The following is a 55,882-nucleotide window of genomic DNA, read 5'->3' on the forward strand; positions in this document are numbered from 1 at the left end:
GCTCCCCCGTGTGGTGTTCCCCCTGGGGGAGCGCTGTCCGGAGTGGTCGGGTGGGTGCTGAAGGGTGGGGTGCACGGCAGGTGCAGGCGGGAGTCGTCGGGGCGGTTGCGGGCGGGGTGGAGGGGGACAAGAACGGGTGGAGAGGTGACCGGGGCTGTGTAGCCGGTGAACGCTGGGGGGCGACCGTGGTCGGGGTCTGTGCCGGCAGGGGCGTTGCGCTGGTTCGTGCAGTGCGGCCGCCGGTGATGCACAAGTCCGGTCGGTGCACCGTTGCGGGCCGTTCGTCGAGGGGCTGTGGTCGTGAGGTCGGCGTCGCGGTTCGGTGAGCGCCGGTGGGGACAGCTCGAGTGGTGCGGCCGTCGTGTTGCATCGTCGACGGTCGGTGTTGCGGGTGCATGGGTGGTCACGTCGTCACGGGCCGTTGCGTGATGGCCGGAGCGAGGAAGGCGCACGGCGGTGTCGGCAACGGTTGCTCGCCGTGCATCGAGCAGTGCCGGCGGATGTTGCGGGACTGTGGTGGCCCCAGCCCGATCGTGTGGGCGCAACGGTCCGGTGCAAAGGCGCAACGGTCCGGTGGGTTGATGCGTCGATGCGTTGCGTTGCTCCGTGCGCGTGAGGCGGTGTTCCGGAGCGATAGCCGCAACGCCGTAGGGATGGCAGCCGGATGGAACCGGGCGGCGGCACGCAACGGCCGGTGTCGATGACTGACGCGGCTGTGCAACGGGTGGCGGCGATGTGTGACGCGGCTGTGCAATGGCTCTTGCGTCGGCGGGTGGGGATGACGGCGTGGGGGCCTCGGTGTGTTGCGTTCCTGGGGGCTTCGGTCACCGCTCGGTGGTGGGCCGGTGGGGTCGGCGCCGGAGCATCGCGGTGAAGGGACTCGCGGCCCTGTCCATCGCCGCGTCGGAGCTGGTTGTCGGAGCTGGGTGGGCGGAGTTTGCCGGTGGAGTCGTCGACTGTCGATGACTGGGCGAGCTGCGGGGCTCTGCGCTGCGCTCTGCGGGCCGGCGGGTGAGGCTGCGAGAGGCGAGGTGATCGGGTCGTCACGGTGTGGGGTTGCACTGCGGCCCGCAATGGGCGCGTCGAGGGGGTGCTGCAACGCGCCGTCCGGAAGCAACGATGCAGGTCAGCGGTGATGCAACGGGTCATTGCGGTGGTCGCGGCCGCCCCGGGTAGCGCAAAGTGATCAGCGTGCGCGGGCACCTGGGGGATGGATGGTGCAACGCGTCGAGGCGATGCTCATGCATGCACCGGCAGGCCCGGTAGCGATGCCGAACGGTGTCGGCAACGGCTGGGCTCTGCGCGGTCATCGGCTCGCAATGAGGCGCCGTGGGCAACGGGCACAGGTGGCATCGCTCGAGGCGGCGCAACGGTTCGTGCTCTCGTCAAGAGCGAAGGGCGCAACGCGACGGGGCACCCGAGGTCACCGGTGGCGGTGTTCGTTGTCTGCGCTTCCCGTCAGGGGGACACGATCAGGAGGGGTGAGGGTCGTTGCGTGCGCCGCCCCGCAATGCGGTTGTTGCCTCGGTTCGGGGGACAGCTCTCGGCGGTGAGCGCGGGTGCGGCCGTTGCCGTGTTGCGTGCACCGTGGATGTCTGCGGTCGGCGTCTGCAGCGCAGCGTTGCTCGTCACGGGCAGGTGCGTTGCGGTCGAGGGTGTCATGGCCCGCGTTCTCCCCCGGGGAGAGCGCTGTCCGTTGCCGGGGGGTGTTGGTGGCGACGCCGGATTCGGGGGTCAGCGGTACTCGCAATCGCGGCACCGTTGCGCCGCACGCCGGTCGATCACGGCGCCGGCGTTGGTGGTCAGCACTTCCCCATTTCCCAGTCGAGACCAGGCGTTGGGAACATCGCGGATCTCACCCCATCGGCTCGGATCGCTTTCGTCGTTGTGGGGACAGCCTGGAAGGTGCGCGACGTTCTGCGGGCTGACCAGAATGCGGGCGTGATCCGGCCGCCTGACCTGTGGCGGCCGACGGGTGTGTTCACACTGCCCCACTGGCAGCTCGCATCGCTCGCACCGTTGCACTGTCATGCCTTCTGCATCGATCACTGGCGAGGAGATGTTTCCTGCCCGTCGCCTCCCGCTCGGCCGTGCAACGCGGTGGTCCCCCACTCCCCCAGGGGGAGCGCTGTCCGGCGGGGGGTGGCGGGGCGGTGGTTCACCCGAACGACGGATGCCATGGTGCACCTGCACCCTGCGCTTGCTTTCGCTGCAGCCGGGGACATTCGCGCCAACCTAAGGAGGGTGACGGTACGTGGAGCAGATCCGCACCGATCCGATCGCGCACGCGCGTGGTGCCGCTGAAACCGTGTTGCGGGATGCGGCACGACGGGAGCGCAAGCAACGGGAGCGACTCAGTGAAGCCATCGACGTCTCCGCTGCCGCCATCGTCAATGCCCGCGAAGCGGGCGTTGCGTGGGAGGTCATCCGGTCTGCGTTCGGCGGAGTGACCCGCCAGTCCCTCGTCGAGCGGGTCCGCCGGTATGAAGACCGACAGGCCGGTGCTCGCAGCGCTTCCTGGGAAGGCACCCGGATCGACGTCCCCGACGACGGCGGTGCAACCGGGGCGTGGCAGTTCCTCGCCGTCCGTAGGGCGGCGACGGAAGGCGCCGAACTGGTCGCGGCCGCGGTCCGGCGCGCGCAGCTCGCCGACGGCGTCGAACCCCGATCGGTGATGGCCGCCGTGCGTGACGCCGGGCGAGCAGCGCTGGCGGCCGGTCGAGCGGCGGTGGAAGCAGAGGAACAGTCATGGGGGACACGATTGACGCCGGAGGAAGCGGTGACGATTGCGCGTACTGCGGCCGCCGGGTATCTGCCGCCGACCCCATGTAGGGACTGGACCGCAGCGCGGGAGTGAACCACTCCCCCTTGTGGGGCTGCCGGTGGGCGGTCGGCTTGTTGCGGCCGAGTCAGTGCTGGCCGGGTAGATCGACCTCGTCCACCGACTTGTCCGAACGCAGACCGCGCCAGCTTGGATGGCGCAGACTTCCGCCGGCGTATTCCCGGTACTCGACCTCGCCGACGAGGATCGCCTCGACCCAATGCGCGGCGTGGCTTTCGCGTCTGGGCGGAGCGACGTCCAGCGGGCTGGTGGGCCGTTCCAGTGGACGCAGCTGGGACAGCAATTCACGCCGCGTCGTTGCTGTGAAACCTGTGCCGACGCGACCTATGAACACCAGTTGGCCCTCGTTGTTGTGCGCTCCGAGCAACAAGGAGCCGATCCCGCCGGCGGCCCGGCCCGCTCCGGGAATCCAACCGACGACTACCCCCTCGGTGTTGCGGCGCAGTGGAGTCTTGATCCAGCTCGGCGCACGCGTACCCGGAAGATAGGGGCTGTTGGGGTCCTTGGCGACGATGCCTTCGAGGCCGTTCTCCCGAGCCACCTCGAGCATGGTCGAGCCGTCGACGTCGCTCCAGAAAGGCGACAGTTGCACCTGCGCACCGGGGGTGATCAAGTCGTCGAGCACGGCTCGTCGTTCGAGATACGGCAGGTCGATGGTGGAGTTGCCGTCGACAGCGAGGACGTCGAACAGGTACATCATGACCGGGATGTCGGAGCGCAACTGCTCGGTAGGACGCTGGACGTGCATGCGTCTTTGCAGGCGGGCGAAGGACGGTTTCCCCTTGGAGTCGAGGGCGACGATCTCGCCGTCGACGATGCAGTCCCGACGCCCGAGCGCTGAGATCAGCGGCTCTGCGAGTTCGGGGAACGTGCGAGTGATGTCGTTGCCTGCGCGGCTGGTCAACCGGCACTGTCCGTCCTCGATGGTGACGAGGGCGCGTTGGCCGTCGAACTTCATCTCGAACACCCAATTGCCGCTCGGGGGTTGGTCGAGGGTTGCCAGCATCGGGGACAACGGAGGGGACGAGGTGGCCACGTTCCGAGTCTGCTGCACCAGATCTGTTCGGGTTCGCTGAACTGCGCAGGGTTCGTGCGGCAGTGAGAGTCACGCGGGTGACGACGTTCGGTGCGTGTTGCGACGGTGAAGGTGGGCTGTCTGTGGGGTGACGACTCGTTGTCGCTGGAACGCAGGTTGTTAGCGTGGCGCTGGCTGTGAGCACGCACCCAGGACGGGTGTTGCTCTTCGCAATCGAGCGGAAAATCAGGAGCCCATGAGCGAGCCCACCCCCGACGTCCCCGAGTCTGCGCAGCAACCGCACGCCCTCGGTCACGGTGTGGAGCAGTCCTATCCGGCCCAGCCGCAACAGCCGTACGCGCATCAGCAGCCGTACGGGGTTGCCCCACCCGCGTGGGGTGCGGCCCCTCCGACTGTGGTGACGCCGCCGAATACGTCGGGGACAACGTTGGCCTACTCGCTTATCGGTGGGCTCATCGGTGGGTTCCTCGGCGTGCTTGCGTGTGGGGCACTGGTGGCGGTCGCGGTCAACGATGCCGGGGGTTCGTGGGATTACATCAACGAGGACCGCGTCGTCATGATGATGGTCTTTTTCGGTGTCGGTGGGGCGTTCGCCTGTGGGCTGCTCGGTTTGTTGATCGGCTCGTCGAAAGCTGCCGCCGAACGCCGCCGGTTCCAGGCTCGGTACAGCCTCCAGCCGGTGTGGCTGCCGGCGGGTGGCTACGGCCCTGCAGGCCAGTACCCGGGCAGTGCGCCGCACCCGACCACTGCGGCAGGTTCCGAGGAGGGGTAGCAGGAGTCCCGTGGGGGACTGGATTGCGTGTGTGTCCGGGGCGGGGGCCTGCGCTGATACCGCGTCGGCCGGAACCGGTGGAGAAGGTCGGTGCTCTCCCCTACCGGCTACAGACGAGGACACCATGACCATGACCATTGACGCCCAGGTCGAGCAGCGTCGACAGGAACGACGCGCAGCAGCGAAGGCCCGCGCCACACACGCGATCACCCGCGCCCACAGAGGCACCGAAGACGACAACGGACGGGGGATACAACACGGCTTCACCGTCACCACACTCGACGGAACACCCACCGATTTCGTGCCCGTACACCAGCGGGTGGCCTACACCGAAGAAGTCGCTGCGCTGCGCGCTCACGGCTACGAGCCCCTCGGGTTCGGGTATGTCCAACGGCCTTAACCTTCCGCTTCCCTCCCCGCAGGGTGGAGAAGCGTGTTTCTACGGTCGGCGGGCCGATCAGGGTGGACTCCCTGATCGGCCCGCCGCAGCATCTGCGTCTGCGGCGGCCACTTCGACCGAAAGGGCTGATCGATGTCCGCGATCGCACTTGGAATTCTGTTCGCCACCGGGACCGGGCTGTCCCGCATCCTGGTGCTGGGAATCCGGGACCGGGAAGAGTTCGATGCCCGGAGCGCAGCAGCGCAAGAACCGTTCGTCTACACCAGCCAGTGGGCCATCGGGAAGGTGTACTCACAGCGCGCCGCGGATGTGGTGGCCACCGCTGTGGTCACCGGTGTGGCCATCGGTGTGCTCGACTGGTTGCTCTCGCGCTGAGGTTCTGTCCGTTGCGGGTGTTCGGTTGTGCCGCACCCGCGGCGGACTCCTCACATTGTCGATGGGTCCACACGTTCCCTTCGACACGGGAGGATCCCCGATGATCGAATTGCTGTCTCAGCGGCTGCGTGCCGCCCGCACCAAGAACGATCTGGTGGCGCTGCGCGACGCGGTGGCCGCCGAGTTGAACAGCGGCAGCCCTGCGGGTGTCTCGGATGACGATGTGGCCCGCGCCGGTGCGCAGGGCTCGGATGCGCTCAGCAGCATCGTCGCTGAGTCCGCGGCTTGGCGTGCCATGTCGGCGTTGCCTGCGCTGTTGCCCTATCTCGACGGTGAGAGCGCCGACGACTTCGAATCGGCTCTGGCCGATCTGTTCGCTGACCTGCGTCATCTCGCTGACCTGCTCGGCGTCGACTGGGGTGAGGCCGAGTATCGAGGGCAGGGATACCACGGTGAGGAAGCTGTCGCTTCCCGCTGACTCGGTTGGTGCGGGACCCGGGGTGGAGCCTCCACCTCAGGTCCCACTCCCCCAGGGAGAACGCTGTCCGGCTAATCCGATCGTGGCCTGGGCCGAATCAAGTGGAGGGTCTGCCGTCCTGACATCAAAGAAGTGCCTGGGCTCGGTGGAGGAGCCGTTACTTGTCGCCCATGAACTGTCTTGCTTGAAACTGTGACAGCCCTAATTCCTTGAGCAGGACCTCGTGATCCAGGCGGTCGGCCTCGTTGTTCCTTCCCCTGGCTCGGGACTGCTGTGCACGGTCTCGAAGGGACTCCAGTTCCTTTTCGGCTTCCTTCTCGATTTCTCGTGCGGCCCGGTCAGCGCCGGCACGGAACCGCTCGTGTTCTCGCCGGGCACGCTCACGTTGCGCGAGTCGCGACAACCGTTCGAGGTCGCTGAAGAGTCCCATCGCCGTCCTTGCCTCTACCCATCGGTGGTTTCCGAAACCAGCGTGGTCACCTACTGATTCGCGGACGACAGGATAGGTCGCTGCCCAAACGCCCACCACATGCACCCATGTACTGCCACATTCACCAGCGACTGCCTCTTCGTTGTCGCCCATGCCTGTCCAGATCCGTTGCCTGTCCAGATCCGTTGCCGGCGACCTGCGGCAGGGCCGGGGGTGCTTCGTGTTCGGTGCCGCGCTCGAAAAGTGCCGGGAACAAGCTGATCTCGTCATCAACGGACACGAGCCCTGGAGGCAGACATGCAGGCACTTCGGATTTCGACGGACGCGAACGTTTCTCGTATCGACCTGGTGGAGGGTGGCCGCAAGATCAGCGACGGTCTGCGCGCGGAGATTGGCTGCCAGTTCTTCGATGTGGTGTCGTTGCCGGACGGCAACGGTGGGCGCATCGATATGTGGCTCGACGACGAAGGTATGTACGGCGTGGGAGTCAACCCCGCTGCCAGCTTCGTCGCCCGCCGTTTGGCCCCGGCGGTGCAGCCGTTCTTCTTCGGCAATGTGGTGTTCGCATCGTCCGACGACGAGGGCGAGACCATCGCACTGTCGGACCGCCAGGTCCACACGATCCTCGAGGCGCTCGCTGTGGCTGCCTGCCCCGATCCGGAGCAGCGCGCCGACTGGGTGGCTGTGGCGGCTCGCCGGTTCGGGGTTGCCTCCCCCACCCGGGTCTGACCCGCGGTTCCTCGTTGTTCTCCGCGTCCGGCTTCCCCCTGGGTGCGGAGAACAACGGGGGTGTTTGTTCGACGTAGGTGCCGTGTGCGGCGCTGTCCGCCAGCTTTCTGTCGTGTCCGTTGACGTCATCGAAAGAGCTGGTGGCAGCGCTGTTCACGGTGCCGCGCCCGTGGGTGCCTCAGACGAGGGTTAGTGGCGTATCCACTGTTCGACGATGAGGGGTTACCCATGAATCTCACGGATCTGCCGCACATGACCTGGACCGAGTTCTCGCGCACCGCGCTGCCGAAGTTGAAGGCTGGGGCGCGCGAGGACAGCCCCCAGTACGTGTTGTGCCCGTACGACAGCATGGAGAAGTTTTATCGGCGCGTTGTGGTGGTCACCGACACGGTGAGCGTGCCGACGGTGGTGCGTGCCCCGCGTGCACGGTCGAATCGGAAGCCGGCCGCGGTGGCGTTGCCGGACCTCGCCGCGCTGACCTTGCCTCTGGCGCAGTCGATTGTGCGTGTGGGCACCGACTACATCGTGCTTCGGCAGCTGTTCACCGATGCGCTGGTGCGGGACCGGTTTCCCGGCGGTGAAGAGTCTGTGCGGGGCGTGGCGGCGGCCTGATCGCTGCTCGCGCTGCGTGTTCGGGGCAAACGATCGTTGCTAGTGTGTCGTTATCGGTGTTTGCCTCACCGGATCGGAACGGCNCGGCCGTTTCTTGTGTCGGAAGGGATGCCCATGACTGGGACTCAGAGCGGGCTCGAAGAATGCTGGTGGTCTACGGCTGGAGCCACAGGTAGCCGCTGGTTCCCCAGCTGGGTCCGCCGTTGAGATAGGTGTTGGCGGTTGTTGTCAGCAGGCTCAGGCCCTGTCCGGGAGTGACCACGGTGGTGGTGCGGCCGTCGGCGATGGTGACCGGGTGGGTGTGGGTGAACGGGACGATGCCGTTGATCCAGGTGATGTTGGTGGGCACTTCGCAACCGGGGATCGATCCGTAGGTGCCGTTCGGGGTGAAAATCACCTCGGCCTGGTCGGGGCGGCCGGGGACATGCTCGAATGCGACGTCGATGCTGCCGTGGCACTGCCCGGACGGGATCGGCACGATGGCGGTGCCCGTGACCTGCAGGGTCGGTACCGGAGCAGCTGCCGAGGTTCCGGTGGTGACCAGTGCTGCGCCGGCGGCGACAGCGAGGGTGGAGGCAGCGAGGGCCGCTGCGCGGGTGATGCGTCGGCGAATCGACATGAACGAGGTCCTTTCGATGGGTGGTCGGAAGGTCACCGTACTGACGGCGGTTCTGCTCTTCGGTGCGCTTATCGGCTCCGCAGCGGGGGTGGGCCTGTCCACCGGCGTGGTCCGTGCCGGCATGAACGGCGATGGATCCGCCTGCGTGAGTGCGCAGGCCCGGTGCGTGTGTCGTGCAGGTGCGGGCTCCGTGGGTGCCGCGCTGTGTCTGGCTTCGGGAGAGAACTGGTGCGTACCGGTTGTCTCGAGGAAGGGAGTTCAGCGATGAAGGAGATCAGCCGACGTGGGGATGCGCTGCAGGCCGTTGCGAACGTGGCGGCACGTCTCGAGGCGCTGCAGCCGTTTCTCAGCTACGGCCCGAATTTTCGGCCGCGGGTGGCCGACGAGCTCGCTCGCGCGCACCGTGCCTGGCACATCGAGGCGGCGGGGTCGTTCTTGGTGACCGCTGAGATCGCGGCGGGGCTGCGGCCGGAAGCGGATTACCGTGACCGCTGCGCGCCGGAGGTGTTCGACAGGTCTCCGCAGGTCCTGGCTGCTGTGGTCTGAGCGAGGGGAAGGGCACCGGTGGGTGCGGGGTGAGCAACTCCTCTGCACCCACCGGACGCACGGCGACTGTGTTCGTGGGGACAGGATCTGCTCAGTTGCACCGACCAGTAATGCTGTGTCAGGCACAGTATCTGTGTGGTCGGTGTAGGCAATACACCACATATGCGATGAGCTGCGTAAATAGTCCCCGATTCGTCTCTGTTCTTCGTCTTCCGGGCCGAACGCGGTGGAACGGTCGGGGTATTGTCCCGAGGGGACATGCGGCGGGTGCGCGCGGGAGCGGTGAGCCCGGGTGTGACGGTCGGGTCTGCTACCTTCACGATCAGAGCCACGTTGCATGGCTGACCCCGACGTTGCCGACCGGTGCCCGCATCACCACTTCGGCCGCGCCTGAGGGCGAGGTCCCCCGGATCTGCAACCCTTGCTGACCGTCACATCCGTCCGTGGTGGATGCGGGACGCCGCGACGGCCATGTGATCGGAGCCCGCCATGACCAAGAACTCGGCCCGTAAGAAGGCTGCTCGCGCCTATCAGGCCGCGCATCCCGGTACGACCTTTCCGGAGGCCATGCGCGCGGTGGCTCGCGGCGAGGACCCGACCTCTGCTGCTGACAGTGCCGCGCAACCACAACCCTTCCGGGCAGGTGTCGACCCTCAGGTTCGGGACCAGGTGATCGCCGCTTTGACCGCACTGGCGCGCAGTACCCGCGAAGACGGCAGCGCAATCGATTTCGCTGACGAACTCGCCCGCATCCTTGCCAGCGTCACTGCGAATGTCGGTTCGGTCGAGAAGCTCCTCATCGGACGCCCAGGCTCGTGGGAGGCCGGCCTCGTCGCTCAACTCGTCAACGGCACGGTGATGGAGGAGGACTTGCCACGGTGGCGAACTGTGCCTGTCCGGGTGGTGCTGGACCTCGACGATTACTGGTACTACGCGGGGCTCGAGCAGGTCTACGACGAGGACATCGACGCCCTTGAACGGCTCCGCGGCGAAGACGTCGGCGACCCCGCTCGGGATCAGGCGTTGGTGGACGAGATCGAGGCGATCGACGAACTCGTCGATCAGGACCGTCGGTCCTATATCGAGGCGTGGACCGGGCATGCGCGAGAGGCCGCACTCGAACTCGGTATCGAGGTGCCGATCACGGTTGTCGTTGGGGAGGACACGCGTTCGTACGAGGATCTTGATTCGGTCACCGACCACATCGAACGACGGGCCCGTGAGCGAACCCCGCATCCGGTGGTACCCGAACTCGGAGAGTTGGTGAGGCGGAGGAATCATCCGCCGGAGGATCTTGCGGGGCGTATCCGGGCAGCGGGGAGGAGCTATCGCGAGCGGGTCGCTGAGCGGTAGAGCAGGGCTGTGGGGTGGGGGCTGTCGTCGAGTTGCTGTCCTCGTCGCGGTGCGCCCCCGCCATGGTGATACAATTTCGTATAACACCAGGTGAGGAGATGGTTCCTGTGTCACTTGCATACGAACCGGAGATCGGACGCCGACTACGAGCGGTGCCCGCCCGCAACGAACTGGCCAAGATCCTCAAACTCCGCGCCGTCCACGACGCCGTGCAGGCCGGCTGGACTCAGCGCCGCATCGCCGAGGAGCTCGGCGTCGAACAACCCGAGGTCAGCCGCCTGGCCAAAACAGCACGGCTCACCCCGCACGTCTGCGAGCGCAGCCCCCGTGAGGTGCTGCTCGAACACGCCGCCGGAGTAATCGACCACGCGGCGATGATGCGTGAACTCGAGAACTGGAACTACACCTTCGGCACCACCGACCCCACCGGAGAGACCTACCTACCCGGCACCTGGGATCAGATCGAACGCGCCGGAGATCTGTTGTCCGACGAGGACTACCAGCACCTACTGAAGATCACCGCCGCCCGACGCAACGCCGCAGGGCGCGCGTAGTGGCGGACCTGCGCGCAGCCACAGCTGCAGTCCTCGAGCGCATGTGCGCGGCCGGTGGCACCCTCGACCGAGGCGGTGCCACCGCCTCACACCGGCTCTACGCCAGCGACCCGCATCGGCGTCGCACCGTCGACCGGATCATCGAGCGCTACCTCGCCGAACAGCACAACGTGGTCCTCGAAGGCCAGTTCTGCGCCATCGCCACCGCCGGGGTACCCGGCGCCGGGAAATCCACCAGCATCAAACGCCACGGCCTCGCCGGGCAAGGCTGGCGCGTTCTCGACGCCGACCGCGTCAAAGACCACCTCATCCGCGACGCCCTCGACACCGGCATCTACCGGAGCATCCTCGAGATCGAACTGCCCGACGGCGGGACCATCATGCCCCGCGAGCTGGCCACCCTCGTGCACACCGAATCGACGAAGGTCCTCGACGCCCTGCAAGAGGTGTGCATGCAGCGCGGGGAGAACATCGTCATCGAAGGCACCTTCAGCTGGCCCGGACTCGGCGAACGCCTGCTGCGGCAACTCGGCGCCGCCGGCTACGAACGCTTCACCATCATGGACGTCGAAGTCCCCCGCGAACGCGCCCAACAGCAAGCCCTGCAACGCTGGTGGGACGGCCGCCAGCACTCCGAGGACGGTCTCGGAGGCCGGTTCACTCCCGCCGCGGTCATCGCCGCGCTGTATCCAGGCGACGGCACCGGCACGATCTGCGCCGCCAACGCCCGTGCCGCCTTCGACCACCCCCTGACCGCCGAGATCCACTCGGTCGAACTGCTCGTCGACGACTACACCAGTGGCGAGCTGATCCAACGAGTCGCCACCCGCTGCGACGGCATCCTCAGCTACGAATCGGCCACCGAACACTCCGACACCTGAGAACAACCGCCCGTCCGCGGAAATCACCGCAGTCATCTGCGTCGGGAACCGCGCTGGCCGCATCGTCGTTGTGCGTATGCACTGCCCACCGATTCCAGGAGAAACACTTTGACCGAACCCGACACGTTGTGGCACTACACCGACGCAGGTGGTCTGCTCGGCATCCTCGGTAGCAACCCGGAGCCGCGAGAACCCGGCGTCGTGGGTCCGCAGAAGTGCCAGCCGTCGTTTCGCGCAACAGCGGTCGAGTACCTCAACGACAGTCGGGAATTGATCCACGGCCTGGGAATCATCAAGAAGCAGGTGCTTATTCCCCGTGCCGAACAACTGGAGGCGACCGACTACCAGCCGGATGAGCCTCATCTGGTCGCCAACCCGAAGGAAAAGGCCGACTTCCTGCGCAAGCTCTGCGAGACGATCGACAGGGTGGAGCAGCGCACCTACAGCAACCACATCCACTGCTACGTCACCTCGTTCTCCGAACACAACGATGTGCTCAGCCAGTGGCGCGCCTACTGCGGTGGACTCGACGGATTCGCCATCGGCATCCGCAGGGATGCGCTCCCCAACCACCAGGAGGCGAAGGCCAAGAAGGTGCTGTACGACGACAACCCCACGTCGTGGACAACAGTGACCGACTACGTGCAGAGATGGGTGGATAGGCGTCTCCACCGCACAGAAGCCCCCGAGACCAGTCCCGGAATGCTCGACCACTGCATCCGGGAGTTGTCCCGCTATGCAACGCAGTTCAAGCACAACGGCTTCCGCGAGGAAGGGGAATGGCGAGTCATTCACCTCGGCATGAGCGAGGGACCGACCTACCGCAACCGCGGAGCGAAGCTCATCCCATACGTCACCTGGTCACTGCCCGCCGACGCCGTCGTCGCTGTCCGGGTCGGCCCCGGACCGAATCAGCACGAGAACTACCTGGCAGCCCAGGGAGCTCTGCACGCGTTCAGCTACACCACGGCCGCAAAGAACCTGACCGTCTCCCCCACCCCGTACCGATAACCGCCGTCGACCAGGCGACGTACCGAGCCGCACGAGTTCGGTTCAGGCGTCGCCGGCCGCGGAGCCATTGAGCACTGGGTATTCGCCGCTGAGGACTGCGGCGATCCGGGCGGCGAGCTCGTCGGCCTCGCGTTCGACCTCATCGAGTGCATCACCCACCCCGCTGAGCAACGTCTGCGCATCCGCGCGAGCCCGCAACCCGGATCGCACATCCCACTCCCCCAGCTCGGGTTCGGGGACGCTGTCCACCATCGGGTCGTCGTCGACATTCCAGTCCGGTTCGTCGTCCCAGCGGCGTCGGCGCCGGCTCCCGGTGCCGTCGAGTCGGGCCGTGAGGATCTCGGCGATGGTGGTGGCGCGTAACCCGCGGGGCTGGCCTGCGTGCTGCAGGGAGCCCATACCGAGACCGCCCCAGCGATCGATCGGCAACAGCAGTGGTCCGTCGTCGCGGATCGGCGGCAGCGGGGCGTAGGACTCGACCGACGTGTCGGTGAGGGGCCGGGCTTTGATCAACGCTTCTTCCAATGCGTCGTTGATCAACCATTTGTCCATGAACGCCAGCAACCGTGCCCATCGCAGAAACACCGCGGCCGGGCAATACCGGGGATCGTCTTCCGGGGCGGCGCTGATCCATATGCCCCCGACCTTGATCTGCAAGGCTGCGTCGATGACACGGGCATCGCTGCGCTGGAGTCGTTCCATCTGCCGGTAGGAGATGCCCATCGCCTCGGACAGCACGATCAGTAGTGCGTCTCGGCGGCCGAACAAACCCGACGGCCAACCCACTGTCGGCAACGCCGCGACCACCGCTGCAGCAGGGTTGTCTGCCCACGGCAACGGCGGGGACATGACAGATGCCGAGGTGGTGGTCTTCGCGGGTATCGCAGCGGCGGCACGGGCGTGAGCTGCGCGCACTGCTGCGAGGCGTTTGCGTTGCGTCTGGGCCGCGGCGGGATTGGCGCGCAGGAACCCGATCAAGGTGTCTCGGGTGGCGGGTATCGCCGGAACTCCCATTCCGGCGCACCAGTCCGCGTAGAGCGCGTACTGCGATCGCAGATGTGCAGGGAGTGCCCCTTCGAGCCTGTCCGTCTCCGCGCGTGCCGGCATGGCCAAACGATAGCCACTACCTGCGACTCTTCTGGTCGGGGCCGGCAGATGTCAACGATGTGTGCCGTACACCCGAACGGCGTTTGGCACAGTTGTTCTTGTCAGCGCGAACACCATCGCGTTGACAGAAGGAGAAGTGTTTCCGACATGCCGATCTGCGATCCTCCCCCCTTCGCAGTTCGGCGGCGCCGCCCCGCAAGTTATCCCCCCGATTGCGGGTCGGCGCACCGGCCGGAGCTGTACCCCTGACACAGTTCCGGTCCGCCCGTCCTTTTCTGCACCTCCCCGCAGAGAAGGACGGGAACTCCCGCAAGACGCCGGGGTGCTGTGCCCTCCCCCCTGCACAGCATCCCGGCGTCCCCGCCCCCTCGCAGCGACTCCCCGGCTGCGAGGGGCGGATCCGTTTTAGGGCATCGACAGGTCAGAAACCGAGTTGGGTGACGGCGTTGTTCTGCGCCGGAGTGCGTTCACGTGCATAGATCTCCACAGTCGCCGCAGACTTGTGGCCGGTCTGGCGCATGATCGCGTGCGCGCTCGCACCGGCGGTGAGTGAGTCGGTGACGAACCCCGCCCGCGGTGAGTGCCCCCCGAGCTGTCGTACTTCGTCCTCGGTGAACCCCGCGCTGCGGGCGCGCGAACGGATCACCTCATGGATCGCGGCCCCCGACAACCGGGTATCTCCCACGTTGCCGTGCTTGTCGATCTTCCGGAACACCGGTGCCTGCCCATCGGCCGGCGCCACCCGCTGATCTCGGCAGACGTGCTGCGTGAACGGTGCGGCGTTGGCCAGGACCCGGATCACGGCGGCTCGGCCACCGTCGTCGAACGCGGTCACCACCTGCAGCCACCGCTGGTAGGCGCACACCGGGCACCGGTGATGGTCCGTCCCGAACGGTGCAACCTTGACCTGTCCACCGCCGTCCTGGTCGGTCTTCGACACGCGCACCGTGAGGTGCAGACCGTCGACGGGGTGCCTGCGCACATCGGTGAACCGCAATTCGGACAGCTCCGAACGGCGGAACGCGCCGGCGAACGCCAGCCACAGCAACGCCGAGTCGCGACGTTCGCGCAGGTGCTCGGGCCAGGTGGTGGCTGACGCGCGCGCTGCGGTCACCATCGCTTCGATGTCGGTCATGCCGAGGGCTTCTCGGCGGCGCGATGTGCGTCGGGGGTCTCGGGCTGCGGCGCGTTGGAGTCCGGACAGTGTCGATGCGACGAGCTGGCTGGCCCCGGGCGGCGGTTCGTTCGCGGCCCGGTGGAAGTAGTTGATGGAGGCGACCCACCGACGCAGGGTGCTCGGTGCGGACGGTTTCGCATGGAGGGTCGGATCAGCGGCTTCGGTCAGGTATGCGGCGACGGTCTCCGGTGCTGCCGGCAGCGCGGGCACCGAGTTCGCGGCGCACCACCGGGCAAACCGGTTCCAGTCCGATCGGTAGGCGCGGGTGGTGGCCGACGACTGGGACTGCTCGATTGCCGCGACGACGCGGGCTTTGGCGTCGTCGCCTCCGCGACCCCACACGCCGACCTGTCCGCCCTCGGGTGCGACGGTCGATACAGCAGTGATGCTCGTCAGCGGTGGCACGTCCATGTCCGAAACCGTATCGGGGCCTGCCGACTCCGCCCGCTACCGCGACGGGTGGAGTGTCGGCAGGCCACAGCATCGGCAGGTCACAGCATCGGCAGCACCCCGAAGGCCACGAGATTCCAGATCAGGTGGGCGCTGACGGCAGGCCAGATCGAGCGGGTGGCCAGCACCAGCGGGTAGATCACCGCACCGAACAGCCCGGCCATGATGACGTTGAGCCAGCTGTAGTCGGAATGGATCATGCCGAACGCGACGGTCGACAGCAGCCAGCCGCCGCCGACGGCCACGGCTGTCAGAGCCGTGCGGGAGCGGCCGGTCACCGCGTCGCGAAGCTGCCAGCACACCAAACCGGGGCTACGGAAGACGAGTTCTTCCCAGAGCACCCCGAGGCCAACAGCAACGATGATCAGGCCGACGGGCATGCCTGCGTACCAGCTGCTTCGAGGATCGGCGGTGTGCGTCGGCAGCACGCCGGGAAGCTGGGCGAGGAGTGGAGCGAGAACATGCACCTGCGTATAGATCCAGGCTGCCGGGACGGCGAGAACGAACACCACGGCCTGTAATGCCCGATACCGAGTTCCTATGCGAGGCAGCTCAAACCCCGAGTACTTCAGGGCGTGCGCCAGGTAGAGCCGCCATTGTCTGAACCATTCGCGTGGCTGGACCGACGGCAGCACCATCACGAGTGGGGGTATGGCGCCGGCCGTGAAGATCACCGTTGCCAGGAGCGCGACGAGGGTGACCGTCAGATTTGCTTCCGGCCGAAACCAGTCGGCCAGCAGACCACACGTGATGCCCCCCAAACACAGCGCCAGCATGGTGAATGCGGCGATCGAGCCAGTGGGTATCGGGATGGGGCGCACGGGGGTCGGTGTCATAGTGTCGATTTCAGCATCGGCCTCCGACATGCGCGGAAAGTTCCTGATCGAGCCTGAATGAACATAATCGATGCAGGTCAACAGGTCTGTGGTGTACAGCATGCACAGATGCTCTGTGCAGCATTGCTGCTCTGTTGTTCGTGACGAGCCGTGGAGCGACAGGCTCGGTGCCCTGTCCTGGCCGGAGTTGGTCTCGCGGCGGCGTGAAGGAAGGTCGAGCAGCGCCACCCGGGGACATGCCGGATGCCCTGAAAGAGGGCGTCGCGCACGGTCATCACCGGAACGGTGATCGTTACCTTGCCCGGCATGTGCCGATCGATCGAAGAGGGGGGCCGGCGATGCCCCAGCTGTGGGGGGTACGCCGCGGCCGCCCGCGCGAACAGCAACCGGGCCCGCAATCGCAAAGTGCGGTCCCTGGTGGTGGCTCACCTCAAGCAGCAAGGTCTTTTCGACACCGCCGCAGCCGTCCAAGGAGCCGCCCCGAGCATGCTTCCGGAACTGATCGACAAGCTCGGTATCGATGAATCGGCATTCGGCGGCCTCACGTTGCCCAGCACCCACTCGCACCCGCCGTCGGCCGCGGACATCCTGGCGATCGCCGCGGCCGAGCGTGACGCCATGAGCAGCCCGGAACGGGCCGCACTGGAGCAGGCCCGCGCGGAACTCGAGGCAGCCAAGGTCGAACAGCGGGAAGCCAAACGTGCCTACTACCGGGCGCGACGTGCCGCGATGGAAGCCAACCGCAACGGCGACCCCCACGAGATCTCCCTGGCCGAGGCCGAACGCGACAAGCTACGCGCGCTCTACGTCGCTGCGAACGATCGTCTCGGCGAAGCGAAATCGAACCTGCTGATCGCCGAATACGACTACCACGGCACCGTCGACGAACACACCCGCGACGAGTACCTCGCGGAACTGTCCCCCGCCGACCAGGACATCATCGCCGCGGCCGCCACCGCGCAGCACCTGCAGACTGCGGTCGAGACTCTGGTCACCAACAACCCCATCGCCATCTCCGATGTGGACCGCGACACCAGCATCTACACGGCCGGCACCTTCACCGCTGCCCTCAGCAACGGCGACGACACCGTGGAGGGGCGACTGCTCGACGGTGGAACAGCGATCTACCGATCCGGATACGGCGAGTTCCTCGTCCTGCAGGATCCTGGCAACGGCGTGTACGTGCCGGTGGCCACGGCTTTCTCCAAAGCAGACGCGGTTGCGAAGGCCAACCGCGTCCCGATCTTCACCGGCCTGACCAATCCGGGTCCCGATGCGGACCCGCTGGACAAGCAACGAGCGGAAGCCAACAGAGCTGCCGTTCTGGCACTGTCGAAAGCTGCTGCGGTCGACGGCGATCTCAGCGATGCCAGCGCACGCCTCACCGCGCAGCTCGATACCGCTGCCGAGGAGTTCGCCGAGGCACTGGGTGGGGCCCGGGTCCGCAACGAGGTTCATCAGGGAGCGAGCCGGCACCGCACACGACTACGGGAACAAGCTGCCGAGGACGCCGGTGCGGCGGCGCGGGCGGCTGCCCTGGCGGCCGGTGCCAGCGCTGAAGACGCCGAGGTTGCCTACCGGAAGGCTCGCCGCGCCAAGCTCGGCACCCCCACTATCGGTGGCGGCGTCATTCCTCTGTTCGACCACAAGATTCCACCGGAGTCCCTGGGTGATGAGAAGTACGCGAGCTTGACCCGATCGGGGATCCGCGCGTTCGGCAAGGAGACCGCTGGCGACTATGCAGTGATTTCCTCCCGGCTCGGCAACCCCACAGCCTGGGGATTCGCCACTACATCGGGCACCGTACAGACCTCGTCGATGACGCAACTGACCAGCGACTTCGAGCCGTACATGAAAGAACACATCGATTCGAATCAGCGCAGCGCACTGCGGGCATACACCGGGCACTCGTACCGTGCCCTCAATGCAGCGATCACGGGCCGCGACAAGAACCCGTCTCCGACAACCAAGTCCACAGTTGCCACCTTGACTACCACGTTCGAACAGTTCGCTGAGAAGAACACCAACACAACTCCGATGACGGTGATGCGCGGTACCCGAGTGCCCAGTGGCTGGAAAGGTTCCGCCGATCAGTATCTGGATTCGGCGTTCACGGTCGGGGCGAAGATGCAGATGGGCAAGGTCACCAGCGCTACCACCCGCGCGCAGACCGCGGTGTCCTTCGCTCAATCCGAAGGGACGCCCACCCATCCGGCCTATCTGATGGTCATCCGTACCCGTCATGGGATGCCGGTTTCTTCGCTGTCCGCTCATCCTGGTGAGGACGAGGTGATCATCCCTCCAGGATCGGATCTGAGATGTGTGCACGTCGACAAGGCCGGCATCAACGGCGTTCCCACCGTGTATCTGGTCGCCGAGGACATCGTCGCCGAGGCCGACGAGGGAATCACCGTGTGAGTGCCACTCGAACAACGATGTGCCGCACTCGCATTGCCGGGATCTGACACTGGTGGACGTCAATCACCTACTCGCTCCCATCGGAGGCCTCACATGAACTGTTCCAACTGTGGACAACGCATCGAACGCATCCCGTTCGGTGGCTATAAGCACGTCGGCTCCGCCCCCTTCAGCCTGTGCGGCGGCAAGATCGTCGAACCGGTTCGAGCCGACACCGCGACGACCGACACCGGAGTGTCTGCGATGGTGCAGCGCTCGTAGTCGACTGCCGGGGCGGATCTGTCGGACCTAGCGGTGACCATCAATCTCAGTCGGTGACCGCTGCCGGTCGCCGGTGGGGTCACACACCTGGACGGTGTGTGACCCCACACGTGATGAAGAACGGAGAACATCTATGAGCGTGGACGGGTTCGTGTTCGTCGACCTCGAAACAACGGGCACTGTCGCATCCGAGCACGAGATCCTCGAAATCGGGTTCGCGCTGTACTCGGCCGATCTCGAACCGCTCGAACGGCTGGTGCTGCTGCCGATCACTACGGCCACCTCCGCTGTGATCGAACGAATGAGAACCGACCCCACCTTGGAGTACGTGGGCCGGATGCACACTCACAACGGTCTGCTCGCAGAGCTTGAAGCGGCCATCGATGCATCCGATGCGCTACCTGCAGATTTGAGTGGCTACCAAGACGTCATCGTCGACACTCTGCTGCGGTGGGGGGTGGATGGATCTACCCCACTCAGTGGCTGTTCGCACCGGATGGACCGCGAGTTCCTGGCCCGGTGGCTGCCGAAAGTCGACACGATGTTCTCCTACCGGATGATCGATGCGCGGTCGTTCTGCGAAGCAGGATTGATCCTCGACGCCGAACGCACGACCGACCGGCTCAAGCTGGTCGACGAGTACGGGCAGTCGAACCACCGCGTCGCCGAGGACATGCACTATGCAGCGAATCTGTTGCGGGTGTTCCACGACCGAGCCCCGATCCCCTTTGTCGAAGAACATGCTGTTCTGAGCTGACCGCCGAGACGGCACACGCTGGCCCTGCGCTCCGACTGGTTCGGTGGCGCGGGGCCAGCATCACGTTCGGCCCCCAACATGGTGCTGTCCGAAGTCAGGGTCGTCGACGTGCGGCGGTGCTGACACCGGCGCGGGTGGTGCCGCACCGAATCACCCCCAGCGACACCATCGAGCCATGACTGAGAACACCATCGGATCAGCCCCGAGTGCGACCGTGACCGACACTCCGACAACGGTATTCACCGAGCAGCAAATCCTGCACTTCAACCGATTCCTGGACCGCGTCGACCGCGACATCGAGGACCTTCTCGCCGATCAACGGCGCGTTGTCGGATACGGTTTCGCCGCCGCCGTACGGTCCGCTGTTCCCCACGCGACGTCGGCGACTGCGCTGCTCACGCCCGCCGGCCAGATCGGGGTCGTCTACGCGATCAGCGACGGCAACCTCGTGCAGGTGCCCGGACCGGTCATCGGCACCGATCTGCGGCAAGGGCTGCTGTCGGTGATGCGTCGCCTGCCGACGGGCTTGGGAGGCGGGCCGTGGCATCATGGCGGCGGCACGCTGAATCTCGCGTTCACGCCCGAAATCATCGGACAAGCACCGATCCCTTTCACCACGATCCAGGACCTTCTCGTCGATGCTCTCGAGCGGGTCACGAACCGCACCATCCGCAGGATCGTGATCACCACGGAACTGTGGGACAACGGCTACCACTTCGACGACACCCTTGCCGTGGACTTCACCGACGGCGACGGCGACGAGATCTACTACGAGAACCTCTGCGACTACACACCCGAGTTGCGTGAGCACACAGGTGATCTCGGACCGTGCACTGTCGTGACCATCACCCGAACCGCAGACGGCATCACCATCGACTGACCGTTACCCAGCCATGGCCGGGGACTGGATCCCGGTCGCCACATCAGAAAATGAGGAGATTCGATGACCACCACCAGCGCTGCAGCCCGCGTCATCAACCGTAGGGGCACCGAGATCCGCATCGGCCAAACGTGGGCCGACAACAGCCCCACCCGAGACCCGATCCGCCACTTCACCATCACCGACCTCGAAGCCACCTACGGCAACGTCCAGGCCGTCTGCCACATCACTCACGGCATCGACCGCATCACCGGGGAGAAGGTGTCGCTCGACCGCGTAGTCCGCATCGACATCGACCGTATGCACCCCACCCGCACCGGCTACCGTCTGACCACCCCCGACGAATCATGACCATCCCGGACAACGCACAGCACGTGCGAGCACCGTGACCGATCAACCTTCGCTTGTCGAGGCGACGGCCCATGAGGTCGTCGCCTCGACATATCGGCACTACAGGGGCCGGATCGTCGTCACCTCGTCATGCTGGTCGAGACGAAATGCCAGCATGAGCACCCTCGCCACTGCCAGATCCTCCCGACCTCTGTCCACGCCTGGCATGACCGTCACCACGTCGACATCAGCCGACCACCGCTGCCCCGCCCCCGAACCGCCCCCGCCACACTATGGGCGAACCGACGAAGGAGAAAAGACATGGCCGAACACACGGTCGGACAACACACCATCACCGACGAACAGCTCGACATCATCCGCCAGGCAGTCACCGAAGGCCGCACACCCACGGACATCGCGAACTCACTGGCGCGCATCGCCGATCTCGGAGAGAGCACCACAATGTTCCTCGAAGCTGTGGCGTCCACCATCGCAGAAGGCAAGCCGCTTCCCTGGGAACACTCCTGACCGCTACACCCATACCGTCCCGGTTGTGCTGCGAAACTACCTGGGTAGGAGGGTGTTTTCGCAGCACAACCGGGCAATGCTGACGTGGTCGACACCGAGGTGACAACCGCCCTCGTGTCTCGCCCGAATCAGGCTCAGCCTGTCCGCCCCACGCACCTGGCTCCGAGCCGAAAGACCAGGTGGATGCCGGTGCACCCGGTCACGCGCCGGCAGCGTTCCGTGCCGCACGGTTCAGACCTCCCAGCGATGGTGGTTCTCGTCAACGAACGGAACACCGAGGAGAACCCGATGACCATGACCCCCACCGACGAGATCACCGAGGACAACTTCATCGCCACCGCACTGCACAACGCAGTTGCAGACACCGACGGTGTTCTGGTGGTCTTCCACAACGGCAACTTCGCCGGAGGCCCCACCGACCAGATCGATGCCTACGCAGCGGCCCTCGAAGAGGTCTACGGCGAAAACCAGATCGCGCACATCTTCGACGCCGACACTGTTGCAGGCTGGATCGCCGCCGGTGAACAGGCCGGTGACTGGCACGTCGCCATCGAGCACTACCGCCGCGCCATCGCGGCCTAACAGACCCCGGTAGGTCACCACCTCGACTTCCCCAGTGGTGNCCTACCGGTCCACTCCCCCACCGGGCCGCGCCAGATAGCGCGGCCCGAATCGTTTCTCACACCCACCTGTCCGCCCGCCGGACACAGAGAGCGCAACCCTGACCTGTGTCCCCAAAACCGTGTGCCGCGCAGGTCGTGTCCTGCGGCCAGTGTGAAGGCACAGCAGACCCCTATCGACCGACCCGTATCAGGAGATCGCCCATGCCCTTGTCATCCGGCCACACCAACGCTGTCGCGACCCTCACCGTTCGTGTGGCCGACCGCAGACACTCGCCTGTAGGCCTCGCCACCATCCGCACGATCACCATCGCTGCGACGTGCCCCCGCTGCGGCGGCCCTCGGGGCGAGCCCTACCCCCACAACTTCTACGACGACGGGGCTTGGCTGGTGGCCGACTGCTGGGACAACCCCTGCGGCCATGTCGACCTGTACAACGCCGTCCTGGCCGAAGCTGAACGCGGTCCTCGCACATGACCTGCGGTAACAAGGGCCGAGGTCCCGTGTCGTCCGTAGCGTCGTCGGGCCACCACTCCCCTCCCCCACCGCCGCTGCGTCCACTGAACCGTGCCGCACTCGATGACGGAAACCGCGATGGTCCGCCCGTCCCTGTTGCCACTGCGAGTGGGAGAACCATGACCGACCTGACCTACACGCGCTCCGCTTTCCCCGACCGCACGTGCCTCGAGCACCTTGCGGATCTCCTCGATCGCCGGAGCGAGACCAACACCGGAGAGTGCGTCGACCAGGCGTACGAATACGCCGACGCCGCCCGCTTCATCGCCGAGGACTTCGAACAGATCACGGCCACCTGGATCGGCACGACTGCCGAACTCGAGGAACTGAGACAGTTCGCCGCCACACACGGGCACCCGCTTCCGGAGCTGGTGAGCATGCCGCATCTCTCAGGGCAAACCCGCAACGTAGACAACGTCATCATCCCGCAGACCTGCTCGAAGGAGCGTTCATGACCACCACACCCGCCCCCGCCGAGACTTCCGCTGAGCTGTACCCCCTCCAGGTCGAACTGCACGAGCTGTTCAAGGAACAGCGCCAGCTCCAGGAGCGAATCGACGCGGCGGCCATCGGGGCACTGAAGGAATACACAGCGCGGCGCTATCCGACCGCTACGACGCTGATGCTGGACTCGAACGGCAATCCCAACGAATACCTGCCCGTTGCTGTGCACACCGGTGCTGGCGAGGACGTCGTCGACGAAAACGCCGTCGCAGCAGATGAGACGCTTTTCGAGCTCGTCAGGACAGTGCCGATGCAGCTGATCCGCTACGACCGGACCAGCAACCTGTGGAAGATCGCTCTGCGCTGAGCGCACACGATGTGAGATGGCCCCGGCACGACTTGTGCCGGGGCCATCTTCCATAGGTAACGGATCCAGTAGCGAACCCGGTATTGCGTAGGTGAAACGTTTGCGTCTTCTGCCCACCGCTGCTCTGTTCGTCACCCTCGTGCTGTCCGGGTGCGGTGGCAACAGCAACGAACAGTCGGACGCACCGACTACCACGCCGACTACGACGGCATCGACTACGACAGCTGCGACCAGCAGCACCACCACTCCCCCGCCACCGACCACGACGGTCGCGGAGACAACCACCGTCGAACCGATCGCGACGTACACCGAGCTGACCGTTGAGTCCCCGGCCGCAGTCCCGGTTGAGGAGCCGTACATCCTGCACTGCAACCCGGGAGGCTTCGGTCCGATCGAGACGTACTGGTCCGATGGCACCGTGACGGGGTGGTCCGAATACTGCCAGGGGGTCCACGATCAGACCATCGCCGACGAAGTCGCCGCAAACACCCCGGTGTGCGACGGCACCGTCTGCCGGTACCCCTCGGGTGCGACCATGCCGGACCCGGCCGCGCCGAAGACGCCGTCCCCGTGGGTCCAGGACCAGATCGATTGGTTCGACTGCATCGACGCCGGCAACAGCGAGGACTACTGCCGCCAGGCCCTCAACTGAGGAGTCGTCGGGACCGCGGCGGGCGCGTTCGGGGACTCGGTAGTCCCCGGCCACCCGCACCGATGCCTCAGGTGAGCCGATCGGGAGGCTCCCGGCTACCCGATCCAGCCCGAAAACACGGTGAGCAGCACCTTCACGGGTTCAACGGCGGTAATGGAAATTATCGTGGGTGAGCGACCAAACTGTTCAGCCCAACAAGAACAAAGACTCCCGACTCAGAAAAACAGCAGGTCAGGTTGTCGATATGCACCGAAGATGAGCGAGATAGGCGGGGCAGATCAACTGGGCCGACCGCAGCTTATAAGCGCTCTGAGCTGCGGTTTTCCTGGAATGACACCTTGACCGGCGCTCTCGTATCATCGAGCCTCTGTCAATCTGTAGCGGCGTGTCCTGTCAATCTTCACTGCATCGCGACATCTGTCCTTCGAACCAGATGCGGTTGCAGTCACGGTGGGACCCGATCGAGCTCTGAGGCAGACTCCCCCGAGCAGCGATCAGGACTAGTGGCCTCAGGCCCCTGTGACCGACGATGTCCCCCGGTGGCGTGCAACAAACCGCTCCGCAGGTCGTTGCGTGTTGAGGAAGGGACGCACTGAGGCCGGTGCAACGCCCACTCGGACGTTGCACCGACCCCGTCGTGGTCCTCTGGAATCGAGATCAGCTTTGAGGGCTGCAATGCCTACGTGGCACCGATAAGCCCGGCCTCGCGAGGCGCGTTGCTGCCAGCAGAGCCGTCACTGAGGTCCGGCAACGGCGGAACGCTGAACCCGGCAGCCATTGCAGCGGCTTCGGCCTTCCTGTAGCGGCGCATTGCGGTGCTCGCTGCCCGCGCTCCGGTCAACTCGGCCAACTCGGCGAAGGAAACGTCGGGCCGATTGATCTTGAGCTTTGCGGTCTGCTTCACGGCCTCCTCGAGATCAGCGTTCTCGATGAACTGGAGCAACTCCTCGACGGTTCGGTGCTCGTTGCGCGACTCCGCGGTGTCCCCGAAGGCCGGTGCACTGCGCTTGTCGAACTTTGCGGCAATGTCCTCCTCATCGAGTTGCGCAATACGGGAGGCAACACGTTCAGCGAATGGCACGCGGGGTGCGTCCTCGTCGTTGCCCGTTGCGCGGTCATCCTCCGGCGTTGCGGAGAGGGTGCCGTTGCTGTCCGCAACGCCGGTGGCTACGACGTGCTCGGGCATTGCGTCCCCAGCAGCGTCGAGGGCCGTTGCAATCTCTTCGGTGGAGCCGACCGCACGGTCAGGCGTCTCGGGGATGAAAGACGACACCGACTCCTCGGCCGCAATGCGAGTGGTCGCGCTACGGCTGCTTGCCGCTGGGGGCGCGGGGCGGGACGTGGTGTCGACCGTTGCGGCCACGGGTCCGTGGTGATTCAGCGCTGCGGAATTGCCTCGTGCACGGACCGTTGCGTTGTCGTCGGCAGGATCTGGCGTTGCGTTGCTGGCATGAGTCGTCGACATTGCATTGCGCGACTCGTCGGCCTGCGATGCAGCGTTTACACGCTCGGAGAAGCGGGCGTTGCGCATCGGTGTCGTTGCAGCGGTCGTGGGACTGTCCATCGTCCGGTCCGCACTCGGAACGGCTCGTGTTGCGTTGCTGACGGGGGTGGTCGGTGTTGCGTTGCCGGCGGGGGTGGTCGGTGTTGCGTTGCCGGCGGGGGTGGTCGGTGTTGCGTTGCCGACGGGGACGGTCGGTGTTGCGTTGCCGGCAGCCACGGGAGTGACTTCGGTTGCGGCGCTCTCCCCGTCCGCATGCTGGTGCACCATTGCCGTGTACTCGGAGTAGGCGGTGCCAATAGCCTTCACGAGGATGCCGATGCCGTGGGTGAAAAGAAGCATCAGTATCGGAGGGATGACCGCGATTACTGCGGCCCCCATGGGCGCGAGTGGTGCAAAGCCTGGATCAAATCCGTCGGCCATCTCCCCCTGGAGATCGTGGACTGCTTTGTAGGCGTGGAAGGCGTTTCCCACCACGCTGATGCACACCGCTGCAACGAGCAGTGCCACGAAGAAGTTCTTGCCCTTGGAGCTACCGCCGATCTTGTTCAGCACGACTACGGCGATCGTGGCTCCTACGATCGCACCGTCGACGATGGCGGGAAAGATCCACGTCCATCTCTCGCTCACCATGCCCTGAAGCGCCAGGTCTCGGAGGACGTCGAAGGACAGGATGAAGGCCCCGGTCGTAAGGCCGACTGTGATGAGGACACAAAGCAGTAGCGCTGCCATCAGGCCGTATAGCTGGATACGTGCGGCGCGGATCGTCAGATTGGTCATCGACTCGGGGTTCCTTTCGCGGTTTCCCTGTCCTGGAGCGTCCGACGGCCTGTGCCCGGTCGGAACTTTTCGTGCGGGGCATCGGCGTCATTGCCGCGTCGACATGCAAAATCACTGGTAGAAGTGTTGCGCAAGGTCGTGTTCCTAGAGGTTGATGCCTTCAGCTGGAGGCGCGAATGGCTTCCCGGAGTTGTAGTCCCGCTCGATCCGAGAACACAGCTGATCGATGGCCACTCGGATGAACTGCTGCTGACTGGTGATTCCGGTACGGGCCTGCGTGTGCAGGAGGGTTGCAACCATCCGCTCTTTGAGTTCGACGTCGATCGACAACAAGATGTCGGTGGTGGCTGTTTTGCGCTTCTTCGTACGCCGACCTGCTTCCGCGGCTCCCGATTCCCGATCAGTGGCTTCGGAGATGTCTGGTCGGGCCGGGTCGGTTCTGGAGGACTCGAGCGAATCCTGCTGATCCGTCCCCGAAGGCACCAGCGGATCTGGGTAGGCCGGGCGTTTGGGTGCTGGATACGAGGTCATCGGCGCGACACCTTCCCGAGGACGGCGACAAACTGTGTGTGAAGCTGTTCGGCCCATGTGCGCTGAGATGCAGCATCGGAGTACCGCGCGAGCTCGGTTGCGTGACTGAAGGTCGGGACCAGAGCGTTTCGCCCGAGGACATTCTTCGCGGGTCGATGACCAGCGAAAACGTGGTCGTAGCGGCGGAGGATGTTGTCAAGGGCGCTCTTGAGTGCGTAGTGCTCTGCGCAGGCATCAGCTCCAGAGAGGGGGGTTGCGTGCAAGCTTTCGCTGCCCCTCGGAGCGACGCGACCGGGTTGCCGGCTCGTCACGGAGGCGAGGGCTGACCCCCTAGCGGTTGAGCCCGCGCATGCGAGTCCGATCGTTGTGGTCGTCTTCCTCACCTCGTCTTTGGTGTTCGCCCCCGCCGTGATGGCCATGCCCGCTCCCGTCGCTACCCATATGGGCACTAATTGCCCATATTGATCTTGTTAGCTTAGTACCCAAGGTTCCGGGCTCTCGGCGGGATGTCGCGCCCAGGCTCTCACTCCCGGAGGTTGCTGCGGACAACACGATCGGGGCTGACCAACGGGGGTAAGCGGTGGAACAGAGATCCCTATCGTGTGGCTGTCCGCCCCAACCGCACCGCAGGAGTTATTCATGGCCCCCGACGCACATCGCCCGCGCATCGTTGTCACCAAGACTCAGCTGGCCGAGCTCAAGAGGTGGGCCAACATCGTCTTCGGAATCATCACTGCCATAGGAGTGGTGCTGGTTCTCGTGGTCAGCTCGGACACGTGGGCGCTGGCGGTCGCAGCCGTGGGCGTGGCCGGCCTCGCGGGGATACACCTCGTCAGCCGGACTCCCCTGCCGCCGCATGGTGCTGGCGACCGTGCGGACGGTTAGAGCGGACCGACGGTACGCATCGGTGTTGCCGCCTAAGTGACGCTCCCTGCATTCACGGTCCCGTGTGCGAGGGGTCACTCCCTGCTCGACGGTCGGGGCACCCTTTACGCGCGTTCCCGCAGCTCAGCGACGCAATGGCTCTGAAATCAGCTCTCCCGCACGAAACGCGCTTCTGGTAGGTAGTTAGTGCGGAAATGGGTTCAATTGCGTCTGCGTCGCTCCTGGGTGGTGTTACGGCGATTTGGGGTGTTTTAAGGGGGTGAAAAACGGCCCCTCTCCCCCGAGTCGGCGTAAGGCCGCAATTTTGGATGGGCCACCGGTCGTCAGGCGAATCATGACGAGACCGGCCCCTAAAGCAGCGGCGCTCCCGTCGGTCATGGGCAAAATCAGGCACCTCTCCCCCACTCCTGGACTGGTCTAGGAGGGCCGCAATCGATCAGTTTGTGAAGATCTTGGAGAGCGAATCGGGAGTGCGAATCATGCTGTGAGCACGGTGCTCCCGTGTCCGGGATGCGCGTGCAGGATGCCTTTCTTCCGCCGTCAATGAGTCCCGACTGGACCTGTTCGACGAGGCCCCGTAGACCCCCAAGATCATCCGTGAACTGTGGGGCACGTCAGGGGCAGGGGATCCAAATGGGGACTCAAGGGCAGAGCTGTGGCGCCGAAGATGGCACTTCATGCCAGAACGTATGCAGCCGAAATTCGACAGCAAACCACATATCCGGGAGTGAAAACGACCTCGAAGTTGGCTCGAGAGGGCGGTACCACCAGCTCATCTGGACGGGATATTAAGACGTCAGGAATCCGCAAGGGCCAGTTCTCAGGCCTCCTTCGACGCATTAAGTGCGGGTACGAAAATGCCGATAGCGGATCAATTCCGTCGACTGCCAGGCGATGGTGCCGGCCGAATCGGGTGTAGCTCGTCCACTTCACTGATTCTCTTTGGAAGAGTATTCGGGCCGCACCCAGTAGGAGATGTCACCAGATTGCATGCCTAGATGGCTGGCCGACCTCCCCCTCCAATGTGGATAACAGGAGAACGAGAGGGAGATCTGAACGCCTCCACATGCGAACTAGCGCAGTAGTACGCAGGGGGCGCGATTCGTGAAATCGGAGATTTCAGCCGACCGGATCTACAGAATTCCGATCCCACACTGGCGCTCGCTGACGGGTCGTGGGGTGTCCAACGCAGCTCGATCGCGAGGTTCCAGTCATCGCAGTCTAGGTACTTGCGGGACACGAGGATGTGGGCTGAGCTGCCGTTATTAGCATAAAAGTATTGCTAACACAGATCCGATGTGCACAGCATGTCTAGTTGGTAAGACAGACATTTAGTCTGACGTGGATGAGACAGCTTAACGGTGCACTACATGAGATGCAGATGTTCGTTCCTAGACAGATCGACTGTGTTATAGATGTAATGCAGTTCGACTGTAGTGGAAATGTGCTCTGTTCTATCAGTCTCAAACATCTATTGTGTGCGGAACATATAGAACAGAGACAACATCGAAAACATGCACCATTGGTTGAACATTACGCCTGTCTATACAGTGGGATGATTAGAAACATTGCTGTCTGTATGAGACAGTACGTACTGGGTACACACATATTGATGACTCTACATGTGACAAGTGCAATACTTGTACTACTTCTTAAACAGATGACAAGTTCTAAACGTGTAGTCAATGTGAAGCGGAGTATAAATATCGTACGGGTCATCCATGTACCGAATATGCCATGTCATGCACTGCTCATATATTAAGGCAGGAGTGTAAGTCGGATATATGAAGCCAATGCAATATTGTTTTAATGTGTGACACAGGCTGGCTTGCTGGTCAGTGTTCGCAATCAGACACGTGCCACATATGCATGCCTTCATGAACAAGCTAACTGTTCTACACCTCATGCACGAACACGCAGCGTCGTCCTGGCAGCACAGACCCACAGGATGGAACGTTGTGCATTGAGAGTGAGGACCACACGGATGGTGTAGAGAGACCAGACGAGATGCAGTGTCTGTGGCAGCTGATGTCTCCTGCTACAACAGATACTGAAGAGTGCACGCGTGTCGTGGACTGCACAGAAACCACGACTTGTATGCTCTGCCAATACGGATCCTGCCTGCACAGGTGCCTGCCTCACTGAAAAATAGGCATCGTGTGGGCCAGACAGAAAGGGGGTGCGATGGCCAGCCTTGGTGAAAGTCGCGCCAACTACCGCGCCAAGACCGTGGCTACCTTGTGCTCGAAGGGTGGCGTCGGGAAGAGCACGCTGACGGCTCAGATCCTTGACAACGCTGCTCGCTTCGGGCTTCGCGTCGCTGGTGTCGACCTGGACCCCAACGGATCGCTTTCCAGGATGACCGGGACGCTCGCCCCGGTGGGGGAGATTTCGATTCGCGAGGTCCTCGAGGGGTCGATCACACCTCAGGCCGCTACGCGCAAACCACTTCAGTGGCAACCGGAAGTCGTGGCCGATCGAGCCTGGGCGAAGGGCGGCCCGCTCATTCCCGGCGGGGAAGTCCACATCGTTCCAGCGCCCGACCGGGGACTGGATGCAGTGACGTCCCGGTCAGGGACCGAAGCCGAGCACGCACTCTTCGAAGCGATCACCACGTCGGGGTTCGGCGAGTACTACGACATGATCATCGTTGATCCGCCCGCCAGCACGGCGTCCACGTTCCACCTCGCATTGAACGCTGCGCAGCACCTTGTTTTCCCTCTCCAAACAGAGTCGGCGGCATTGTCCGGACTTGTGCTGACCATCGAGTCAGCGATCAAGTTTTCGAGTAGTACAGGCCGGCCTGTAAATGGCATCGGGGTAGCGGCAACCATGATGGACGGCCGCACCACCGAGCACACGGAAACTCTTGCAGCAGCCAAGGAATGGATGCAGGAGAAGTTTCACGGCCAGTTGCCCGTTCTCGAACCTCCAGTACCTCGTCGTACGACGGTTCCGGAAGCGGGCGCCGAGATGCTTCCTGTTGCGCGCGTAGCGCGGGGGAGTAAAGGTGCACAGCTCACCGCGGCCTACTCTGCGATCGCGTTGGCTGTTGTAGCCAGTGTGGTGCCGGAAAAGACCGACGCGATCTTCGATGCGTTCGAGGCGGCAGATCTCCCCGCAGAGCTCGCCGAGGTTGTCTTCGCGAACTTCCGTGCATCGGAAGATCCTTCGGCCTCTCTCGAAACCCCCGCGAACTAGGAAGGAACTTCCCATGGCACGACCCAAAGTGGATCGTCTGGGCCTGGCAAAGGCGGGCACGCTCGGAACCAGCCTGGCAGCGTTCGCTGATGCCCCGGCGGCGCCGGCTCCGGAAAGCACGGACATCACCTCTCCCAACCCGTCGACCAACCCGCTTGACCAGCAGGAAGACGACATCGTCGATGACTTTGACGATGACTACGAGAACGAAGACGAGGACGACGATCTGAGCTCGGAGGTGGCAGAGGCCGCACCGAGCCCTCGGAAGGGGAGGGCGGCAGCGCGAACCAAACGTTCCGCTCACATCCAGATGAAGACCTTCCCGATGCTCAAGTCGACAGTGGACGCGGTCTCCGATGCCTCGCTCAACTGGCATATCTCTGATCCGAGTCGGATGAAGAAGTTCGGCGGTACAGCGTCGGAGACGGCCTTCGTCCAAGCACTCCTGCTGTTCGCAGTCGATCGGATCAACAGGAACGAGAAGGATGCCCAGCGTCTGCTCCGGTACTTCCCGGAGAATGCGCGTATCCGAAACAAGTAGACGATCACATGATCACAAGGTGAGGGGCCGGTCGAACTCGACCGGCCCCTCACGCTATCTACCCTGTTACCTCGTCCTTTGTCTCCCGAACGTGCGTCTTGCGATGCGTAGCGCCGCTCCGACAGAACCTGGCATGCGAGTATGCCAACCATCGGAGATCAACAGTCAGCACACATCAGGGAGCATCGAACGTGATCACACTGCGCCTCCACCGCCACGCACGCGCATGCCTCGACGCCGTGGCCGAACGCACAGACCGCCCACTTGGCTGGATCCTCGGCGAAGCTGCTATCGAAGCCATGCGGGCAACAGCCCACGCGTCAACGGATGACCATGCCATCGCGGTGCTCGGCCCGTACCTGGCGAGCCCCGCACGGACGGAAGAGGCCCGCATGACAACGACATTGCCCAGTCACTGCGAGTACGCAGTAGAACTCCTCGGAAACGTCTACACCCGGTGTTCGGGCGCGCCCGTCTCGACGGCCGCCGTCGTCCGAGCCGCGTGGTCCCGCTGGCTCGACGTGGCCACAGTCGAGGACATCACGTTCAGACTTGGAGCAGTCCGCCCAGCAACAGCCGTACTGGCGGCAGTTAGCGCAGGTGTGGCATGAACTGCGTGTTCACACCAACCCTGACCGTCGCGGCGTCCGCGTTGCTCTTGTCGGCAAAATGCGCGCCGAACACAACGTTCGGGCCCGAGGACGCCGAAGCGTTCCTGCCCACCCGGTTGCGATACACCGAACTGGGGCCGAAGTCCGCGGTCGTCACCCCCCGGCAGGCGTGGGAAGAACTGGCGGCCGCGGGACGAGTGGTCGGCGACTTCATCGCCTGGCGCCTCGTTGACGTAACAACGGGGGAGTGACATGAGTGACCCTCGACCAAAGCTGGTCCGCCCTAACAGAGCCCGCGGTAAAACCGGGTTCTTCGTCCCGGTAGTCAAGGACTTTTGGAAGGAGATGGCAGCCGAAGGGTGCAGCTTCTCCGAGATCGGATACTTCGCCCTGATTCTGACGTCGAAGGCAACCACTCCGGTCGGCAGCCTGTACCTGCAGCACGAGTGGGGCGACATCGAAGGCACCAACCCGGACCATGCAGAGAAGTCGCTCGACTCTCTCGAACGCCGGGGAAAGATAGTCCGAGACGGATATTACATTCTCGTGAGGTCGTGGATTCGGCGAAATTGCTTCACCAATCCGAACTATTTGAAGGCCGGTCTGTACCCGCTGCAGAACGATATCGACAGTCCGCTGCTCCGATTCGTTATCGGATCAGAATTGCTACGACTGGATCTTTCGAGTCTCGAGCCTACGAAGGCACAAAATCTCCATGCGAGTGCCAGTTTGTTGTGGGCGGAAATTACTGAGTCTGAACTTCCGCCACCCAACGCGATGACCGGTGACCTCAACCATCCCAACGACTACATGATCGGAGCCCTTGCAACGATGCCAGGGATCGACTCCGCGGCGGCCGAACTCGACCGTCGGAACTGGTGTGTAGTGAAGGAAGAGCTGCGCGTGCCTCTGCAGAAGGCGCTGGCGCAGGTTCGCAACGTCACACCGTTCCAGGCCCGGATGCACGCCCAGTAAAGCTCCCGCCACGCCGGTTCGGAAGGCCCACGGACACGTTCCGTGGGCCTTCTCTATGCCCTATGCAGACACGAAAATCGGCCCAAAAGTCGGTGGATGCCCCTTCCGATACCCCTGTGGATACCCTATCCACTTCGCGAAAAGTGGATACCCGTACTGATACCCCTGCGGATACCCTATCCACCTGTATCGGCGCAGGTCAGAGCTGGGATGGATAGGGTATCCACTACCCCTATGGATAGTCGCGCTCGCGCGTGCGTACGCGCGCGCGAACAAGATCACAACAACTAAAACCCCACCTCCCTACGGTCGGTGGGGGTGCAGGGGGAGGGGTGGCACGGGAGAGCCCGGGCACAACCTCGCCGCTGCGCGCCGAGGCCTCGATGCGCCGGCCGGCGCATCCCGTGATCGGATCGACGCCAGGAATCGGGATGCCAGCCCTCCAGCCCTCCAGGAGGCTCTGGAAGGTTCATTTCCACCCCGGGTATGCAAACGGGGCCGAAAATGCGCCACATGGCCTCTCAGCCCTTGTTTCAGGCGGTCTCTGTCCAGGCGCGATCTCCCAACCTGAGCTCAAGCCCCAAGATCGGAGCGGCGCAGTTCACGACGACCCGTCGCACGGGCGCCCGATCCAGTCCCCACAACTCGGCTGCCGCACACCCGAAACGGCCCCTCTAGCGTGGTCCGCGAAACCAGCCGAATGCATACTTCACGCAAGGGAGAAACAATGTCTGAAATCAACGAAGACATACTCGCCCAAGCGCTTTTTGCGGCCCTCGAAAAACGGCCCCAGATACTCAACGAGTTTGCCGATCGAGTCGCCTCTCTGGTTATTGCTGCTATGCGCGAAGAACCCATCCCAGAGGGGACTGGATCGCGCTCTACTTATGCCTGGAAAGCGCCTCAGGAACGCATCGACGAACTGATCACGTGGGTGGAAGAGACCGGAGCGCGGATCATCGACGGCGCCCCTGAGACATGGGCACTCGCAGTGGTTGCCGCCAGTGGAGCTACGCGCCCCGAGGATGTGTTCACCTGGGCGTTCAGCGATACATGCCCAACCAGTTACTGGCGACGTAACCGGGTTCCGATAGCTGCTCCCGCCGCGACCAAATCCGGCGCTGCCAAGGCGGGGCTCTACACACAGATGCTGGCCGAGTTCCGTGCAGCTCAAACAGCCGATGGTGCACTCGCCGTGGCAGGAATAGATCGGCTGATCGAAACCGTGGCCGAACAGATTCGCTTCTACGGGCTAGTTGACCAGGTCAAACCCACTCTGGCGTGGAGACGAAACGCGCTGGCGATCCTGAGGTCCTGCGACGGGACTGATCCGGGGGAGGTGATCGTGTGGGCGATGCGCAGCCGAAACCACTGGCGCTCCAACATTCAGGGAGTTCCAGCTGAGCGCACCTTCCGCAAGATTCACGGGGACTACGTGGCAGCAGGCGTGGGATTCAACCTCCGCCGCGATGGTGGCGAGCACGCCAGAGCCATCGAGGAACTGACTCATGGATGGGCTTGCTACCTCGCGAAGCTGCTTGAACGCCGAAATATTCCAGTTCGACCTGTGTCGCATCGATCTGTCTGGGAGCTCCTCACTGGCGGGGACGGAGGCCAACCTGTTCCCGAAGTCCAACTGCAATCTGTCGTTCGGTGGATCCTCGATCCCCACGCCGGCCGCGCACGCTTCTACACCAGTGGCGACGACTTTCCACCACCAAGCAAGGTTCGGAAGGCGCTGGTCGACATGGCTACTGACGGCTCACACTCCCGAGCCGGGCAGTCACGCGTCGCCACTACAAACGCGCTCGCAGGCGACGGTATGGCCACTGTCGGTTCGACAACAGTGACTGTGGAAGGAATCTGATGAAGTTTGCTCTCTCCGGTGGCGACATCGTGAAAGTGGGATGCAGTGGTTGCGGAGTCCCGGTAAGTCGAATGTCTGGACTGCCGGGCCGCGCCCACGACTGGAAAGACCACGTGGTGTGTAGCAAGTGCCGAAACGACGATCCGGCAGAGACGTGGGCAGCTGAGCTTGACGCTCAGGCGCAACTCCGTCTGCAGCAGCGGATTCTCGATTTCGATGCGACCGCCGGCTATGAGACCGCAAATCTTGAGGCTGACGATGTTCGGGCAACCCGCTGGGCGCAGGCGGCGCGACAGGCCCTACGGGCGGCCGAGACCGATCCGAAATCGAGAACTTGTCTGATGTTCTTCGGCCCGACTGGAATCGGGAAGACCTGGGCAGGCTTTGCCATCTGTAATGCTGCCGCTCGTCAGTTCGGCGCCGACAGAGTGCGCTTCGCAACTGAGGAGTCGCTGCTCGGCGGTGACGTCGCACCGTGGGAGTTGCGGTCTCGTATTCAGGGATGGCTGCGTGGCGCGTCTGCGGTACTCATCGACGACATCGGTGTCGCCAATCGCCGTTCCGATCACGTGCAGGTGGCATGGAAGGAACTGTGCTCTCAGATCGCAGCGCATCCGCGTGAGCTGCTCGTCGTTGGGACGACGAATAGGCAGGGGTGGAATGGTGATGCCGGGCTTACCGCGTGGATGGGCGCCCAGTCGACTTCTCGTCTTCGGCAGTGGTCTGCGGACTGTTCAACCGGCTGGTCGGACCGACGAACTGGCGTAGTGCACGAACGGTGGCGTGATCACCTGACCGGGGGACCAGAACGGTAACCGTCACCATGGCGTGCACGACAGATCAGGAGGTAGAGACCGCATGACGGGTAGGGCTGATCCCTGGGGCGACGGCGATGCTGGCGTTGAGGCCGGCAATCCGTGGGACGATCGGTCGCTCGATGAAGCGGCGTGGACTGAGTCGATCCGTATGGAACCTGATACGTCCGACTGGCAGGACACTCCTCGACCTGTCCAGCGTCCCCCGCGCCCGGTTGACAGTCCGGGGAAGCCGAGACCTACTCGAGGCCAGGTCGGGACTCGACCAGAAGTCCATACGTCCTCGGGAAAGTCGGATAAGAGCCGTAAGGGATGGCGGTCTCTGTTCAGGGGACATGGCATCAGTGCAGGTAGAAGCGAGACAGATACGCTGAAAGCATCAGTGAGCAGGCCTCTGCCTCGCGCCAAAACCGTCGCATTCATCAACGAAGGTGGAGGCACGGGCAAGACGACGAGTGCTCTACTGCTCGGTCTGACGCTGGCCCTGTATCGGCCGGGTCCTATTGTCGCGGTTGATGCATCCCCCGGATGTGGCGATCTGGCGAATCGTGCCCCTGATCCTGACGGCCCGGTGGGAACGGTCCGCACCGTGGTTAGCAGCGCTGAACGGATTAGCAGCTACGAGCAGGTGCGCGCACATACGAACGTGCTGTCCGGTGGTTTGGAGTTGCTTGCTGCCGACGCGTCGATGTCGAACGACGCCGTTTTCACCGGTGCGGCGTACACGCGATTGATGGGTGTACTGCGACAGCACTATGACCTCGTGATCACGGACTGCGCGGCCGGCATGGTCTCGGATGTGGTCCCCGCGGTTCTCGACGATGCTGACTTGGTGGTCATCGTGTCCGAGGGGGGTGATGGTGTCCGTTCGTCGACGTGGACGGCCAACTGGATGTTGGAGCATGCGCAGCGGAACCCGCGTTACAAGCAGTTGCTCGACGATGCTGTCGTCGTGGTCAATTCGCGGCATGACCGCACCAATGCCAACACCGGGAAGATTGTGGACTTCTATCGGGGCATCGTCCGCGCGGTGGTTCAACTGCCCTTTGATCAGCATCTTGAGGGCGGCAACATCATCGAGATGAACAAGCTCGCAGACGCGACTCGCCATCAGTTGATGAAGCTCGCTGACGCCGTGATGTCCTCAGCGGCCATGGAACGCTAACGGAATTTGTGGTTCGCGGCGGTGCTCCGCGGTAGGCGGTGGGGGTGCTGCGGGGGAGTGACCCCGCAGCACCCCTGTCCTACTGGGTCTCGAAGCGGGGAAGATCCCGCATCACGGTGCCGGAGTCGGTCTTCCATACATTGCAGGTGAACACCATGGTGGCGGGATTGACGCCGTAGGGGCTGTTGCCTTGGGAGGTACCTGTGACGGTCCACTTGCCGTTGGTGGCCGTGGCCTTCACGTCAGCGAGGGTGGCAGGTACCTGTTCGACCGTGTACTGATCGTCGATGTGTTCGTTGCAGATGTCGATGGCGACCTGTTCGGACAGGGGTGCTTCGCGGTCGAAGGTGGCCTTGAACCCGGGATCGTCGCCGCAGCGGGCGTTGTCGTTCATCTTGAACTCGTGTTGTCCCTTTTTCAGGCCTGTCTGGGCTGCTCCCAATGCCCCTACGGCGACTTTCGCGTTGGCCAAGCGGTTTGCTGCAGCGTCGGGGTTGTCATCGATCGCGCAGTCGAACCGGACGAAGTAGCCCCCGTCGGGGTAGTTGTCGAGGAAGTCCTGTCGGATCTTCTGCCAGGCGAGGTTCAGCGACTTGGAATCAGCCGTCTCGACGAGTGCACGGTAGTTGCGTTCGGTGTCTTCGACCAAGGTGTATTGCGCGATAACAGGCTGCACGGTCGGGGTGGCGGCTGTTGTGGTCGCTGTAGGGGGAGCGGCGAGCGAGACTGTTTCGTCGGCGTTGGTTGTGGCGCTGCTGCATCCGACGAGGGTTGCCGTAGCCAGTGTGAGTAGTGCGAGGCAAGACCGATACGCGTACATAAGGGTGATTGATCCTTTCGTCCGGTTAAGTATCGAAGGGACGGAAGTCGATCTTGAACGCGGGTGGGCGAAACGGAATGCCCCTGTCCTGCGCCACAGAGCCGTGCTCTACGAGCAGTCAACACCGGAGTCCACCGTGAGGCGAGGCCATCCAGCGGAAGCCGTAAGTCGACTTTCAACTGGTGGGCAGAAGCGGATCCAAGTTTGCCCAGACGGTGTAGGCAACCCCCGATTCGTCCACCGAGGTAAACGGCCGGCCGGTTCCGGACCGCGCAAGAAGACGCTCGGGATACTCGCAGGCAAAGGTGGTGATGCTCTCCTCGACCGCCTGAACGATGTGAGGCGCCTGGCCTTTCTTGTCGGCTGCTCGTGATAGGCCGAGTGTGTTCATGCGGTGGTGCAGGGCTTCTGCTCCGTCCTGCGTTGCGAGAACGAGAAGGATCTGCGGGGTGGTCAATCCGAACTCCTCACACGCCTCAGCGATTTGGGTACTAGGGGTGACGACACTGACCCACGTTCGGAGAGGGAGAGCAGAGGTACTGGTCATACCCAAGATTGTGGGAAGTGCCTTTCGGGCGTGCGGCGTGAGCGGCATGCCACGGCCGGAACGCGTGACCTCAGAATGGGAGTGGGCTCCATCGCCCATCCCCACCCGAGCGAACTGAAGGGACTTGTAGGAGTGCAGATGTCCGTCGAACACCGAACCCGTCTACGGGAGGCGGCGATTCGGTTGGCATCCGTGGGGATCACCACGCCTGCGATGGCCGCAGCCCGGGATAGGAACGCATTGGACGACACTGCGTGGCCACCCCGGCTGACAGTGCAGCTTCTCGTCGACGTGCGGGCACATGCATCCACCCTCTGGCCGATGGGAGTCACAGTTCAAGACCTGCCGCCGATACCGGCCCATGCACCACCGCCTGGGGCTGCGCCGGCGCGGCAGGCACATGCGGTAGTTGACGGAAAGCTCGCCTCAGTGGCTCCCTCCGCTGTGCACACCCGCACCCGCCCCGCAGGTCCCCACCAGGCTCGCCGCACGCCGGAATCTGCGGCACCGTGGGGGACCGGAACTCGAGTTGCCGCAGCTCCGACCCCATCGCAGGCCCTGGCCGCTGCAGGCTTCGACGTGTCGATCCCGCAGGCACCGACAGCGCACTCCGCTGCGGCAGTGCTCACCCAACAAGGAGCCGGCGATCCCTTGCTGTTCGATGGGTTGCTGGACTCGTTGAGGGGAGTGCCGGTAGATGACCTCGATGGGGTCAGCGCCACGGTGCGCGACAAGCTCGTCGCCGGTGGTGTCGGGACCGTCTACGACCTCCTAATGCGCGTTCCACTGCGCTACGTCGACCGCACCCAACTCGTGCCGCTGCGTCAGCTTCGCTCCGGCCTATCGCAGGTCACGTTCATTGCCCGTGTGCTGGGTGTGACAACGAACTGGGAAAAGCGTTACGTGCGATTCCAACTCGGGGACGAAAGCACCCGAGTCTCCGCGATGTTCTTCAACGCGATGTGGATGGGTAAACGATTCCGGCGCGGTGACCTGCTGCTGGTCCAGGGCGACGTTGGGGACTTCAACGGCGCATTGCAGATGACCTCACCACTTCTGGAACCGATGAGCGAGTCCACAGCACCGCTGCTCGCGATCTACCCGCAATCGCAGAAACATGAGGTCGATACGTGGATGCTGCGCCGTGCCGCGGTCGATGCACTTCGTCGAATCCCGGAGCTGGATGACCCGATTCCCTCGAACTTGCTGGCTCGACGGAAGCTGCCGTCGCGGCTGACCGCGCTACGCGCTGTCCATGTTCCCGAGTCCAAACAGCACGCAGAAAAAGGCCGGGACCGACTGGCCTACGACGAACTCCTGCGGTTGCAGCTTGCCCTCGGAGTGCTTCGAAACGCACAAGCCGCCGAAGCCGGCATCGCCCACAAGCCCACCGGGCGACTGCTCGATGCATGGTTGGCTGGCCTGCCGTACACCCCCACCGGTGCACAGCAGCGGGCGATAGCCGATATCCGCACCGACATGACCGCCCCCCGACCGATGAATCGGCTGCTGCAGGGAGACGTCGGCGCCGGAAAGACCCTCGTCCTTGCAGCCACTGCGTTACTGGCAATCGAAGGCGGCTTCCAGGCAGTCCTCATGGCCCCGACCGAAATTCTCGCCCGGCAACACTTCGAAGAGATCGCCGAAGCATTGCGACCTCTCGGCGTGACCGTCGACCTGCTGGTGTCCCGGAACCTGCCTCGCCCCCGCAAAGCGGTCCTGACCGACCTGGCGTCGGGAGCCGTGAACCTTCTGGTGGGCACGCATTCGGTGCTGTCCGAGCCGGTGGTGTTCGCCAACCTCGGAGTGGCGTTGATCGATGAGCAGCACCGGTTCGGTGTCGATCAGCGTGCCGTCCTGGCTGCGAAAGGCCCGGCGGGAGCGACACCAGATGTTCTGCAGGCCACCGCTACGCCGATCCCGAGAACTGCAGCGATCACGACCTACGGTGATCTCGAACTGTCGATCCTCGACGAGAAGCCACCTGGCCGCACTCCCACGGTCACCGACTGGGTCGAGAGTGCAGACACCGCAGATCCCCAGGCCCAGGTGTGGCGTGCTGTGCGAGAGCAGATCAGCCAGGGGCGGCAAGCCTTCGTGGTGTGCCCGTTGGTGAAGGTGTCCGGGCAGGAATCCGAGACGAAGATGGCGGCCGCGGCGGAGGAGACGCTCGCCGAGCTCGCGCAGGGGGCACTGGCTGGGATGCGGCTGGGTTTGGCCACTGGCAAGCAGAAGCCGGACGAGCGCAACGAGACGATGCGCGCGTTCAAGGCCCACGAACTCGATGTGCTGGTCGCTACGACCGTTATCGAGGTCGGGGTGTCCGTACCGAACGCGACAGCCATCGTGATTCTCGATGCCACCAAGTTCGGGCTCGCTCAGCTCCATCAGCTCCGCGGCCGAGTGGGGCGCGGACGATGGCCGGGTCAGTGCTGGCTGGTCGGGGAGACGAATAGCGAAGACGGTATTGCTCGTATGGCTGCAATGTGCGAGACAGACGATGGCTTCGTTCTGTCCGAACGAGATCTGCAGATCCGTGGTCCGGGTGCGCTTACGGGCTCTGCACAGGCCGGCCGGGATGCGGGGCTGCTGGTCGCCGATCTGATTGCCGACGCAGACATCCACCTGGCTGCCCGCGAAGACGCCCACACCATTTTGGAGCGGGACCCCCAGTTGTTGCGCAGTCTCACGCTCAAACGAGAGGTAGAGGCTGCTCTGGGGGACGAGGCCCACTATTTGACCAAGAGCTGACCGGGTCTCTTCGAGTAGCAGGCCCGTAGTTACAGGTCGAACAGGGGAACTTGACTCGCGTGAGCTTCGGCTTCGTTGTCGCGGACGAAGCGTTCAGCCATCGCCTGAGCGACGCTCTCCTTACATCCGAGCTCGCGGCTGATCTCGCTCCAGCTGTATCCGTCGTGCTGCATTTGCCACGCTGTTTGATGCAGTTCGTGGTCGATAGTCAACGTTCCCCCTTTTGGTGCGCCAGTAGTAGCTGGCTATGAGGTGGAATCGGGTACACGGCCAGTAAGCGACACCTACAGGTCGAAATGTCGTTGACACGCCGAGCGCTACACGAGTTGGTACAGATTTGTGAGGAGTTACTGCTGCGTATCTTGGTCGTTCAAGACTCCGAGCAAGTGGGCTTCGGCTGCGACTTGAGCGATCGTTTTGGGATTGGTGACGTGGGGGCCGGTGGTGAACAATCCGCCGCGGTCTCCGTTCGGGTACGTCAGTAGCCAACCTTCTCTCCCGTAGCCGTACTCGCCGGGATCCACATGCTCGATGGTGTATTCGTCACCGGCGTTGTTGACTTGGGCGTAGAAGAAGTCATGCCCGCGGTTGGATTGCTTTTTCCAATCAAGCCGTGTGCGTTCGTACTTGACGCTTTTTCCCATGATCCCATTTCCTCGCTCTGCTGTGCTGAGTGTGCGGGCGACGACGCTTTCTCAGGAGCGTAGCCAGATCAACGTCTGTCCGGGAGGATGCCAGTCGATCTGTGAAGTCGTCGATACGGGACACCCTCCGTGGGGAGTTGAGTAGCCGCCTGCTGGGGGTCGCTTCGAAGGTTTCGGCGCAGTTGCTGGGGGTAACCGATGGGCTCCGCAGAGCAAGTGGGAGTGGAGATGTGGAGGTCCTGGAATGCAGTGGTCGCGGTCTGTGCGCTGGGAGTGGCGATGGCGGGGTGCAGTAGCAGTGACGATGAGGCTCTAAACGCCGTCGACGACCCAGTAGCGGCACTCGAAGCGGCTGCGACCGAGTGGTCGGAGTCCTTCTACTCGGGTGACTCCTCCGAGGCATACGATCTTTTCACCGCGGACTGCAAGGACACCTTCTCTCCGGACGAGTTCAAGGCCTTGTCCGACTTCAACCGCGCCGATGGCGCTTCTCGGACGCTGACGGACGTCACCGCCCGGGTTGACGGTGACCGAGGAGCTGTCGACTTGGTGTACGAGAACGCGGACAGCGACACGAACATGCCTTGGGTATTGGTCGACGGAGAGTGGAAGACGAGTGACTGCACTCTCCGCGAGTGAGCGTCAACCACCAGGTGCTTCGGTCTGCGCCTTGCGGAGGGACGCAGGGGAATGCGGGGGTAGTTCGCACATATGTTCTATCCGCGCTTTATAATGAGATCGCGGCAGGTCGATGGAAGGATGCTCACGGCGGACTTCGGGAAGCATCGGCCTGCTGCGTAGCTTCAGCGTGCAGCGCTACTGTCCGGAGACTTCTCAAGGGCTGCTATGGATAGAGTCCATGGCACCTTCCGCCGGCTGGCAGCAAGACCCGAAGGACCGGAACTTCGAGCGCTATTGGGACGGCGAGCAGTGGACCAACCAAACGCGGCGCCGCAGCAATGCTCGAGATTCCCATCCTCGCGTAGAACAACCGCCAGCGACGGTTCCTCGGATGTCTCTCCGTTGGCTTCTTGGCATCGCCGCGGTGTTCTTCCTGCTGGGAGCGCTCAGCTTGGCGTCGATTGGCAACTTCGGAGGTTGCCTCTCATTTACGGCCGCGAGTGCAAGCTGCCTGATCCCCAGCATTCTCCAGCCATGGCTGGTGACACGAGGCCGTCCACCGCTCCGCGCAACGCGGTGGCTTCCCATTGCGGTGGGATTGATGGTCATCGGCATGATCGGCGATGCCACTCAGGTGACGATGTCACCTTCCGCGCGTCAGAGCGAGACCGACAAGCGCGTACAGCAATCCGAACGAAAAACAACGTCTCCCTCTCCCGAGTCCACTGCAGCGCCCGAACCGGTCCAAGAGTTGGAACTGTTGGACTGCGCCCCTCCGACCGTAGAAGTACTGGAAATTGAGTGGGAGCACCCCGCTACCGCAACCGATCCGCAGAACGTCTTTCGTCGCACCATGACTGTCCGCATCGTGAACCACAGCCAGCACAGCATCAGGACTAGCGGTGCAGGATTCAACATGGCGTGGCGAACGCCAGATGGTCGTGTCGTCAACAGGGCTGAGGACATCTTTGACGGCAAGAGGTCGTGGATGTCATGGGATTCGGTTCCGGGCTCCAACAACCTCGAGCCGGTATCCGATCGAGTCGAGGGTCAGGGCAGTGTCGAATATACGAGATCCTTCGGCTCCTACGCTGATATCTATACGGACGGAACCGAACCGTGGGTTCACCAGCGTCATGTGTTCTACGAGTTCGACAACCCGGACCTTGAGCGTGCCTGCGAGGAACAACGGGCACGGCTTGGGCAGGCTCGACAGGCCGATGGGCATACCGAGATTCGGTGATCCGGTGTGAGCGTCACCTGCTCGCCGCCAGGCAGAACTGTTGGATGCGGGGGAGAGGACCACGATAGGCAGGAAACAGTTGGGTGCCGTCTGCTCGAACGGGACTGCCGTGGTCGTACATCTGACGGATGCCGGCGCATGCATCCCGCAAAGCAGCAGCGACATTGCGCGACTTGGAGCGCCGCTGCTGCAGCGGGGCGTACACGACCAGGGTGTTCCCGTGGATCGAGACACCGGGGCCGGATTCGCGTGGGGGAAGACCGTTCATGCTGCGTCGGAACTCGTAGTCGAGCACCGCTAGCAGATAAAGAGCCTGGTCCGAATCTGGTTCGTCGTCGAGAACGATCACGAGCAAGTCCTTGTCGAGATCGCACCGCTCAGGATTGTCTTCATCGATCGGCTCGACGAGGCCACGGCTTCGCCATGCCGGCAGGGTCACGGTGGGTGAGTTCACAATGCACTTCCCAGTTGCAGGGGTCGAATGCCAGAGAGTCCGAATGCTCGCGCGACGACGTCGGTCACTACCTCGAAGTCGTCGACGTTCGTGCACGCCGCGGTGAGCGTTGCCGCCGCCATTTCTGCGCCGAGGCCGGCATCGAGAATCTGCTGAGTTGCAAGTAGATCCGCCATCTGCGGGCGCCATACAGGAAAGCCGCCGTCTGCCATCGAGTTGACGTGCCGCTCGAGTAGATTGCGGCCAATCTTCACCAGTCGCCCATCGATTCCGGCCGCTTCCGCGATCGTGTAGTCCGTCTCCACGGTGATTTCGAACGGGAAGCGACGTTTGATTGCGTCATCGAGCGGGCGAACGCCTTGGCCTTCTTCGTTGTAGGTGATGATCAGACCGAATCCTGGACTGGCAATGACCGGTGGCTGGTCGGGTCGGTCGTCGAGGACGAGCTGGCCTCTCGAGTCAGCTATCGATAGCAGCGCCGCGATGGTTTCCGACGGGGCCCGATTGACCTCGTCGAACAGCAGCACCTTGCCCTCTTTCATGGCGCGTGTCAGTGGACCGTCGCACCAGATGAAGCTGCCGTCGGGGTGGGGCTGGTAGTGGCCGGCAAGCGCCGACACGGTGAGGTCGCCATGGCCCTGGATGGTGATCAGGTCGGAGCCGAACGCTGCGGCGGGGAGGGTGGTCTTTCCGGCGCCGGGCAGGCCTTTGAGCCGGATGTTCATCACTCCGCGCAGCTTGCGCAGCACCAGGTAGTCGGGCATGCCTGCGATGGATCGAGGCCAGTAGCGGCGCCCGTCGGGCAGTAGTACCCCATCGGCATCCTCAGCCGGAATCGGCATCAGTGCCCGCGCATCAGCCGGGGTTCCGAACGAGGTGGTCGTAGCGCCACGGACCGGATCATTGCTGATGGTGAGCGCTTGGTCGGCGGCTGCGAGGGGATCGTCGACGACGGTGCCGGAGGTGGTGGCGAGCATGGCGAACAACGACCGTGGGTTCACCGGGGGCGTGTCATCAGCCTCGTAGAAGCAGACCTGGGGCGGACGAAGGACGTGCTCTGAAGTGGAGACGGTCGTCGAACCATCCGGGATGTAGTAGTGCTGGAACAGCTCGGCGAACACCCGTTGCGGGTTTCGAGTCGGTGGTTCGTCGCGAAGGATCAACGTCGCGTCCTCGAACTGGGCATTGCTGCCGAATGCCGATACGACATGAGGATCGCCGGTGTACGGATCGATGAAAGTCACTGCGGCGTGGACCCGCTCAGTCGGGCCAGTCAAGTCCCTGCAAGCCCACGCAGCGAACGTCACGCTCGCCATCAGATAGCCCCTTCGTGTGGTGATCGATTGATGCGCAGAGCTTCGCAACGCTCGGAAACGAGTGCGGCACGAGAGTTCACGTCGATGGACGTGACGGAGCGACCGCAGCTGTGCCGCACAAAGAAAAGGTGACTGCAACGGTGGGGGTCAACACGATGACAGGAGAACTCGGCTATGTCGGCAACCCGCCACCCCACGTCCGATCCGATGTCGGCTGCCCCGGACGGGGACCACACACCAGCGTGGCGGAAACTGTCGCTTCGGCTCGGTGCGTTCGTCGATACGATCACCCCACGTCGGGACCTGCTGGCCGTCATCGGTCCCGGTGCCACGGAGATCTTCGATGGCCAACGCCCGGCCGGGATGTTCGATCACTCGGCGGCGACTCTCTTCGTTGACGCCACCCAGGTCCTTGCTGCGGCCGCGGACCCGGATCGGATCGACCTGCGGGATCCGCGTGACTGTGCCAGGTACCCGGTTTTGGCCGGGGTGACAGCACACGAGGTCGGCCACGCCACGCACTCGGCGCGACGCGGGACGATGCCGAAACGAGCTGCAAGGTGGGCATCGCTTCTGGAAGAGCCCCGTATGGAAGGCAGGGTTGTCGCGGAGAACCCACGCGCTCGATCGTGGCTACGGGCTTCGGCAACCCATCTGCTCGGCCCCATCAACGCGCGAAGCGCAGACGAGGCAGCCAGGATGTTGATCCTGGTCGGCGGCCGCATCGACGCAGGCGTCTACGAGCACAGCGACCTTCCGGATCTGACAGCACTGGCCGGCCGCTTTCTCTCGGACGAGCAGGTCGACGTGCTGGTGACACAGATTCGGATCGCCGTCGGTCTCCCCGATGGCGACGTCGAGGCTCTGGTGCGGTGCGCGCACACAATCGCCGACGTGATGAGCTCCGAAGACGCCGAGGACGACGGTGGCGACGAGTTGGTCGAACATGGCAGCGACGACGTTCCCGTCTCCACCGGATCAAACGACCATGCAGCCGCCAGCGCAGACGCGGACGTCGAGGAAGAACTCGCCGCAGCACTGGCCGCGATGGCCCGCCGCTCGGTTGACCAGCTCCGCTACGCAGAGAACGTCACCGCCCTGACCTCTCGCGCTCAGCACCGCCGTGACCTCAGGCGAGAGCTTGCAGCGCAGACAACGGCAGCCGGTGCCGCAGCCCGCGCACGCACACACCGCCACTCCGCACGTCGACCCACTGCCGCTGAGACCCAGCAGTCAGCACGGCTGACCCGGCTGCTTACGCGGGCTGCAGACCGCGGAACATACGTGCGCACCAATGCGCAGGCAGCTCCTCCCGGCCGGATGAACACCCGCGAGCTCGTCAGACGCGAAGGTCAACTCGCTGCAGGTGTCAGCCCCACCGCCGCGCCGTGGTCTAGCAAACGAAGACGGGTGGTCGATGTTCCTCCCCTGACAGTTGGTATCGCAGTGGATACTTCGCCCTCGGTGGAGCCGGTACTCGAAGCTGCCGGAGTCGCGGCGTGGATGGTGCGGCGTGCTGTGCGTTCGCGGGGAGGCGACGCCGAGACCATGACCTGGAACAGCGACGCCGCGGTCTTGCAGGTAAACCCGAACAATAGAAGGGTGCTCCTGCCAGCTTGCGAGGGCACGAGTGAGGGGCTGCCCGAAGCGCTGTTGGCTTTGGACGCTCGCCTGCACTTGACCGCGGGTACCGGGCCGCGGCTGGTTGTGGTGATCAGCGATGGAGACATCCCCAACCACCACATAGTGGAGCAGCATCTCCGTCGCTTCACTACCAGCGGCGCCGCGGTGCTGTGGCTGACGCACTTCCAGTGGGTGCCGCAGTGGTTGGAACAGCTGAACCAGCGGTCAGACGCGGTACGGGTGAGCATCTTGGACGACACCGAACAGATCGCAGAGCGCATCGGCGCAGCGATGGTCGGCCTGCTGCAGACCTGGTAACCGCTGCGCCGGTCTGGGACGTGGGACTGAGGAGCGCTGAGTCTCCGTTCCGCGGCATGACCCTTCCTGCAAACTGAACCAACCGGACATATGCGATACAGTTCCCGGTTTAGCGGGTGGTGAGTGCTAGACAGGCTGGCAATCGGGGCAGCCACATCGCGGTGGTTACGCGAGAGGGATTGTCGTGAAGTTCGACAAGAAGTCGATCCTTGCCGGCGCCGCTGTTGTGGCGGTTGTCTGCGTTGCTGCCGGCACGGCCATTGCGTTGTCCGGGAACTCCGAAACGCGTCCGACCGGCGATCCAGTTCCGGGAACCTACTCTCAGATTCCGCGTGAGATTGGGACACACGAGATCGAATTTGCGGACGACGAGGTGTGGCCGCTGCTCATTACGGGCGAGGCTTTGGTCTATTTCCAGGACCCCACCGGGTCCGCCGGAAGAAGCCTCGGAAAGAAGATGACCGGGGTCAATCTCGAGACCGCCCAGTCGTGGGAATACATGATGGAAGGCGCATACTGCGGTTCTTCCGAGATGTACTCGCAGGATGCGACCATGGTGGTATGCCGGGTGTCGGGGACAGACACCACCACCATCCTTAACCCCAAGGATGGCTCTACCGTCGCATCCATACCTAGCCTGCAGGGCAACGACCATGTCGCCGGTGACACGCTCTATACCTGCTGGCGTGAGGACGGAACGTTCAAACTCGCGGCTCGAAAAGCCCCGGACTTCACCGAGGAGTTGCTTGTCAGGGTTCCTGCGAATACTGAGAACCCCTGCAACTTCAGTCTGCACGGCGACAAGATTGCGATCTACAGCAACCAAAACTGGGTGACGGTCGTCGAGGAGGACGGCACGATCGTCTACCAGGATTTTCAACGTCAGGGCTCGTTCAACTCGGCCGGGCTGCTCGAGACGATGGTTTACAACTCGGAAGAACCTCTTGAGGACAAAACATTCGACGTTATCGACCTGGACGGGAAGAAGATTTTCGAGTATTCCGAGCCCTTCGAGGAAGTGCCGAGCATTCCGGGTGGGCGTGATAGCGGACTCTTCATCGATGAATACGGGGCAGTGCGCGAACGCTCTACGGGACGCGTCCGCTGGACCTATGCAGAGACGGACCATTTTCGTGTCGTCGGACTGGCCGGCAACACGCTTCTGGTCGTCGAGAACTCTGAGAGGCTGCGCGCCTACGACGCCGAAAACGGAGCCCCACTGTGGGCCATCAGCGTCGATAGTGTGCTCCCCGATGACGCGGAGTCCTTGCCCGGAAACCCCGGTGGCTACTCGCTCACCGATAGAAAGCACCGCGTCGCAGGTGACGGCGAGGTCCTGCTGTTTGCATCCGGAACACGCCTGACTGCAGTCGATGTCGCCACCGGTGACATCCTGTGGAATATGGGCACCGGAGGCTGGATCGTCGACGAATACCAGGACTACATCGTCCTTTCCGACGACGAACGCATGCGAGTCCTTCACTTCCAGTGACCCTGTGCACGGGTGAACGATCTATCGGTCGGCCCGTAGTTGCACGAGCTCAGGCAGTTTCGCGGATCTGCTCGATCATATGTTGGGTGGCGTCGGCGACATCCAAGTAGGACTGTCCGAACGCGTCGCGGTCGGCAGCAGCAGGTATGTCCGGCACAGCGAGCACACCCGACTGCACGCATGCGCCGGTGCGACGAAGCACCTGTACCGCGAGTTCCAGACCACCAATCGGCATGTATGCCATCGGCGGGTCGCTCTGGAACAACTCCGGAGACGTATCGGCGTCGACGAGTGTGAAGGTCAACGCGGTGAGCAGCTCGGCGATCTCCCGGGGGTCAAGCCCAACAGGATCAGGAACTCCGGATTCGAGCAGCATCCGAAGTGCGGAGGCAAGCTTCGTGCGCAGCAGCCCCATGGCCGCGTAGCGGGCGTGAACGTCAATCGCATGCACGTGTGCGGGCAACCGACGCTCGGGATAGGTGGCGGTCATCGCGGATCTCCTGGTGTCGAATTCCAGTGGTGTCACCGGGCAGGTCAGCGAACGTCGCCGTGCGCGGCGGTGATGATGTCGTCCAGCCATGACGCGGTGTCACGAAACCCGGCCGCGGCCTCGATAGGACTCTGGTTGGTAGGCACTGGACACAGGCCTGCGTCGATGTTGCCGGCCGTCGCTATCAGCACATCGCGTGCGAACGCCAGCGCTCCGGTCACAGAGAACACCATCGGATAGTCGGTGCGCAGGAACTGGCCGGTGTCTCCATTGGTGTTTTTCTCGATGGTCGCGAACAGCTCCAGGGCCTCACAAATCTTCAGCGGATCAACACCTGGAGCAGACCCGCCCGCTTCAAGTGCGATACGCAATGCGTGCGTCAATGCGTGCTGCACCAAACCGTTGTCGCCGACGCTGATAGAGCAGTCGATGTCCTCTACCGAAAACGGCACTCGGGTGCGAGCAAATGTCTTCATATCCGGAGTGTGCCTCACCCGATTCGGGTGGAGCGCTCCCTGCAATGCCCCGTCGGCGCCGTTGCGGCCCTATACATGAGGTCACCGACAACTGAGAACGCTCATGAAGTGGAGTGACTATGCCGCACCGCGCGCCCACCTACCCGCCCGTCGAATGGGCCTCCGAGTTCGGGGACGATCCGAACGATCTGCCGGGTCGATCGGATCGACGGCCACCGAAGCCCCTGCGGCCGCACGAGGGCTACCGCTTCTTTGCTCTGCCGGCGACAGCTGCGTACGTTCCGGACAACTCCTACCGAGTGGACCTGGGCGAGCAGGTCCTGCTGCATGAGGGTGTACCCGTCGCGGTTATCAGAGCCGATGGACGCCCACAGTGGTCTGCGCGACGCTCGCAGGATGAGTTTGCTCGCTGGGCGGAGGACCTGCGCTGGATCCAGCAGGTGCCGGCAGCGACGACACTGACCCACTTTGGTTTCGGCCTACTGCTTCGGGAGGCACGCACAGCGGCGTGGTGCGAGAAGCAATCGAAGACTGCGTTGATGTACTCGACCGTTGACGAGGTGCGCCGAGGACGGTGGCGTGCAGAAGAGCTTCTCAAGGCAGACCGTCCCGAAGATCTTCAGTTCCTGGCGCGTGTCGATCCCCGAGCGGCGTACTACTGGCATCGCGGCCGCCGGCACGTTCTGGTCCCCGGGCTAGCTGCGCTGCTCCCCGAGTCGTCGGCGGGGGGATGGCTTGCAGATGTCGCCTCGGGGAGAGCCTCCGTGGCCGGTTGAGTCTCTCCGAAGGCCACATACCGGGCTCGACCTGCATGAATTGCTGTCAGCAGGGTCCGCATGCACGCAGCTGTCGCCGTGCCGCCAGACTGGGGACTATGGAGATCAAGGGGAACGTCAAGCCCACAGCAGTGGCCACCGCATACTTCCGTTCGGTGGAGTCCAAGCGACCAGATCACCTGTTCGTCGACGATCTTGCCGAGAAGTTCGTAATCGCTTCCGGGATGTCTCCTGATGGAGACCTTCGTCTGCCGAACGTCACCGAGACCAGGTTGTATCGCACCAACGCAGCGCGCACCCACTACCTCGACGAGCAGGTTCGCCAGGCTGTCGCGGCAGGTGTATGCCAGGTAGTGATCCTGGGTGCAGGCCTGGACTCTCGTGCCTTCCGGTTGGGCTTGTCTGCGGAGGTGACCGTATTCGAAGTGGACCTCGAGAGCTTGTTCGAGTTCAAGGACGCCGCGGTCGCGGCGGCCGGCCGCGAGCCGACTTGTCGCCGCATCACAGTGGCTGGAGACGTGGAAACCGATGACTGGTCGAGTGCGCTAACTGCGGCCGGGCACAACGCTGCCGAGCCGACTGTGTGGATCGTCGAGAGCTTGTTCTTCTATCTTGGGGACGAGCAGAACGAACGTCTTCTGTCGACCATCAGCGAACTCAGTGCTAGTGGGACGGTGCTGTGTGGCTCTCACTTCGGTCCGGGCTCACGCGAAGAACAGCAGACTCAGCAGATGAACAACCGCGCTACTGAAGCCGGTTCAGCGTTCCGGTCGTACGTCGACGACCCTGCTACATGGCTGCGGCCGCACGGATGGGAGGGCGAAGGCGTAAGTATCGCCGACTACGCCGCGACCATCGACCGTCACGTTCCGTACACGGAAGAACCGGGCAATGTCGTGGCGTGGCTACTGTCCGGTCGGCGTTTGTAGAGCTGTAGTCTCCGGTGCTGCTTGGGCGGCACCGAACATGCCGATGTCGGATAGCTCCACCATGAGCCGGTGGGCAGCTACGGAGTCTTTCGAGGCGCGCCATGCTGCCCACCGGGTCAGGGTCGGCTCGGTGGGCGTAAGCACCACACCCTCATTGAGGCGGGTAGCTTCTTGCCATTCGTGCATCCGGTTGCGCAACAACTGATACCGGCGGTAGCGCCGGGGGAGCGTTTCGGCGATCACGATTCCACCGACAATTGCGAAGGTGGCAACGAGACCGAGAACCAGCACGAGGGACACGGTTTTCGAGTGCTGCGCGTACCAGGTCTCATCCAGGTCCGGGTCGTTGTTGACATACAGGTCAGCGATTTTCATCGCAACGTAGGCGGCTGCGATGGTAGCTCCGACGGCGAAAGCGGCAAGACCTGCCGCTAGCGGGCCACGTCGAACCTTCCTCATGGCGTTGACGGTTACCACCAGAATGGAAAGCGCAGCGACTCCGATCGTGCCGAGATAGACGGTCCAGTACGCCGCCAGCCACCCAGTCATCGGAAAGTCGGCAGTCATGTAGCTCGTGGGTGATTCTGTGACCGGAGTCATCAGGAAGGTCCCTGCCATCAATGCCGTCACGACGGCATAGAAGTAGGGGAGTCGACGAGAAGTCGACCAGTTGCCACCGATGGTGAACGATGCGAACGCCGCGAACGCAGTCGCGGCCAAGGTGCCCAACAGCATTCCCGTGAAATCGGTCAGGTTGTACACACCAGTGATGGCATGCAGCCCTTCGTCGATGTACTCATCGGTAATAACAGGGACGCGTGCGAGTTTCGCAGACCCCAGAAGGCCGAGAGCCGCGGTGAGGATCCACGTTTCCCGAAGGCCGCGGTATCGGTACGCGCGCCAGGCGGCGATCAGAACGAGAGCTAATGGCAATGCGATGCCCACCAAGATTGAGGTCATGGCACTGCCCATCCGACGGCACGGGCTAGGCGCCCGAGGATTGCGCTGTCGTGGTCACCAACATCGTCACCCCACAATGGTCGTGTCAACTCCTTGGCTCGGGACATGAGCAGCGTCGCTAACCATTCGGCCTCGCGTTCGATGGGGTCTGTCAGAAGCGTGCGGTTCTTGCAGTAGGTGGGGAGCAGGGTTTGCGCCACGTCACGGCTGATCGAGGGCATGAGTGTGCGCAGGTAGATCTGCTGCAGTGTCTCGGCAGTCCGAGCGTCGGGACGGTGCCGGAAGATGATGTGGGCCAACTCGTGGCAGATGATGTGGTCACGGTAGTCGCCTTCGGCCTTGGAGGTGACGAAGACGTAGTCGATTCGCTCGTTGGGGAGCCAGGCCCCGGTGATCGTATTTCCATCCTGGTCTTCGACCTGTGTTTTCTGGTCGGGGATGGTCATCAACTGAATAGCGCGACCGTTTCGGATGGAGAGATCGGCGATGAACCTCTCGATACTCCAGGGGCGGCTTACGGGGAGATCCTGCAGAACACGTTCCGCGGCCTCACGGGCTGAGTCAGATGACGTCTCTGGACCCGGCCGGTCGCTCATTAATGCTCCTGAGTAGAGAGATGACTTGTCTTCGTTCGGCGGAGGATGCGCGCCCGGGGTTGCGTCGTAATCCCACCCACGGGACCCCCGCTGTGCGCATGGCGGCAAACAGTTCCAACTGCTCCTCGAGATCGACGGCATCGTCGTCGGTGAGGTATTCCGGGGCGAACCCGAAGACCTGAGCTATGCAGCTGAGGACAGCGTCGGAAACATCCGTCACGGCACCGGAACGGAGATTCTCGATGTCTTCGGTCGTGATGGCCGTGTTGAACCGCGAGTTCACTTCAGCTGCGACACTGGCCGGGGTGTGCGAGGAGCCGTCGGGCTTGGGGAGAGTTGTGAAGAGGCGATCGATGCGCTCAGACAGACGTGACTGACGCCTATCGTTCATGCCGTACCTCCCTCTTCTAACCCGTGTGATTGGCTCGGCGGTGGAGTCGCTGCGTAAACGCTTCAGTCTGTTCCTCCGTCAGACCGGCAACTCTCCCGCTCAGCCAACGACGATACAAGCGCTCGGTCAGTTCTGGTTCAGCGGTGCCGTCGGTCGGGGCATCGAGAAGGTGGCCGAAGGCCAGCTCGAGGACTGCGGGAACCTCCGTGTTGGAGATCCGATTGCGTTCGAGGACTTCGGTGGCCCAACGTCCTGCCAGACTGGAAGTGGAGGACTGGACCTGTCGAACAGACTCGCCGAGGTCGTCGCTGCCCGCTGCGTAGGAGTCAGTGAGCCGGTTGACTGCTCGGAGCAGGCCGGCCAGTTCTTCCACCGCTACAGAGACCTGTGACACACCGATCAGTGATTGGCCCGAAGTGTGGTCGGACGCGTTCCCGTCGCCGTTCGATGCATAGGTTGGAGCGTCAGGCAGTGCCCGTGGGATGCCGCCCGAGAGCGTTCGAGCCGCTGATCCTGGCTGCCACTGCAAGCCCGCATCTAGCTTTTGAAGCGTGGGGGCGGAAGGATCGGGACCGCTGTTTTCTTCGATGGTTGCGAGTCGGCTGACCGAAGGACCGCCCGCCTGTTGGACCTGCGCGCGAGTCAGGCCGAGTTCGCGGCGACGGGCGGCGACGTAGTCGCCGAGGCGGGCTGAATCATTGGCCATTAGCTGGAACACCTCATTTGCGGTCTGTTGGCGTGCGCCAATGGGTTCCTCGGCTTTCGGGGGCTAAGCGTTACTCGAGCTACATCCAGAACGGTGCTTCTGTCAATCCAACGTATTGCAGTAACTATGGCATAGGACTCAGATGGTGCTCAAATGGTGTTGAAATACATCTTCGATGCGTATATGTTCCTCCGTTGGGAGGAGGTAGACGAGGGAAGTAGATGATTCGGATCGACGTGGACTCGTTGAAGCTCGACGAGTACCTCGCGACCATCGAGGGATCAAGAACCTACGACGACATCACTGTCGACAACGGTCACACCTTGATGACCTCATTGTGGAGGGCACTGTGCGAGCTCGGGGATGCTGATGTCTTCACCATCCGTGATCGGGAGGGTGATCATGGAAACCTCGACATCAGCATCATCAGCGAGTATGGCAGCACCGATGACGACACCGGCGGCGAAATCGTCCGCGTGGTAGCAGTTCTCGGTCGTCGATTCCCACACATGGCCGGCCGACGCATGTCGACAGCCATCAGCGTCGGGCAACTGACGTCACCGTGGGAGCTCTGCCAGGATCAATGCGGCGGGCCAGACTTTGCCCGCGCTGTCGCACACGGTATCGCCGATCTCGCCACCCGCGCGGTCGATGATGCCCGGTCGATCCTTAGCTACAACCCATCCAATATCTCTGCCTAGTCGCCGCATAGCGGCGCATCATCGGAGAACAACCCTGACCACAGGGACAAGACGCGTGAGGCCCCGGACNCCTCACGCCGTTCACCGTCTCGGCGTGCCGCACCTTCGGCCGCGACCCCTTATCTTTCTCACCGCCATCGCGGCCGCGAGACCACACCCACGTGCGCTCGCCGCCTCGACGCAACCCCGATCGGGGGACCTCTCCACACCACGAGTAAGGACACACGCATGCGCTCAGAAGGCCACTTGCCGAGTGAAAGCCCGCCCAGCTCTTCCTCCGCACTGGTGACAACTCTGGCCTGGACCCTGAACCACCGGCTATCGACAGTCTCCGAACCTGACGACGACGAACTGACCATCCTGTCGTGGATGCTCGCAGGGGCTATCGCGTCCCACTGCAGCAACGTGGCAACAACGACGTCGATGGAACTGCAACCTCGCGTGCTTGACATCTTGCGACGACAGCGGACTCATACGTATCGGGAACACCGGAACCTCGACCTCGTTGCCAGAGCAGTGGCCGCTGTCAACACAACGCCCTCTCACGCAGTGGCCGAGTCCAAGTCGTGAAGAGTCGCAGAAACGACGTCACTGAGCGTGTACTCACCCAGGACGGTGTGATGGTAGGTACCGTGCCCGTTCTCCTCGGCCAGCGGCAGTAACGGACACTGCGACACCTCGTCGAGGAAATCGATCAACCGGTTGTACGTGTCGACGGGAAGCTGCAGCACTTCCAAAGGCGGCTGAGTTACCAAATGGCGCGCAACATCCTGTGATAAGGACTGCACTCTCCGCTGCACCTCCAAGGACAGATCTCGCATCATTGCCGAATCAGTTGCAACGTCCGACATTGCCAGAACCGCGGTGTCTGCCAACTGCTCGACTATTCGGGCTGCCCTCATCAACTCCACCAATGTGGCAGCCGCCTGCGCGACTGTATGGGCAGACAGCAGCACCGTCGGCGCAGATTCGCCGGGGACCGCGCTGGCCAGAATTGTCGGGGCAAGGCTGTCCGCCCAACGTTCCACTGCATCGGACGTGATGACTGTGCGGGCCAGGTCCGGGGTGATGCCGGCCGATTCGGACACCAACGTAACCATGTTGTTGACGAATTCACTGACGACTTCGCGGGAAACGGCGATGTTACGTTCCTGCAGGATCGCACAGAGCCGCTC

At 63.5% G+C, this 55,882-nt stretch carries 61 protein-coding genes (1 of these 61 running past the window's edge); 40 read left to right on the forward strand and 21 right to left on the reverse strand.

Going from position 1 to position 55,882, the window contains the following annotated elements; translation table 11 throughout:
- Positions 1-1,458: 1,458 nt before the first annotated feature.
- Positions 1,459-1,662 carry a hypothetical protein gene (locus ACLBYD_RS23915; RefSeq protein WP_138846200.1) on the reverse strand — a complete coding sequence of 68 codons (204 nt, stop codon included), beginning with the start codon at positions 1,660-1,662 and terminating at the stop codon, positions 1,459-1,461.
- Positions 1,663-2,254: 592 nt separating this feature from the next.
- Between ACLBYD_RS23915 and ACLBYD_RS23920 the strand changes: the two genes are divergently transcribed.
- Positions 2,255-2,857 carry a hypothetical protein gene (locus ACLBYD_RS23920; protein WP_138846201.1) on the forward strand — a complete coding sequence of 201 codons (603 nt, stop codon included), beginning with the start codon at positions 2,255-2,257 and terminating at the stop codon, positions 2,855-2,857.
- A 52-nt stretch (positions 2,858-2,909) separates the two neighbouring features.
- Here the strand turns inward: ACLBYD_RS23920 and ligD are convergent, their stop codons facing one another.
- Positions 2,910-3,848, reverse strand: coding sequence for a non-homologous end-joining DNA ligase (gene ligD, locus ACLBYD_RS23925; RefSeq protein ID WP_272912433.1), 939 nt, complete (start codon positions 3,846-3,848; stop codon positions 2,910-2,912).
- Between the two features lie 265 nt (positions 3,849-4,113).
- Between ligD and ACLBYD_RS23930 the strand changes: the two genes are divergently transcribed.
- From ACLBYD_RS23930 to ACLBYD_RS23960, 7 genes are all read left to right on the forward strand, one after another.
- Entirely contained in the window at positions 4,114-4,650 is a 537-nt protein-coding gene (locus ACLBYD_RS23930) for a hypothetical protein (protein WP_138846203.1), read from the forward strand.
- A gap of 124 nt (positions 4,651-4,774) precedes the next feature.
- Positions 4,775-5,050 carry a hypothetical protein gene (locus ACLBYD_RS23935; RefSeq protein WP_138846204.1) on the forward strand — a complete coding sequence of 92 codons (276 nt, stop codon included), beginning with the start codon at positions 4,775-4,777 and terminating at the stop codon, positions 5,048-5,050.
- 132 nt (positions 5,051-5,182) lie between these two features.
- Positions 5,183-5,425, forward strand: coding sequence for a hypothetical protein (locus ACLBYD_RS23940; protein WP_138846205.1), 243 nt, complete (start codon positions 5,183-5,185; stop codon positions 5,423-5,425).
- Positions 5,426-5,525: 100 nt separating this feature from the next.
- Positions 5,526-5,903, forward strand: a complete 378-nt coding sequence (locus tag ACLBYD_RS23945) for a hypothetical protein (protein WP_138846206.1) — start codon at positions 5,526-5,528, stop codon at positions 5,901-5,903.
- A 223-nt stretch (positions 5,904-6,126) separates the two neighbouring features.
- Complete coding sequence (locus ACLBYD_RS23950) at positions 6,127-6,390, forward strand: hypothetical protein (RefSeq protein WP_138846207.1); 264 nt, start codon at positions 6,127-6,129, stop codon at positions 6,388-6,390.
- Positions 6,391-6,630: 240 nt separating this feature from the next.
- Positions 6,631-7,062 carry a DUF3846 domain-containing protein gene (locus ACLBYD_RS23955; protein WP_138846208.1) on the forward strand — a complete coding sequence of 144 codons (432 nt, stop codon included), beginning with the start codon at positions 6,631-6,633 and terminating at the stop codon, positions 7,060-7,062.
- Between the two features lie 228 nt (positions 7,063-7,290).
- On the forward strand, positions 7,291-7,674 hold the full coding sequence (locus ACLBYD_RS23960) for a hypothetical protein (protein WP_237211486.1): 384 nt from the start codon (positions 7,291-7,293) through the stop codon (positions 7,672-7,674).
- A gap of 154 nt (positions 7,675-7,828) precedes the next feature.
- Here the strand turns inward: ACLBYD_RS23960 and ACLBYD_RS23965 are convergent, their stop codons facing one another.
- Positions 7,829-8,293 carry a hypothetical protein gene (locus tag ACLBYD_RS23965; RefSeq protein ID WP_138846210.1) on the reverse strand — a complete coding sequence of 155 codons (465 nt, stop codon included), beginning with the start codon at positions 8,291-8,293 and terminating at the stop codon, positions 7,829-7,831.
- 264 nt (positions 8,294-8,557) lie between these two features.
- On the opposite strand from ACLBYD_RS23965, the gene ACLBYD_RS23970 reads away from it, so the two are divergent.
- The 5 genes from ACLBYD_RS23970 (at position 8,558) to ACLBYD_RS23990 (ending at position 12,638) form a co-directional block, all read left to right on the forward strand.
- Complete coding sequence (locus ACLBYD_RS23970) at positions 8,558-8,839, forward strand: hypothetical protein (RefSeq protein WP_138846211.1); 282 nt, start codon at positions 8,558-8,560, stop codon at positions 8,837-8,839.
- A gap of 489 nt (positions 8,840-9,328) precedes the next feature.
- Complete coding sequence (locus tag ACLBYD_RS23975; RefSeq protein WP_138846212.1) at positions 9,329-10,192, forward strand: hypothetical protein; 864 nt, start codon at positions 9,329-9,331, stop codon at positions 10,190-10,192.
- Between the two features lie 107 nt (positions 10,193-10,299).
- Positions 10,300-10,746: a hypothetical protein gene (locus tag ACLBYD_RS23980; RefSeq protein ID WP_237211485.1), complete on the forward strand. Its 447-nt coding sequence runs from the start codon at positions 10,300-10,302 to the stop codon at positions 10,744-10,746.
- Positions 10,746-11,627, forward strand: a complete 882-nt coding sequence (locus ACLBYD_RS23985) for a zeta toxin family protein (protein ID WP_237211484.1) — start codon at positions 10,746-10,748, stop codon at positions 11,625-11,627. Before ACLBYD_RS23980 ends, ACLBYD_RS23985 begins: the two co-directional genes overlap by 1 nt.
- A 108-nt stretch (positions 11,628-11,735) precedes the next feature.
- Positions 11,736-12,638: a DUF2971 domain-containing protein gene (locus ACLBYD_RS23990; RefSeq protein WP_237211483.1), complete on the forward strand. Its 903-nt coding sequence runs from the start codon at positions 11,736-11,738 to the stop codon at positions 12,636-12,638.
- 42 nt (positions 12,639-12,680) lie between these two features.
- On the opposite strand, the gene ACLBYD_RS23995 is transcribed toward ACLBYD_RS23990, so the two are convergent.
- From ACLBYD_RS23995 to ACLBYD_RS24005, 3 genes are all read right to left on the reverse strand, one after another.
- Positions 12,681-13,745: a hypothetical protein gene (locus ACLBYD_RS23995; protein WP_237211482.1), complete on the reverse strand. Its 1,065-nt coding sequence runs from the start codon at positions 13,743-13,745 to the stop codon at positions 12,681-12,683.
- Between the two features lie 421 nt (positions 13,746-14,166).
- Positions 14,167-15,333 carry a tyrosine-type recombinase/integrase gene (locus ACLBYD_RS24000; RefSeq protein ID WP_064257686.1) on the reverse strand — a complete coding sequence of 389 codons (1,167 nt, stop codon included), beginning with the start codon at positions 15,331-15,333 and terminating at the stop codon, positions 14,167-14,169.
- A gap of 80 nt (positions 15,334-15,413) precedes the next feature.
- Complete coding sequence (locus ACLBYD_RS24005) at positions 15,414-16,436, reverse strand: CPBP family intramembrane glutamic endopeptidase (RefSeq protein WP_237211481.1); 1,023 nt, start codon at positions 16,434-16,436, stop codon at positions 15,414-15,416.
- Between the two features lie 258 nt (positions 16,437-16,694).
- Here ACLBYD_RS24005 and ACLBYD_RS24010 point away from each other — a divergent pair, with 258 nt between their 5' ends.
- The 11 genes from ACLBYD_RS24010 (at position 16,695) to ACLBYD_RS24060 (ending at position 23,981) form a co-directional block, all read left to right on the forward strand.
- Positions 16,695-18,626 (forward strand): ADP-ribosyltransferase domain-containing protein, encoded by a 1,932-nt coding sequence (locus ACLBYD_RS24010; protein WP_237211480.1) that lies wholly within the window; start codon positions 16,695-16,697, stop codon positions 18,624-18,626.
- 93 nt (positions 18,627-18,719) lie between these two features.
- Positions 18,720-18,887 (forward strand): hypothetical protein, encoded by a 168-nt coding sequence (locus ACLBYD_RS24015; RefSeq protein WP_175428169.1) that lies wholly within the window; start codon positions 18,720-18,722, stop codon positions 18,885-18,887.
- A 133-nt stretch (positions 18,888-19,020) separates the two neighbouring features.
- The gene (locus tag ACLBYD_RS24020; RefSeq protein ID WP_237211479.1) at positions 19,021-19,644 is read left to right on the forward strand and encodes a hypothetical protein; all 624 of its coding nucleotides are present in this window, start codon (positions 19,021-19,023) and stop codon (positions 19,642-19,644) included.
- Positions 19,645-19,819: 175 nt separating this feature from the next.
- Complete coding sequence (locus ACLBYD_RS24025; protein WP_237211478.1) at positions 19,820-20,524, forward strand: hypothetical protein; 705 nt, start codon at positions 19,820-19,822, stop codon at positions 20,522-20,524.
- Between the two features lie 63 nt (positions 20,525-20,587).
- A complete protein-coding gene (locus ACLBYD_RS24030; protein WP_138846222.1) occupies positions 20,588-20,875 on the forward strand; it encodes a hypothetical protein in 288 nt (95 codons plus the stop codon).
- Positions 20,876-21,175: 300 nt separating this feature from the next.
- Positions 21,176-21,382, forward strand: a complete 207-nt coding sequence (locus ACLBYD_RS24035) for a hypothetical protein (protein WP_064257494.1) — start codon at positions 21,176-21,178, stop codon at positions 21,380-21,382.
- A gap of 288 nt (positions 21,383-21,670) precedes the next feature.
- Entirely contained in the window at positions 21,671-21,964 is a 294-nt protein-coding gene (locus ACLBYD_RS24040) for a hypothetical protein (RefSeq protein ID WP_138846223.1), read from the forward strand.
- Between the two features lie 242 nt (positions 21,965-22,206).
- Positions 22,207-22,479 carry a hypothetical protein gene (locus ACLBYD_RS24045; protein ID WP_237211477.1) on the forward strand — a complete coding sequence of 91 codons (273 nt, stop codon included), beginning with the start codon at positions 22,207-22,209 and terminating at the stop codon, positions 22,477-22,479.
- 158 nt (positions 22,480-22,637) lie between these two features.
- Complete coding sequence (locus tag ACLBYD_RS24050) at positions 22,638-22,973, forward strand: hypothetical protein (RefSeq protein ID WP_237211476.1); 336 nt, start codon at positions 22,638-22,640, stop codon at positions 22,971-22,973.
- Positions 22,970-23,329, forward strand: a complete 360-nt coding sequence (locus tag ACLBYD_RS24055) for a hypothetical protein (protein ID WP_064257497.1) — start codon at positions 22,970-22,972, stop codon at positions 23,327-23,329. Before ACLBYD_RS24050 ends, ACLBYD_RS24055 begins: the two co-directional genes overlap by 4 nt.
- A 91-nt stretch (positions 23,330-23,420) precedes the next feature.
- Entirely contained in the window at positions 23,421-23,981 is a 561-nt protein-coding gene (locus ACLBYD_RS24060; RefSeq protein WP_447818415.1) for a hypothetical protein, read from the forward strand.
- Positions 23,982-24,660: 679 nt separating this feature from the next.
- Here the strand turns inward: ACLBYD_RS24060 and ACLBYD_RS24065 are convergent.
- Both ACLBYD_RS24065 and ACLBYD_RS24070 read right to left on the reverse strand, forming a co-directional pair.
- Positions 24,661-26,262 carry a DUF2637 domain-containing protein gene (locus ACLBYD_RS24065; protein ID WP_237211474.1) on the reverse strand — a complete coding sequence of 534 codons (1,602 nt, stop codon included), beginning with the start codon at positions 26,260-26,262 and terminating at the stop codon, positions 24,661-24,663.
- Positions 26,263-26,406: 144 nt separating this feature from the next.
- On the reverse strand, positions 26,407-26,793 hold the full coding sequence (locus tag ACLBYD_RS24070) for a hypothetical protein (protein ID WP_237211473.1): 387 nt from the start codon (positions 26,791-26,793) through the stop codon (positions 26,407-26,409).
- Between the two features lie 639 nt (positions 26,794-27,432).
- Here ACLBYD_RS24070 and ACLBYD_RS24075 point away from each other — a divergent pair.
- The 8 genes from ACLBYD_RS24075 to ACLBYD_RS24110 all read left to right on the forward strand — a co-directional run bounded on the left by ACLBYD_RS24075 (position 27,433) and on the right by ACLBYD_RS24110 (position 36,853).
- Complete coding sequence (locus ACLBYD_RS24075) at positions 27,433-27,678, forward strand: hypothetical protein (protein WP_156895436.1); 246 nt, start codon at positions 27,433-27,435, stop codon at positions 27,676-27,678.
- 2,184 nt (positions 27,679-29,862) lie between these two features.
- Complete coding sequence (locus ACLBYD_RS24080) at positions 29,863-30,879, forward strand: ParA family protein (RefSeq protein ID WP_064257502.1); 1,017 nt, start codon at positions 29,863-29,865, stop codon at positions 30,877-30,879.
- Between the two features lie 13 nt (positions 30,880-30,892).
- Positions 30,893-31,420, forward strand: a complete 528-nt coding sequence (locus ACLBYD_RS24085; RefSeq protein WP_138846230.1) for a hypothetical protein — start codon at positions 30,893-30,895, stop codon at positions 31,418-31,420.
- 616 nt (positions 31,421-32,036) lie between these two features.
- A complete protein-coding gene (locus tag ACLBYD_RS24090; protein ID WP_138846232.1) occupies positions 32,037-32,282 on the forward strand; it encodes a hypothetical protein in 246 nt (81 codons plus the stop codon).
- Position 32,283: 1 nt separating this feature from the next.
- Positions 32,284-33,006, forward strand: a complete 723-nt coding sequence (locus ACLBYD_RS24095) for a hypothetical protein (RefSeq protein ID WP_268656134.1) — start codon at positions 32,284-32,286, stop codon at positions 33,004-33,006.
- Positions 33,007-33,733: 727 nt separating this feature from the next.
- Positions 33,734-34,873 carry a hypothetical protein gene (locus ACLBYD_RS24100; protein WP_138846234.1) on the forward strand — a complete coding sequence of 380 codons (1,140 nt, stop codon included), beginning with the start codon at positions 33,734-33,736 and terminating at the stop codon, positions 34,871-34,873.
- The gene (locus ACLBYD_RS24105; protein ID WP_138846235.1) at positions 34,873-35,688 is read left to right on the forward strand and encodes an AAA family ATPase; all 816 of its coding nucleotides are present in this window, start codon (positions 34,873-34,875) and stop codon (positions 35,686-35,688) included. Before ACLBYD_RS24100 ends, ACLBYD_RS24105 begins: the two co-directional genes overlap by 1 nt.
- A gap of 382 nt (positions 35,689-36,070) precedes the next feature.
- Positions 36,071-36,853 (forward strand): MinD/ParA family ATP-binding protein, encoded by a 783-nt coding sequence (locus ACLBYD_RS24110; RefSeq protein WP_175428171.1) that lies wholly within the window; start codon positions 36,071-36,073, stop codon positions 36,851-36,853.
- 79 nt (positions 36,854-36,932) lie between these two features.
- Here ACLBYD_RS24110 and ACLBYD_RS24115 read toward each other — a convergent pair whose 3' ends face one another.
- Together ACLBYD_RS24115 and ACLBYD_RS24120 are read right to left on the reverse strand one after the other, a co-directional pair.
- Positions 36,933-37,502: a hypothetical protein gene (locus ACLBYD_RS24115; protein WP_138846237.1), complete on the reverse strand. Its 570-nt coding sequence runs from the start codon at positions 37,500-37,502 to the stop codon at positions 36,933-36,935.
- Between the two features lie 346 nt (positions 37,503-37,848).
- The gene (locus ACLBYD_RS24120; protein ID WP_138846238.1) at positions 37,849-38,130 is read right to left on the reverse strand and encodes a hypothetical protein; all 282 of its coding nucleotides are present in this window, start codon (positions 38,128-38,130) and stop codon (positions 37,849-37,851) included.
- A 669-nt stretch (positions 38,131-38,799) separates the two neighbouring features.
- Here ACLBYD_RS24120 and ACLBYD_RS24125 point away from each other — a divergent pair.
- On the forward strand, positions 38,800-40,971 hold the full coding sequence (locus ACLBYD_RS24125) for an ATP-dependent DNA helicase RecG (protein WP_237211471.1): 2,172 nt from the start codon (positions 38,800-38,802) through the stop codon (positions 40,969-40,971).
- A 29-nt stretch (positions 40,972-41,000) separates the two neighbouring features.
- Here the strand turns inward: ACLBYD_RS24125 and ACLBYD_RS24130 are convergent, their stop codons facing one another.
- Positions 41,001-41,183 carry a hypothetical protein gene (locus ACLBYD_RS24130; RefSeq protein ID WP_237211470.1) on the reverse strand — a complete coding sequence of 61 codons (183 nt, stop codon included), beginning with the start codon at positions 41,181-41,183 and terminating at the stop codon, positions 41,001-41,003.
- A gap of 135 nt (positions 41,184-41,318) precedes the next feature.
- Complete coding sequence (locus ACLBYD_RS24135; protein ID WP_156666180.1) at positions 41,319-41,615, reverse strand: hypothetical protein; 297 nt, start codon at positions 41,613-41,615, stop codon at positions 41,319-41,321.
- A 198-nt stretch (positions 41,616-41,813) separates the two neighbouring features.
- Here ACLBYD_RS24135 and ACLBYD_RS24140 point away from each other — a divergent pair, with 198 nt between their 5' ends.
- Positions 41,814-42,254 (forward strand): hypothetical protein, encoded by a 441-nt coding sequence (locus tag ACLBYD_RS24140; protein WP_237211469.1) that lies wholly within the window; start codon positions 41,814-41,816, stop codon positions 42,252-42,254.
- Between the two features lie 220 nt (positions 42,255-42,474).
- Entirely contained in the window at positions 42,475-43,479 is a 1,005-nt protein-coding gene (locus ACLBYD_RS24145; RefSeq protein WP_175428173.1) for a DUF2510 domain-containing protein, read from the forward strand.
- 13 nt (positions 43,480-43,492) lie between these two features.
- On the opposite strand, the gene ACLBYD_RS24150 is transcribed toward ACLBYD_RS24145, so the two are convergent.
- Entirely contained in the window at positions 43,493-43,918 is a 426-nt protein-coding gene (locus tag ACLBYD_RS24150; RefSeq protein ID WP_138846242.1) for a hypothetical protein, read from the reverse strand.
- Between the two features lie 11 nt (positions 43,919-43,929).
- A complete protein-coding gene (locus ACLBYD_RS24155) occupies positions 43,930-45,177 on the reverse strand; it encodes an ATP-binding protein (RefSeq protein ID WP_254584755.1) in 1,248 nt (415 codons plus the stop codon).
- Between the two features lie 279 nt (positions 45,178-45,456).
- On the opposite strand from ACLBYD_RS24155, the gene ACLBYD_RS24160 reads away from it, so the two are divergent.
- Together ACLBYD_RS24160 and ACLBYD_RS24165 are read left to right on the forward strand one after the other, a co-directional pair.
- Positions 45,457-47,190 carry a hypothetical protein gene (locus ACLBYD_RS24160; RefSeq protein ID WP_447818416.1) on the forward strand — a complete coding sequence of 578 codons (1,734 nt, stop codon included), beginning with the start codon at positions 45,457-45,459 and terminating at the stop codon, positions 47,188-47,190.
- 184 nt (positions 47,191-47,374) lie between these two features.
- Positions 47,375-48,682 carry an outer membrane protein assembly factor BamB family protein gene (locus ACLBYD_RS24165; protein WP_138846245.1) on the forward strand — a complete coding sequence of 436 codons (1,308 nt, stop codon included), beginning with the start codon at positions 47,375-47,377 and terminating at the stop codon, positions 48,680-48,682.
- 49 nt (positions 48,683-48,731) lie between these two features.
- Here the strand turns inward: ACLBYD_RS24165 and ACLBYD_RS24170 are convergent, their stop codons facing one another.
- Both ACLBYD_RS24170 and ACLBYD_RS24175 read right to left on the reverse strand, forming a co-directional pair.
- Positions 48,732-49,172, reverse strand: coding sequence for a hypothetical protein (locus tag ACLBYD_RS24170; protein ID WP_138846246.1), 441 nt, complete (start codon positions 49,170-49,172; stop codon positions 48,732-48,734).
- 44 nt (positions 49,173-49,216) lie between these two features.
- Positions 49,217-49,648, reverse strand: coding sequence for a hypothetical protein (locus ACLBYD_RS24175; protein WP_138846247.1), 432 nt, complete (start codon positions 49,646-49,648; stop codon positions 49,217-49,219).
- 119 nt (positions 49,649-49,767) lie between these two features.
- Between ACLBYD_RS24175 and ACLBYD_RS24180 the strand changes: the two genes are divergently transcribed.
- Together ACLBYD_RS24180 and ACLBYD_RS24185 are read left to right on the forward strand one after the other, a co-directional pair.
- Positions 49,768-50,424, forward strand: coding sequence for a hypothetical protein (locus tag ACLBYD_RS24180; RefSeq protein ID WP_237211466.1), 657 nt, complete (start codon positions 49,768-49,770; stop codon positions 50,422-50,424).
- Between the two features lie 98 nt (positions 50,425-50,522).
- Entirely contained in the window at positions 50,523-51,353 is an 831-nt protein-coding gene (locus ACLBYD_RS24185; RefSeq protein WP_175428174.1) for a class I SAM-dependent methyltransferase, read from the forward strand.
- Here ACLBYD_RS24185 and ACLBYD_RS24190 read toward each other — a convergent pair.
- The 4 genes from ACLBYD_RS24190 to ACLBYD_RS24205 form a co-directional block, all read right to left on the reverse strand.
- Positions 51,330-52,313 (reverse strand): hypothetical protein, encoded by a 984-nt coding sequence (locus ACLBYD_RS24190; protein ID WP_237211465.1) that lies wholly within the window; start codon positions 52,311-52,313, stop codon positions 51,330-51,332. The genes ACLBYD_RS24185 and ACLBYD_RS24190 overlap by 24 nt on opposite strands.
- Complete coding sequence (locus ACLBYD_RS24195; RefSeq protein WP_254584756.1) at positions 52,310-52,759, reverse strand: hypothetical protein; 450 nt, start codon at positions 52,757-52,759, stop codon at positions 52,310-52,312. Before ACLBYD_RS24195 ends, ACLBYD_RS24190 begins: the two co-directional genes overlap by 4 nt.
- A 115-nt stretch (positions 52,760-52,874) precedes the next feature.
- Positions 52,875-53,300 carry a hypothetical protein gene (locus ACLBYD_RS24200; RefSeq protein WP_237211463.1) on the reverse strand — a complete coding sequence of 142 codons (426 nt, stop codon included), beginning with the start codon at positions 53,298-53,300 and terminating at the stop codon, positions 52,875-52,877.
- A 16-nt stretch (positions 53,301-53,316) separates the two neighbouring features.
- Positions 53,317-54,006 carry a helix-turn-helix domain-containing protein gene (locus tag ACLBYD_RS24205; RefSeq protein WP_237211462.1) on the reverse strand — a complete coding sequence of 230 codons (690 nt, stop codon included), beginning with the start codon at positions 54,004-54,006 and terminating at the stop codon, positions 53,317-53,319.
- 221 nt (positions 54,007-54,227) lie between these two features.
- Here ACLBYD_RS24205 and ACLBYD_RS24210 point away from each other — a divergent pair, with 221 nt between their 5' ends.
- The gene (locus ACLBYD_RS24210) at positions 54,228-54,707 is read left to right on the forward strand and encodes a hypothetical protein (protein WP_237211461.1); all 480 of its coding nucleotides are present in this window, start codon (positions 54,228-54,230) and stop codon (positions 54,705-54,707) included.
- 542 nt (positions 54,708-55,249) lie between these two features.
- Here the strand turns inward: ACLBYD_RS24210 and ACLBYD_RS24215 are convergent.
- Positions 55,250-55,882 carry the 3' portion of a hypothetical protein gene (locus ACLBYD_RS24215; RefSeq protein WP_237211460.1) on the reverse strand. The gene runs 33 nt beyond the window's last position, so 633 of the gene's 666 nt are visible here — the last part of the coding sequence; the start codon falls outside the window, past its right edge; the stop codon is at positions 55,250-55,252.

The organism is Rhodococcus sp. C26F, from assembly GCF_053345925.1.

Excerpts from the sequence above, each read along its gene's own strand:
- ACLBYD_RS23915 (WP_138846200.1), bottom strand. The coding sequence starts at position 1,662 with ATGACACCCTCGACCGCAACGCACCTGCCCGTGACGAGCAACGCTGCG.
- ligD (WP_272912433.1), bottom strand. The coding sequence starts at position 3,848 with ATGCTGGCAACCCTCGACCAACCCCCGAGCGGCAATTGGGTGTTCGAG.
- ACLBYD_RS23930 (WP_138846203.1), top strand. The coding sequence starts at position 4,114 with ATGAGCGAGCCCACCCCCGACGTCCCCGAGTCTGCGCAGCAACCGCAC.
- ACLBYD_RS23935 (WP_138846204.1), top strand. The coding sequence starts at position 4,775 with ATGACCATGACCATTGACGCCCAGGTCGAGCAGCGTCGACAGGAACGA.
- ACLBYD_RS23940 (WP_138846205.1), top strand. The coding sequence starts at position 5,183 with ATGTCCGCGATCGCACTTGGAATTCTGTTCGCCACCGGGACCGGGCTG.
- ACLBYD_RS23945 (WP_138846206.1), top strand. The coding sequence starts at position 5,526 with ATGATCGAATTGCTGTCTCAGCGGCTGCGTGCCGCCCGCACCAAGAAC.
- ACLBYD_RS23955 (WP_138846208.1), top strand. The coding sequence starts at position 6,631 with ATGCAGGCACTTCGGATTTCGACGGACGCGAACGTTTCTCGTATCGAC.
- ACLBYD_RS23960 (WP_237211486.1), top strand. The coding sequence starts at position 7,291 with ATGAATCTCACGGATCTGCCGCACATGACCTGGACCGAGTTCTCGCGC.
- ACLBYD_RS23965 (WP_138846210.1), bottom strand. The coding sequence starts at position 8,293 with ATGTCGATTCGCCGACGCATCACCCGCGCAGCGGCCCTCGCTGCCTCC.
- ACLBYD_RS23970 (WP_138846211.1), top strand. The coding sequence starts at position 8,558 with ATGAAGGAGATCAGCCGACGTGGGGATGCGCTGCAGGCCGTTGCGAAC.
- ACLBYD_RS23975 (WP_138846212.1), top strand. The coding sequence starts at position 9,329 with ATGACCAAGAACTCGGCCCGTAAGAAGGCTGCTCGCGCCTATCAGGCC.
- ACLBYD_RS23995 (WP_237211482.1), bottom strand. The coding sequence starts at position 13,745 with ATGCCGGCACGCGCGGAGACGGACAGGCTCGAAGGGGCACTCCCTGCA.
- ACLBYD_RS24000 (WP_064257686.1), bottom strand. The coding sequence starts at position 15,333 with ATGGACGTGCCACCGCTGACGAGCATCACTGCTGTATCGACCGTCGCA.
- ACLBYD_RS24010 (WP_237211480.1), top strand. The coding sequence starts at position 16,695 with ATGCTTCCGGAACTGATCGACAAGCTCGGTATCGATGAATCGGCATTC.
- ACLBYD_RS24015 (WP_175428169.1), top strand. The coding sequence starts at position 18,720 with ATGAACTGTTCCAACTGTGGACAACGCATCGAACGCATCCCGTTCGGT.
- ACLBYD_RS24020 (WP_237211479.1), top strand. The coding sequence starts at position 19,021 with ATGAGCGTGGACGGGTTCGTGTTCGTCGACCTCGAAACAACGGGCACT.
- ACLBYD_RS24025 (WP_237211478.1), top strand. The coding sequence starts at position 19,820 with ATGACTGAGAACACCATCGGATCAGCCCCGAGTGCGACCGTGACCGAC.
- ACLBYD_RS24030 (WP_138846222.1), top strand. The coding sequence starts at position 20,588 with ATGACCACCACCAGCGCTGCAGCCCGCGTCATCAACCGTAGGGGCACC.
- ACLBYD_RS24035 (WP_064257494.1), top strand. The coding sequence starts at position 21,176 with ATGGCCGAACACACGGTCGGACAACACACCATCACCGACGAACAGCTC.
- ACLBYD_RS24040 (WP_138846223.1), top strand. The coding sequence starts at position 21,671 with ATGACCATGACCCCCACCGACGAGATCACCGAGGACAACTTCATCGCC.
- ACLBYD_RS24045 (WP_237211477.1), top strand. The coding sequence starts at position 22,207 with ATGCCCTTGTCATCCGGCCACACCAACGCTGTCGCGACCCTCACCGTT.
- ACLBYD_RS24050 (WP_237211476.1), top strand. The coding sequence starts at position 22,638 with ATGACCGACCTGACCTACACGCGCTCCGCTTTCCCCGACCGCACGTGC.
- ACLBYD_RS24055 (WP_064257497.1), top strand. The coding sequence starts at position 22,970 with ATGACCACCACACCCGCCCCCGCCGAGACTTCCGCTGAGCTGTACCCC.
- ACLBYD_RS24065 (WP_237211474.1), bottom strand. The coding sequence starts at position 26,262 with ATGACCAATCTGACGATCCGCGCCGCACGTATCCAGCTATACGGCCTG.
- ACLBYD_RS24070 (WP_237211473.1), bottom strand. The coding sequence starts at position 26,793 with ATGACCTCGTATCCAGCACCCAAACGCCCGGCCTACCCAGATCCGCTG.
- ACLBYD_RS24075 (WP_156895436.1), top strand. The coding sequence starts at position 27,433 with ATGGCCCCCGACGCACATCGCCCGCGCATCGTTGTCACCAAGACTCAG.
- ACLBYD_RS24080 (WP_064257502.1), top strand. The coding sequence starts at position 29,863 with ATGGCCAGCCTTGGTGAAAGTCGCGCCAACTACCGCGCCAAGACCGTG.
- ACLBYD_RS24085 (WP_138846230.1), top strand. The coding sequence starts at position 30,893 with ATGGCACGACCCAAAGTGGATCGTCTGGGCCTGGCAAAGGCGGGCACG.
- ACLBYD_RS24095 (WP_268656134.1), top strand. The coding sequence starts at position 32,284 with ATGAGTGACCCTCGACCAAAGCTGGTCCGCCCTAACAGAGCCCGCGGT.
- ACLBYD_RS24100 (WP_138846234.1), top strand. The coding sequence starts at position 33,734 with ATGTCTGAAATCAACGAAGACATACTCGCCCAAGCGCTTTTTGCGGCC.
- ACLBYD_RS24105 (WP_138846235.1), top strand. The coding sequence starts at position 34,873 with ATGAAGTTTGCTCTCTCCGGTGGCGACATCGTGAAAGTGGGATGCAGT.
- ACLBYD_RS24135 (WP_156666180.1), bottom strand. The coding sequence starts at position 41,615 with ATGGGAAAAAGCGTCAAGTACGAACGCACACGGCTTGATTGGAAAAAG.
- ACLBYD_RS24140 (WP_237211469.1), top strand. The coding sequence starts at position 41,814 with ATGGGCTCCGCAGAGCAAGTGGGAGTGGAGATGTGGAGGTCCTGGAAT.
- ACLBYD_RS24145 (WP_175428173.1), top strand. The coding sequence starts at position 42,475 with ATGGCACCTTCCGCCGGCTGGCAGCAAGACCCGAAGGACCGGAACTTC.
- ACLBYD_RS24160 (WP_447818416.1), top strand. The coding sequence starts at position 45,457 with ATGTCGGCTGCCCCGGACGGGGACCACACACCAGCGTGGCGGAAACTG.
- ACLBYD_RS24170 (WP_138846246.1), bottom strand. The coding sequence starts at position 49,172 with ATGACCGCCACCTATCCCGAGCGTCGGTTGCCCGCACACGTGCATGCG.
- ACLBYD_RS24175 (WP_138846247.1), bottom strand. The coding sequence starts at position 49,648 with ATGAAGACATTTGCTCGCACCCGAGTGCCGTTTTCGGTAGAGGACATC.
- ACLBYD_RS24180 (WP_237211466.1), top strand. The coding sequence starts at position 49,768 with ATGCCGCACCGCGCGCCCACCTACCCGCCCGTCGAATGGGCCTCCGAG.
- ACLBYD_RS24185 (WP_175428174.1), top strand. The coding sequence starts at position 50,523 with ATGGAGATCAAGGGGAACGTCAAGCCCACAGCAGTGGCCACCGCATAC.
- ACLBYD_RS24190 (WP_237211465.1), bottom strand. The coding sequence starts at position 52,313 with ATGACCTCAATCTTGGTGGGCATCGCATTGCCATTAGCTCTCGTTCTG.
- ACLBYD_RS24195 (WP_254584756.1), bottom strand. The coding sequence starts at position 52,759 with ATGACCATCCCCGACCAGAAAACACAGGTCGAAGACCAGGATGGAAAT.
- ACLBYD_RS24200 (WP_237211463.1), bottom strand. The coding sequence starts at position 53,300 with ATGAACGATAGGCGTCAGTCACGTCTGTCTGAGCGCATCGATCGCCTC.
- ACLBYD_RS24205 (WP_237211462.1), bottom strand. The coding sequence starts at position 54,006 with ATGGCCAATGATTCAGCCCGCCTCGGCGACTACGTCGCCGCCCGTCGC.
- ACLBYD_RS24210 (WP_237211461.1), top strand. The coding sequence starts at position 54,228 with ATGATTCGGATCGACGTGGACTCGTTGAAGCTCGACGAGTACCTCGCG.